At 39.0% G+C, this 55,852-nt stretch carries 60 protein-coding genes and 2 tRNA genes (1 of these 62 running past the window's edge); 39 read left to right on the forward strand and 23 right to left on the reverse strand.

What is annotated here, in order from left to right; all coding sequences use genetic code 11:
- Together AAEU29_RS18215 and AAEU29_RS18220 are read left to right on the forward strand one after the other, a co-directional pair.
- Nucleotides 1-445 (forward strand): SPOR domain-containing protein (locus AAEU29_RS18215; protein WP_421974643.1); only part of this gene is annotated, 445 nt, incomplete at its 5' end.
- Nucleotides 446-522: 77 nt separating this feature from the next.
- Entirely contained in the window at nt 523-1,362 is an 840-nt protein-coding gene (locus AAEU29_RS18220) for a Dam family site-specific DNA-(adenine-N6)-methyltransferase (protein WP_421974644.1), read from the forward strand.
- On the opposite strand, the gene AAEU29_RS18225 is transcribed toward AAEU29_RS18220, so the two are convergent.
- Nucleotides 1,359-1,529 (reverse strand): DUF2970 domain-containing protein, encoded by a 171-nt coding sequence (locus AAEU29_RS18225; protein ID WP_421974645.1) that lies wholly within the window; start codon nt 1,527-1,529, stop codon nt 1,359-1,361. The two genes, AAEU29_RS18220 and AAEU29_RS18225, sit on opposite strands and share 4 nt — an antisense overlap.
- Before the next feature lie 11 nt (nt 1,530-1,540).
- Nucleotides 1,541-1,849, reverse strand: coding sequence for a hypothetical protein (locus tag AAEU29_RS18230; RefSeq protein ID WP_421974646.1), 309 nt, complete (start codon nt 1,847-1,849; stop codon nt 1,541-1,543).
- A gap of 230 nt (nt 1,850-2,079) precedes the next feature.
- On the opposite strand from AAEU29_RS18230, the gene rpe reads away from it, so the two are divergent.
- The 10 genes from rpe to speD all read left to right on the forward strand — a co-directional run bounded on the left by rpe (nt 2,080) and on the right by speD (nt 11,670).
- Nucleotides 2,080-2,754: a ribulose-phosphate 3-epimerase gene (rpe, locus tag AAEU29_RS18235; protein WP_421974647.1), complete on the forward strand. Its 675-nt coding sequence runs from the start codon at nt 2,080-2,082 to the stop codon at nt 2,752-2,754.
- Nucleotides 2,755-2,849: 95 nt separating this feature from the next.
- On the forward strand, nt 2,850-3,854 hold the full coding sequence (trpS, locus tag AAEU29_RS18240) for a tryptophan--tRNA ligase (RefSeq protein ID WP_274762142.1): 1,005 nt from the start codon (nt 2,850-2,852) through the stop codon (nt 3,852-3,854).
- A gap of 65 nt (nt 3,855-3,919) precedes the next feature.
- Nucleotides 3,920-4,504 (forward strand): anthranilate synthase component II, encoded by a 585-nt coding sequence (locus tag AAEU29_RS18245; RefSeq protein WP_421974648.1) that lies wholly within the window; start codon nt 3,920-3,922, stop codon nt 4,502-4,504.
- Between the two features lie 11 nt (nt 4,505-4,515).
- Entirely contained in the window at nt 4,516-5,676 is a 1,161-nt protein-coding gene (locus AAEU29_RS18250; RefSeq protein WP_421974649.1) for an HDOD domain-containing protein, read from the forward strand.
- Between the two features lie 312 nt (nt 5,677-5,988).
- A complete protein-coding gene (locus AAEU29_RS18255) occupies nt 5,989-7,194 on the forward strand; it encodes an aspartate aminotransferase family protein (RefSeq protein ID WP_421974650.1) in 1,206 nt (401 codons plus the stop codon).
- A gap of 60 nt (nt 7,195-7,254) precedes the next feature.
- Nucleotides 7,255-8,277, forward strand: coding sequence for an arginine N-succinyltransferase (astA, locus tag AAEU29_RS18260; RefSeq protein WP_421974651.1), 1,023 nt, complete (start codon nt 7,255-7,257; stop codon nt 8,275-8,277).
- A 19-nt stretch (nt 8,278-8,296) separates the two neighbouring features.
- Entirely contained in the window at nt 8,297-9,763 is a 1,467-nt protein-coding gene (gene astD, locus AAEU29_RS18265; RefSeq protein ID WP_421974652.1) for a succinylglutamate-semialdehyde dehydrogenase, read from the forward strand.
- A 160-nt stretch (nt 9,764-9,923) separates the two neighbouring features.
- A complete protein-coding gene (locus AAEU29_RS18270; RefSeq protein ID WP_421974653.1) occupies nt 9,924-10,262 on the forward strand; it encodes a DUF3802 family protein in 339 nt (112 codons plus the stop codon).
- Between the two features lie 93 nt (nt 10,263-10,355).
- Nucleotides 10,356-10,760: an OsmC family protein gene (locus AAEU29_RS18275; RefSeq protein ID WP_421974654.1), complete on the forward strand. Its 405-nt coding sequence runs from the start codon at nt 10,356-10,358 to the stop codon at nt 10,758-10,760.
- Nucleotides 10,761-10,857: 97 nt separating this feature from the next.
- On the forward strand, nt 10,858-11,670 hold the full coding sequence (speD, locus tag AAEU29_RS18280; protein WP_421974655.1) for an adenosylmethionine decarboxylase: 813 nt from the start codon (nt 10,858-10,860) through the stop codon (nt 11,668-11,670).
- Nucleotides 11,671-11,716: 46 nt separating this feature from the next.
- Here the strand turns inward: speD and AAEU29_RS18285 are convergent, their stop codons facing one another.
- Together AAEU29_RS18285 and traF are read right to left on the reverse strand one after the other, a co-directional pair.
- Nucleotides 11,717-11,869 (reverse strand): hypothetical protein, encoded by a 153-nt coding sequence (locus AAEU29_RS18285; protein WP_421974656.1) that lies wholly within the window; start codon nt 11,867-11,869, stop codon nt 11,717-11,719.
- A 183-nt stretch (nt 11,870-12,052) separates the two neighbouring features.
- Nucleotides 12,053-13,495 (reverse strand): conjugal transfer protein TraF, encoded by a 1,443-nt coding sequence (gene traF, locus AAEU29_RS18290; RefSeq protein ID WP_421974657.1) that lies wholly within the window; start codon nt 13,493-13,495, stop codon nt 12,053-12,055.
- 256 nt (nt 13,496-13,751) lie between these two features.
- Between traF and AAEU29_RS18295 the strand changes: the two genes are divergently transcribed.
- The 3 genes from AAEU29_RS18295 (at nt 13,752) to AAEU29_RS18305 (ending at nt 15,749) form a co-directional block, all read left to right on the forward strand.
- Nucleotides 13,752-14,915 carry a tyrosine-type recombinase/integrase gene (locus AAEU29_RS18295; protein WP_421974658.1) on the forward strand — a complete coding sequence of 388 codons (1,164 nt, stop codon included), beginning with the start codon at nt 13,752-13,754 and terminating at the stop codon, nt 14,913-14,915.
- A 63-nt stretch (nt 14,916-14,978) separates the two neighbouring features.
- Nucleotides 14,979-15,293, forward strand: coding sequence for a hypothetical protein (locus AAEU29_RS18300; RefSeq protein ID WP_421974659.1), 315 nt, complete (start codon nt 14,979-14,981; stop codon nt 15,291-15,293).
- Between the two features lie 54 nt (nt 15,294-15,347).
- Entirely contained in the window at nt 15,348-15,749 is a 402-nt protein-coding gene (locus tag AAEU29_RS18305; protein WP_421974660.1) for a hypothetical protein, read from the forward strand.
- A 242-nt stretch (nt 15,750-15,991) separates the two neighbouring features.
- Here the strand turns inward: AAEU29_RS18305 and AAEU29_RS18310 are convergent, their stop codons facing one another.
- Nucleotides 15,992-16,435 (reverse strand): hypothetical protein, encoded by a 444-nt coding sequence (locus AAEU29_RS18310; RefSeq protein ID WP_421974661.1) that lies wholly within the window; start codon nt 16,433-16,435, stop codon nt 15,992-15,994.
- Nucleotides 16,432-17,283, reverse strand: a complete 852-nt coding sequence (locus AAEU29_RS18315) for a hypothetical protein (RefSeq protein ID WP_421974662.1) — start codon at nt 17,281-17,283, stop codon at nt 16,432-16,434. The genes AAEU29_RS18310 and AAEU29_RS18315 overlap by 4 nt, the downstream gene beginning before the upstream one ends.
- 583 nt (nt 17,284-17,866) lie before the next feature.
- Between AAEU29_RS18315 and AAEU29_RS18320 the strand changes: the two genes are divergently transcribed.
- Nucleotides 17,867-18,088 (forward strand): hypothetical protein, encoded by a 222-nt coding sequence (locus tag AAEU29_RS18320; protein ID WP_421974663.1) that lies wholly within the window; start codon nt 17,867-17,869, stop codon nt 18,086-18,088.
- Nucleotides 18,081-18,290: a hypothetical protein gene (locus AAEU29_RS18325; protein ID WP_421974664.1), complete on the forward strand. Its 210-nt coding sequence runs from the start codon at nt 18,081-18,083 to the stop codon at nt 18,288-18,290. The genes AAEU29_RS18320 and AAEU29_RS18325 overlap by 8 nt, the downstream gene beginning before the upstream one ends.
- Nucleotides 18,291-18,358: 68 nt before the next feature.
- Here the strand turns inward: AAEU29_RS18325 and AAEU29_RS18330 are convergent, their stop codons facing one another.
- A complete protein-coding gene (locus AAEU29_RS18330; protein ID WP_421974665.1) occupies nt 18,359-19,201 on the reverse strand; it encodes a hypothetical protein in 843 nt (280 codons plus the stop codon).
- Nucleotides 19,202-19,696: 495 nt separating this feature from the next.
- Here AAEU29_RS18330 and AAEU29_RS18335 point away from each other — a divergent pair, with 495 nt between their 5' ends.
- The 6 genes from AAEU29_RS18335 (at nt 19,697) to AAEU29_RS18360 (ending at nt 27,690) form a co-directional block, all read left to right on the forward strand.
- Nucleotides 19,697-20,023, forward strand: coding sequence for a hypothetical protein (locus tag AAEU29_RS18335; protein WP_421974666.1), 327 nt, complete (start codon nt 19,697-19,699; stop codon nt 20,021-20,023).
- A gap of 69 nt (nt 20,024-20,092) precedes the next feature.
- A complete protein-coding gene (locus tag AAEU29_RS18340; protein WP_421974667.1) occupies nt 20,093-20,701 on the forward strand; it encodes a hypothetical protein in 609 nt (202 codons plus the stop codon).
- Nucleotides 20,701-21,816 carry an efflux RND transporter periplasmic adaptor subunit gene (locus tag AAEU29_RS18345; RefSeq protein WP_421974668.1) on the forward strand — a complete coding sequence of 372 codons (1,116 nt, stop codon included), beginning with the start codon at nt 20,701-20,703 and terminating at the stop codon, nt 21,814-21,816. Before AAEU29_RS18340 ends, AAEU29_RS18345 begins: the two co-directional genes overlap by 1 nt.
- Nucleotides 21,817-21,825: 9 nt before the next feature.
- Nucleotides 21,826-24,933, forward strand: a complete 3,108-nt coding sequence (locus AAEU29_RS18350) for an efflux RND transporter permease subunit (protein ID WP_421974669.1) — start codon at nt 21,826-21,828, stop codon at nt 24,931-24,933.
- Between the two features lie 70 nt (nt 24,934-25,003).
- Nucleotides 25,004-25,378 carry a hypothetical protein gene (locus AAEU29_RS18355; RefSeq protein WP_421974670.1) on the forward strand — a complete coding sequence of 125 codons (375 nt, stop codon included), beginning with the start codon at nt 25,004-25,006 and terminating at the stop codon, nt 25,376-25,378.
- A 677-nt stretch (nt 25,379-26,055) separates the two neighbouring features.
- A complete protein-coding gene (locus AAEU29_RS18360; protein ID WP_421974671.1) occupies nt 26,056-27,690 on the forward strand; it encodes a site-specific integrase in 1,635 nt (544 codons plus the stop codon).
- A gap of 89 nt (nt 27,691-27,779) precedes the next feature.
- Here AAEU29_RS18360 and AAEU29_RS18365 read toward each other — a convergent pair.
- The 6 genes from AAEU29_RS18365 to cutA all read right to left on the reverse strand — a co-directional run bounded on the left by AAEU29_RS18365 (nt 27,780) and on the right by cutA (nt 32,660).
- Nucleotides 27,780-27,856, reverse strand: a tRNA-Ile gene (locus tag AAEU29_RS18365).
- A 190-nt stretch (nt 27,857-28,046) separates the two neighbouring features.
- Nucleotides 28,047-29,387 carry an acetyl-CoA carboxylase biotin carboxylase subunit gene (accC, locus tag AAEU29_RS18370; protein ID WP_421974672.1) on the reverse strand — a complete coding sequence of 447 codons (1,341 nt, stop codon included), beginning with the start codon at nt 29,385-29,387 and terminating at the stop codon, nt 28,047-28,049.
- 21 nt (nt 29,388-29,408) lie between these two features.
- A complete protein-coding gene (gene accB, locus AAEU29_RS18375; RefSeq protein ID WP_421974673.1) occupies nt 29,409-29,873 on the reverse strand; it encodes an acetyl-CoA carboxylase biotin carboxyl carrier protein in 465 nt (154 codons plus the stop codon).
- A gap of 41 nt (nt 29,874-29,914) precedes the next feature.
- The gene (gene aroQ, locus AAEU29_RS18380; RefSeq protein ID WP_421974674.1) at nt 29,915-30,355 is read right to left on the reverse strand and encodes a type II 3-dehydroquinate dehydratase; all 441 of its coding nucleotides are present in this window, start codon (nt 30,353-30,355) and stop codon (nt 29,915-29,917) included.
- 182 nt (nt 30,356-30,537) lie between these two features.
- Nucleotides 30,538-32,343, reverse strand: a complete 1,806-nt coding sequence (locus AAEU29_RS18385) for a protein-disulfide reductase DsbD (RefSeq protein ID WP_421974675.1) — start codon at nt 32,341-32,343, stop codon at nt 30,538-30,540.
- Entirely contained in the window at nt 32,343-32,660 is a 318-nt protein-coding gene (cutA, locus tag AAEU29_RS18390) for a divalent-cation tolerance protein CutA (protein ID WP_421974676.1), read from the reverse strand. Before cutA ends, AAEU29_RS18385 begins: the two co-directional genes overlap by 1 nt.
- A gap of 179 nt (nt 32,661-32,839) precedes the next feature.
- Here cutA and AAEU29_RS18395 point away from each other — a divergent pair, with 179 nt between their 5' ends.
- The 4 genes from AAEU29_RS18395 (at nt 32,840) to AAEU29_RS18410 (ending at nt 37,968) form a co-directional block, all read left to right on the forward strand.
- Complete coding sequence (locus tag AAEU29_RS18395) at nt 32,840-33,343, forward strand: FxsA family protein (protein WP_421974677.1); 504 nt, start codon at nt 32,840-32,842, stop codon at nt 33,341-33,343.
- 121 nt (nt 33,344-33,464) lie between these two features.
- Complete coding sequence (locus tag AAEU29_RS18400) at nt 33,465-33,752, forward strand: co-chaperone GroES (RefSeq protein ID WP_421974678.1); 288 nt, start codon at nt 33,465-33,467, stop codon at nt 33,750-33,752.
- 49 nt (nt 33,753-33,801) lie between these two features.
- Nucleotides 33,802-35,448, forward strand: a complete 1,647-nt coding sequence (groL, locus tag AAEU29_RS18405; RefSeq protein ID WP_421974679.1) for a chaperonin GroEL — start codon at nt 33,802-33,804, stop codon at nt 35,446-35,448.
- Between the two features lie 150 nt (nt 35,449-35,598).
- Nucleotides 35,599-37,968 carry a histidine kinase dimerization/phosphoacceptor domain -containing protein gene (locus AAEU29_RS18410; RefSeq protein ID WP_421974680.1) on the forward strand — a complete coding sequence of 790 codons (2,370 nt, stop codon included), beginning with the start codon at nt 35,599-35,601 and terminating at the stop codon, nt 37,966-37,968.
- Between the two features lie 23 nt (nt 37,969-37,991).
- Here AAEU29_RS18410 and AAEU29_RS18415 read toward each other — a convergent pair whose 3' ends face one another.
- On the reverse strand, nt 37,992-40,379 hold the full coding sequence (locus AAEU29_RS18415; protein ID WP_421974681.1) for an EAL domain-containing protein: 2,388 nt from the start codon (nt 40,377-40,379) through the stop codon (nt 37,992-37,994).
- Nucleotides 40,380-40,658: 279 nt separating this feature from the next.
- Here AAEU29_RS18415 and AAEU29_RS18420 point away from each other — a divergent pair, with 279 nt between their 5' ends.
- Nucleotides 40,659-41,153 (forward strand): DUF3016 domain-containing protein, encoded by a 495-nt coding sequence (locus tag AAEU29_RS18420; protein ID WP_421974682.1) that lies wholly within the window; start codon nt 40,659-40,661, stop codon nt 41,151-41,153.
- A 16-nt stretch (nt 41,154-41,169) separates the two neighbouring features.
- Here AAEU29_RS18420 and AAEU29_RS18425 read toward each other — a convergent pair whose 3' ends face one another.
- Both AAEU29_RS18425 and AAEU29_RS18430 read right to left on the reverse strand, forming a co-directional pair.
- Nucleotides 41,170-41,478 (reverse strand): hypothetical protein, encoded by a 309-nt coding sequence (locus AAEU29_RS18425; RefSeq protein ID WP_421974683.1) that lies wholly within the window; start codon nt 41,476-41,478, stop codon nt 41,170-41,172.
- Between the two features lie 42 nt (nt 41,479-41,520).
- Nucleotides 41,521-41,814: a prephenate dehydrogenase gene (locus AAEU29_RS18430; RefSeq protein ID WP_421974684.1), complete on the reverse strand. Its 294-nt coding sequence runs from the start codon at nt 41,812-41,814 to the stop codon at nt 41,521-41,523.
- A 73-nt stretch (nt 41,815-41,887) separates the two neighbouring features.
- Between AAEU29_RS18430 and AAEU29_RS18435 the strand changes: the two genes are divergently transcribed.
- A complete protein-coding gene (locus AAEU29_RS18435) occupies nt 41,888-42,094 on the forward strand; it encodes a hypothetical protein (RefSeq protein ID WP_274762148.1) in 207 nt (68 codons plus the stop codon).
- 136 nt (nt 42,095-42,230) lie between these two features.
- Here AAEU29_RS18435 and epmB read toward each other — a convergent pair whose 3' ends face one another.
- The gene (gene epmB / locus AAEU29_RS18440; protein WP_421974685.1) at nt 42,231-43,250 is read right to left on the reverse strand and encodes an EF-P beta-lysylation protein EpmB; all 1,020 of its coding nucleotides are present in this window, start codon (nt 43,248-43,250) and stop codon (nt 42,231-42,233) included.
- 42 nt (nt 43,251-43,292) lie between these two features.
- Here epmB and efp point away from each other — a divergent pair, with 42 nt between their 5' ends.
- Together efp and epmA are read left to right on the forward strand one after the other, a co-directional pair.
- The gene (efp, locus tag AAEU29_RS18445; RefSeq protein WP_274762120.1) at nt 43,293-43,862 is read left to right on the forward strand and encodes an elongation factor P; all 570 of its coding nucleotides are present in this window, start codon (nt 43,293-43,295) and stop codon (nt 43,860-43,862) included.
- An 82-nt stretch (nt 43,863-43,944) separates the two neighbouring features.
- Entirely contained in the window at nt 43,945-44,916 is a 972-nt protein-coding gene (epmA, locus tag AAEU29_RS18450; RefSeq protein ID WP_421974686.1) for an elongation factor P--(R)-beta-lysine ligase, read from the forward strand.
- Between the two features lie 19 nt (nt 44,917-44,935).
- Here the strand turns inward: epmA and AAEU29_RS18455 are convergent, their stop codons facing one another.
- The 5 genes from AAEU29_RS18455 to AAEU29_RS18475 form a co-directional block, all read right to left on the reverse strand.
- Entirely contained in the window at nt 44,936-46,156 is a 1,221-nt protein-coding gene (locus AAEU29_RS18455) for a methyl-accepting chemotaxis protein (protein WP_421974687.1), read from the reverse strand.
- 28 nt (nt 46,157-46,184) lie between these two features.
- Nucleotides 46,185-46,697: a hypothetical protein gene (locus AAEU29_RS18460; RefSeq protein WP_421974688.1), complete on the reverse strand. Its 513-nt coding sequence runs from the start codon at nt 46,695-46,697 to the stop codon at nt 46,185-46,187.
- A gap of 40 nt (nt 46,698-46,737) precedes the next feature.
- Entirely contained in the window at nt 46,738-47,439 is a 702-nt protein-coding gene (locus tag AAEU29_RS18465; protein WP_421974689.1) for a glycerophosphodiester phosphodiesterase, read from the reverse strand.
- 162 nt (nt 47,440-47,601) lie between these two features.
- Complete coding sequence (locus tag AAEU29_RS18470) at nt 47,602-48,474, reverse strand: DMT family transporter (protein ID WP_421974690.1); 873 nt, start codon at nt 48,472-48,474, stop codon at nt 47,602-47,604.
- 107 nt (nt 48,475-48,581) lie between these two features.
- Nucleotides 48,582-48,657 (reverse strand) — tRNA-Ala (locus AAEU29_RS18475).
- A 142-nt stretch (nt 48,658-48,799) separates the two neighbouring features.
- Here AAEU29_RS18475 and AAEU29_RS18480 point away from each other — a divergent pair.
- The 3 genes from AAEU29_RS18480 to AAEU29_RS18490 are packed head-to-tail and all read left to right on the forward strand — an operon-like array spanning nt 48,800 to nt 50,467.
- Nucleotides 48,800-49,588, forward strand: coding sequence for a class I SAM-dependent methyltransferase (locus AAEU29_RS18480; RefSeq protein WP_421974691.1), 789 nt, complete (start codon nt 48,800-48,802; stop codon nt 49,586-49,588).
- Nucleotides 49,588-49,986 carry a hypothetical protein gene (locus AAEU29_RS18485; RefSeq protein WP_421974692.1) on the forward strand — a complete coding sequence of 133 codons (399 nt, stop codon included), beginning with the start codon at nt 49,588-49,590 and terminating at the stop codon, nt 49,984-49,986. The genes AAEU29_RS18480 and AAEU29_RS18485 overlap by 1 nt, the downstream gene beginning before the upstream one ends.
- Nucleotides 49,976-50,467, forward strand: coding sequence for a prolyl-tRNA synthetase associated domain-containing protein (locus AAEU29_RS18490; RefSeq protein ID WP_421974693.1), 492 nt, complete (start codon nt 49,976-49,978; stop codon nt 50,465-50,467). Before AAEU29_RS18485 ends, AAEU29_RS18490 begins: the two co-directional genes overlap by 11 nt.
- Here the strand turns inward: AAEU29_RS18490 and AAEU29_RS18495 are convergent.
- Nucleotides 50,453-51,595 (reverse strand): MFS transporter, encoded by a 1,143-nt coding sequence (locus tag AAEU29_RS18495; RefSeq protein ID WP_421974694.1) that lies wholly within the window; start codon nt 51,593-51,595, stop codon nt 50,453-50,455. The genes AAEU29_RS18490 and AAEU29_RS18495 overlap by 15 nt on opposite strands.
- Before the next feature lie 158 nt (nt 51,596-51,753).
- Between AAEU29_RS18495 and AAEU29_RS18500 the strand changes: the two genes are divergently transcribed.
- From AAEU29_RS18500 to AAEU29_RS18520, 5 genes are all read left to right on the forward strand, one after another.
- Nucleotides 51,754-52,296 carry a DUF2058 domain-containing protein gene (locus AAEU29_RS18500; protein ID WP_421974695.1) on the forward strand — a complete coding sequence of 181 codons (543 nt, stop codon included), beginning with the start codon at nt 51,754-51,756 and terminating at the stop codon, nt 52,294-52,296.
- A 350-nt stretch (nt 52,297-52,646) separates the two neighbouring features.
- Nucleotides 52,647-52,919 carry a c-type cytochrome gene (locus tag AAEU29_RS18505; RefSeq protein ID WP_419182673.1) on the forward strand — a complete coding sequence of 91 codons (273 nt, stop codon included), beginning with the start codon at nt 52,647-52,649 and terminating at the stop codon, nt 52,917-52,919.
- An 82-nt stretch (nt 52,920-53,001) separates the two neighbouring features.
- Nucleotides 53,002-54,186 carry a BaiN/RdsA family NAD(P)/FAD-dependent oxidoreductase gene (locus tag AAEU29_RS18510; protein ID WP_421974696.1) on the forward strand — a complete coding sequence of 395 codons (1,185 nt, stop codon included), beginning with the start codon at nt 53,002-53,004 and terminating at the stop codon, nt 54,184-54,186.
- Nucleotides 54,187-54,350: 164 nt separating this feature from the next.
- The gene (locus AAEU29_RS18515; protein WP_421974697.1) at nt 54,351-55,289 is read left to right on the forward strand and encodes an HlyD family secretion protein; all 939 of its coding nucleotides are present in this window, start codon (nt 54,351-54,353) and stop codon (nt 55,287-55,289) included.
- Nucleotides 55,286-55,852: the 5' portion of an ABC transporter ATP-binding protein gene (locus AAEU29_RS18520; RefSeq protein ID WP_421974698.1), read on the forward strand. The gene runs 363 nt beyond the window's last position; 567 of the gene's 930 nt are visible here — the first part of the coding sequence; the start codon lies at nt 55,286-55,288; its stop codon lies off the right edge, out of view. Before AAEU29_RS18515 ends, AAEU29_RS18520 begins: the two co-directional genes overlap by 4 nt.

Raw genomic sequence — 55,852 nt, forward strand, 5'->3', positions numbered from 1 at the left:
ACAGCAGCCAGAACAGCAGCCAGAACAGCAGCCAGAACAGCAGCCAGAACAGCAGCCAGAACAGCAGCCAGAACAGCAGCCAGAACAGCAGCCAGAACAGCAGCCAGAACAGCAGCCAGAACAGCAGCCAGAACAACCCGTCAAAGTGCTTTCAGGTAATGATTGGTTTTTAGCTCAAGCAAAAAACTATTACACCATTCAACTAATGGTGGTACGTGATAGGCAAGTGATCACAAATACCGTGATGCAAAACAATTTAACATCAACGCAAATTTATGAAATAACTAAACAAGACAATGTATTGCTTGGTCTTACCTATGGTTTATTTGCAACATTAGCAGAGGCGCAGCAAGCGAGAGCTCAATTACCCGAACGATTGTTAAAGCAAGGTGCGTTTGCTAAATCATTGGATAAAATCCAGCAACAAATTCAAGCAAATAACTAAAGCCATAGTTTAGTCACTGTAGCTAGTGTAGAATAGCTCGCCTTAACGTAATTTATTAAGAAAAATAACCAGCTAGCATGAACAAAAAAACACGCGCATTTCTAAAATGGGCAGGCGGTAAATACAGCTTAGTTGAAGAGCTTTCAAAACGCTTACCAACAGCAGATACCTTAGTCGAACCTTTTGTTGGTGCTGGTTCTGTTTTCTTAAATACCCAGTTTAAACACTATATCTTGAACGATATAAATGCCGATCTCATTAATCTTTATAACGAGTTAAAAGATAATCCTGATGAGTTCATAGCAGATGCGCGAAAGTTATTTGTTGAAGTAAATAATGATGCCGATGTTTACTACGAATATCGTAAGCAATTTAACGAATCATCCGATGCTTATGAACGTGCTATTTTGTTCTTATATATGAACCGCCATGGTTACAATGGGTTATGCCGATATAATAAAAAAGGTATATTTAACGTTCCGTTTGGGAAATATAAACGTCCTTACTTTCCTGAGCATGAGTTGTATTTTTTTGCTGAAAAAGCACAAAAAGCGACATTTACTTGTTTAAATTACGAAGAAGTATTTCAAGCTATTCCTGAAAATGCAGTTGTTTACTGTGATCCACCTTATGTGCCTTTGAGTAAAACGGCTTCCTTCACCAGCTATGCCAAAGGTGGCTTTGATCTTGATGATCAGGCTAACTTGGCAAATCTTGCTGAAAGCCAAGCGTTTAATCAAGGTAATTCAGTACTTATTTCAAATCACGATACTTTGTGGACACGTAAGATCTATGCCCAAGCAAACCTTGACGTGATCCAAGTAAAGCGCACTATTAGCCCTAAAGGGAATAAACGCAACAAAGTTGGTGAGTTAATGGCTCTTTATAAGTCGGCCAACGCCGATTTTGAAATTTAACTGATTACAAGGTTTACTACGACTACAATCGCCACAATTAACGCTAGAGTTAAGAATGATGCCAAAATAATGAGGTATTTAGGAGATAAGTTTTGGAAGTCGTCTTGATGTTTTTTACTGCTTTGAACCCCAAATAATGCAGCAAAAATACTTTGTAAATACTGCATCATAAATTCCTTTATCTAATGTGGGCTGCGTAATTCGCTTTTGAATCTTTTTTGCCTGACTCAAGTAGCTCAAGTAGATCTAAATAATGAAACTGAGAACTGCGACTTTTACCTGTTAACCAAGAAAACCAGCTTTGGTTTGCTGCCCTTGCTTGGCAACTGCCCATAGGCAAATACTGAGAATTGTTAGCTTGTAATTGAGAAGGGCAATTACAGCTTGTTGAAGCTGTGTCGGTATTTGTGATCCAAGAATAAGAAGCCGCAGAAAACACCGTAAATGCCGTTGCCATCACAGTATGTTTAATTCCTTTGCTGAACATAAATATGCCCCTTCCTATTAGTAACCTGACTAAAGCTTAACCAAGTTTTAGGAACAACACAACGGTAATTTAACGCAAAATAGACTAACTCCATCTCAAATTATGTTATAAATGTTAACTATTTGTAAAGGTGTTTTTTGAAAAAAAATAGGTTAGAGTATAAGGCGCTTATAATCGAGCAAATCTCTATTCCCGTTCAATGTGTTAACAAAAAAATTTAAGGAAGTGTTATGTCGCAGTATTTAATTGCACCTTCTATTCTCTCGGCTGACTTTGCTCGTTTAGGTGAAGAAGTTGAAAATGTTTTAAAAGCCGGTGCTGATGTAGTGCATTTTGATGTAATGGATAACCACTATGTACCTAATTTAACAATTGGCCCAATGGTCTGCAAAGCGCTGCGTGATTATGGTATTGAGGCACCAATTGATGTGCATTTAATGGTGAAACCTGTTGATACACTTATTCCTATGTTTGCACAAGCGGGTGCCAGTATCATTACCTTTCACCCTGAAGCAAGTGAACATGTTGACCGTACTTTATCGCTGATTAAAGAGCACGGCTGTAAAGCTGGCCTGGTGTTAAACCCAGCAACACCGCTTACATGTTTAGAGTATGTTATGGACAAACTAGACGTTATCTTATTAATGTCAGTCAACCCAGGGTTTGGTGGCCAGAAGTTTATCCCTAATACGCTTGATAAACTTAGATCTGTGCGCAAACTAATCGACCAATCTGGTTATGATATTCGCCTAGAAATCGATGGTGGGGTAAATGTTGACAACATTGCTGAAATTGCAGATGCGGGTGCGGATATGTTTGTTGCAGGTTCTGCGATATTCAATCAACCAGATTATAAACAAGTGATTGATAAAATGCGTGAGCAATTGGCGCACGTTAAATCTTAAAAATATGAAATTCAGGTCGACAAATACTTGCTTCCATTGTCGAAGCATTTAAAATTGTCGGCCTTATTTGTAAATTAAATTAGTAAAGGAAAATCATGACAAAGCCTGTAGTGTTAAGTGGCATTCAGCCCACCGGCGGTATGACAATTGGTAATTATATCGGTGCCATTAACCAGTGGCTTAAGTTACAAGAAGATCATGATTGTTACTTTATGCTTGTTGATTTACACGCATTAACCGTTCGCCAAGAGCCTGAAGTTTTAAAACAACGCGTGCTTGATGGTATTGCGCTTTACGCTGCGTGTGGCATTGACCCTGAAAAGTCAGCGTTATTTGTGCAATCACAAGTGCCTGAACATGCACAACTGGGTTGGGTTTTAAACTGTTATGCACAAATGGGTGAGCTTAACCGCATGACTCAGTTTAAAGATAAGTCTGCAAAAAATGCCAACAACATTAATGTTGGTTTATTCAGCTACCCAGTATTACAAGCAGCAGATATTTTACTTTATCAAGCAGATCAAGTGCCTGTAGGTGAAGACCAAAAGCAACACTTAGAATTAACCCGCGATATCGCAACGCGTTTTAATAACTTATACGGCGACGTATTTAAAATTCCTGAGCCGTATATTCCTGAGTTCGGTGCGCGTGTAATGAGTCTGCAAGATCCGACTAAAAAAATGTCTAAGTCGGATGACAATCCTAATGGATACATCATGTTGCTAGATGAGCCTAAAAAGATTGAGAAAAAGCTTAAAAAAGCGGTTACCGATTCAGACGAGCAAGCACGTATTTACTTTGATACGCAAGAAAAAGCGGGTGTTTCTAACTTATTAACACTGTTATCTGTAGCTACTGGCAAAACAATTGATGAATTAGTACCTACATACGAAGATAAAATGTACGGCCACCTGAAGAAAGATACTGCTGAAGCTGTAGTTAACATGATTGAACCTATTCAAGCACGCTTTAAAGAAATTCGTGAAGATCAATCACTACTTAATAGCATTATGAAATCAGGCGCTGAAAAAGCAGGCGAACGTGCCGAAGCAACGCTTAAATCGGTTTACAACGCGCTTGGTATGATCCCTCGTCCTTAATAGAGCGTTTTTACGTAAAATAAGAGCCAGGCGTCGCCTGGCTTTTCTATAAATAGGTATATTTCATGCTGTTAATGATCGATAACTATGATTCGTTTACTTACAACCTTGTGCAATATTTTCAACGCCTTGATGTTGATGTTAAGGTTGTGCGTAATGACGAAATCTCTGTATCTGAAATAGCAAATTTAAAACCTCAATATGTGGTGCTTTCGCCAGGCCCTTGCACGCCAAACGAAGCAGGTATTTCACTTGATGTGGTAAACCAATTAAAAGGTAAGTTGCCTATTTTGGGCATTTGTCTTGGTCACCAAACAATTGCGCAAGCCCTTGGTGCTAATGTGGTCCGTGCTAAACATGTAATGCATGGTAAAACGTCAAAAATAATCCATACTAATCAAGGGGTATTTAGCAATTTACCCAATCCATTAGAAGTGTGCCGCTATCATTCTCTGGTTGTTGAAAAGGCGAGTATACCTAAAGAGCTCAAAGTTACGGCTTGGAGTCAAACAGCGGAAGGTCTGCAAGATGAAATCATGGGCATCCAACATGAAAGCATGGCGCTTGAAGGTGTGCAATTTCATCCCGAAGCGATTTTGACCCAATCAGGACTGGCATTACTTAATAACTTTATAACTAAATATCGGTAAATAGCGGTTTCATGAATACAGCTACAAAGCAAAAATGGCAGGCAGAAATGCTGCTTGGCAGATTTCACGACTTACTGTTGGGGCAAAAATTTGCTCAGCAACAAATTGGCTATATTCATACACTTGATATTGATTACGGCGAACCATTACCGGTTCGAAAGTTGCTTAAGGTTGAGCAAATTGCGGCAAAGGCTCGCGAGCAAATAGATTCTAAGAATGAGCAATTTATAATTGATGTTAACGCCGATTTACACCAACAAATTGAAAATGAAATTGACACGCTACTAAGCGATATTGATTACATTTATAAAGAAATTATTCAAATCCAAGATAACATTCCTGCCACTTTGGATATCTTGGCTGTTAAGTCGGCTTCGGTAGGGCGCATTGATCCCTTGATCACTGACTTGCATTGGTTAGGTGAGGATATCTTAAAGTTAATTAATCTGCCTCAATACCGCAACGAGAAAGATCCGGCCAAAGCTGTGCGGGTCGATAATGTATCATTAGCCCTACGCTATATCGGTTTAGATAACTTAAAACTCATTGTTCCAACATTCTCATTAAAACATTGGACACCACACAGTACCGCACCGTTTGAAATGCTAAAGCGCAAACTTTGGGAAACAGGCATGGCTGCAGGTATTGCATCTCGCAAATTAGCAGAATTAAATAACCAAGATCCTTACCAGCCATTTGTGTTGGGTATGTTCCATGGTATTGGGAATATGGCACTCATTAGGTTGTATTTACGCCTATTTGATAGCTTTTGGGAAAAAAACGCTCGCGAAGCACGAGAAAATGGCGAAAAGCAACGTCACTCTGCTCTTGCTGAATTAAAACCCGATGCGCTGTTTTTACGTAACCTCTTAGTCGAAAAAGGCCCACATGTATCGTGTGCTTTAATTGAGCATATGGCCCTTAAATATATTCCTATAGCATCAGCAATGCGAGAGATTGCGGAAAATACACCGTTTGAAGTGTGTTCACCACTAGCTCAAACGGTACTTAAAGGTCGAGCATATAGCCACTATAAGTTTTTGCAAAAACATACCCTAATCGAACCAGACGAAGCAAAAGCGCTCTTTACCCACCATAAATTCACTGCCAATGAGTTAAAACAATTGGCCAGTACCAGTTTGCAAAACCTGCAATTGCGCATTGAGCGTTAACAAAACGCACTTTTTTCACAATTTTTTTACGCCTAATCATGCAAGGTGAATAAATTTCACTAAATAAACTAATTACTAGGCTACATAGTAGGGTGTGATAGAACACTGCGTCATAGAACAAAATAGTTATTCATATAACATGAAAAATTATCCGAAAGCCTTGTATTTAAAGGTGTTGACGCTATTTTTAATGGAGACAGTTGGGTATTTTTCTGGAATAATGATAGTCCGAATTTTGCCCGATCTAGCGGGCTTAGGTGTCACAAAAGTGTAATTAAGCCATGTGCACCGAAAAATTGATGAGGAGTAAAAATGACAGTTTCAAGAGCATTATTTGACCAAGTAATGGTACCTAACTATTCACCTTCAGCGGTTATTCCAGTAAAAGGCGAAGGTTCACGAGTATGGGATCAACAAGATAACGAGTATGTCGACTTTGCTGGAGGCATTGCGGTTAACTGCTTAGGTCACTGTCATCCTGCGCTTGTTTCTGCACTGAAAGAGCAAGGTGAGAAGCTTTGGCACTTATCAAACGTATGGGCAAATGAGCCAGCGCTTCGCTTAGCAGAAAAGTTAACCAAAGCAACGTTTGCAGATAAAGTTTACTTTGCAAACTCAGGTGCTGAAGCAAACGAAGCAGCATTAAAACTTGCACGTCGTTGGGCGCTTGATAATTTTGGCGAGCAAAAATCGCAAATTATTTCATTTAATAAAGGCTTCCACGGTCGTACTTTCTTTACGGTAACGGTTGGTGGTCAAGCTGCTTACTCTGATGGTTTTGGTCCGAAACCAGGCGATATTGCACACGCAGACTACAACGACTTAGCGTCACTTGAAGCACTTATTTCTGATAACACATGTGCTGTTATGCTTGAGCCGTTACAAGGCGAAGGTGGTGTAGTAAGCCCTACTGCAGAATTTATTCAAGGCGTGCGCGAGCTATGTGATAAACATAATGCGTTACTTATTTTTGATGAAGTTCAAACGGGTGTTGGCCGTACTGGTGACCTATATGCTTATCAAGGTTTAGGTGTTACACCTGATATTCTATCGACAGCAAAAGCATTAGGCGGTGGTTTCCCTATCGGTGCAATGCTTACAACAACTGAAATTGCTAAGCACCTTAAAGTAGGTACTCACGGTTCTACTTATGGTGGTAACCCACTAGCGTGTGCAGTTGCAGAAGCAGCATTCGATACTGTTAATACACCAGAAGTACTTGAAGGTGTAACTGCAAAAGAAGCGTTATTCAAAGAGCTTCTTGCTGAAATTAATGCTGAATTTAATGTGTTTGCAGAAGTACGTGGTAAAGGCTTATTACTTGGCCTTGCACTTACTGAAGAATACAAAGGCCGTGCAAAAGACTTTATGACGGCGGGTGTTGAACACGGTGTAATGACACTTGTTGCAGGTGCTGACGTTATTCGTTTCACGCCTTCATTAGTAATTCCTGAAGCTGATATCCGCGAAGGTATGGCTCGTTTTGCAAAAGCTGTAGCACAAGTTGTTAATGGCTAAGAGCAAAGGTAGAAAAGCAGCATTTGGCTGCTTTTCTTAATTTTACTAAAGGGGCTACCAATGATTATCGTTCGTCCGATTAAAAGCTCGGATTATCCAGCTTTAATGAAGATTGCTGAAGATTCAGGTCATGGCTTCACTTCTTTGCCGCAAAATGAAGATCTTCTTAAATCCAAAATAGCACGCTCAGAGCATAGTTTTAGCAAAGCAGTGACTCATCCTGAAGATGAAGGTTACTTATTTGTAATGGAAGACTTGGCAACTGGTGAAGTTGTGGGTACTTCGGCAATTGAAGCGGCTGTGGGCTTAGATGACGCATTTTACCATTATCACTTAAGTAAAGTGATCCACTCTTCTCGTGAACTGAATGTTTACAAAGCCGTGGATATTCTCACTTTATGTAATGATTATACGGGTGCTACCGAGTTATGTACCTTGTATTTACAAGATCATTACCGCAAAGGTGGAAATGGTAAGTTGTTATCCAAAATGCGCTTTATGTTTATGAATGCGCATGCTGAACGTTTTGCTGACAAAGTGTTAGCTGAAATGCGCGGTGTGTCTGATGAAAATGGCGAAAGCCCATTTTGGCAGTGGTTAGAAGAGCACTTCTTCTCAATGGATTTCCCAACTGCTGATTACCTGACAGGTATTGGTCAAAAAGTATTTATTGCAGAGTTAATGCCTAAGTATCCAATTTATGTGAATCTTTTAAGCAAAGATGCGCAAGCAGTAATTGGTCAAGTGCATGAAAAAACACGCCCAGCAATTGAGTTGCTTAAAAACGAAGGTTTTACCTTCAATGGTTATGTCGATATTTTTGATGCTGGCCCAACGGTTGAAGCTGATATTAGTAATATCAAAACAATCCGTGATTGCCAAAACCGCACTGTGGTTATTGGTGAAATGAAAGCCGATGCAAGCCAAAGTTATATGCTTTCAAATCATAAGTTGGTTGACTTTAGAGCATTACTATCGACAATGACCTTGGATGCAAACAGCGACACAGTAACTTTGTCGTCTGAACTTGCAAATGCGCTACATGTTTCTGAAGGTGATGTGATCACTATCGCACCACTTTAAATAGTTAGGAGAAATTGAGATGACTCACGCCGCTCAGTTTATAAATGGCCAGTGGTTAGCTGGTGAAGGAGCTGAATTTAGCTCGTTAAACCCTGCAAAAGGGGAAGTAATTTGGTCAGCAACTGCTGCCACTGCAGAGCAAGTTGATGCTGCAATTAAAGCAGCTCGAGAAGCATTCTACAGCTGGACAGATTTATCATTTGAACAACGCTTACAGATTGTTAAAAAGTTTGCTGAGCAGCTTGCAGAAAATAAAGACGAGTTAGCTGAAGCTATCGCTCGTGAAACGGGTAAGCCACTTTGGGAAACGGCAACAGAAGTTGGCGCAATGATTGGTAAAATCGGTATTTCTGAAAAAGCGTATTTAGAGCGTACAGGTACAGTTGAAAACCCAATGCCTCAAGGTCGTGCTGTGATCCGTCACAAAGCGCATGGTGTTGTAGCTGTATTTGGCCCTTATAACTTCCCTGGTCACTTACCTAACGGTCACATTGTACCTGCACTACTTGCTGGTAACACAGTGATTTTCAAACCGTCAGAATTAACGCCTATGGTTGCGGAATTAACCCTAAAACTGTGGGAAAAAGCAGGTTTACCTAAAGGTGTTATTAACCTAGTACAAGGTGAAGTTGAAACTGGCAAGGCACTTGCGTCTCACCGTGGTATTGATGGTCTATTCTTTACTGGTTCATCGCGTACTGGTCACTTAATTCACCAGCAGTATGGTGGTCAGCCTGGTAAGATCCTAGCGCTAGAAATGGGTGGTAATAACCCACTTATCGTAAAAGATGCTGCTGATACAAATGCAGTTGTACACGATATTATTCAATCTGCGTTCGTATCGAGCGGTCAGCGTTGTACGTGTGCACGTAAGTTATTCTTACCTGCAGGTGAGCAAGGTGATGTTATTCTTGCCAAACTAATCGAAGCAACAAAAGCAATTAAAGTTGGTTTTTATGATGATGAAGACCAGCCATTTATGGGTTCAATGATCTCAGAAGCTGCTGCAAAATCGATGATGGATGCACAAGCTCAGTTACAATCACTCGGTGGTGAATCACTGATTGAGATGACGCACACTGCGGGTACTGGTTTTGTTACTCCAGCAATCATTGAATGTACTAATATTGCTGACTTCCCAGATGAAGAGCACTTTGGTCCATTACTTAAAGTGTTCCGTTACACTGACTTTGATGCTGCCATTGAGAAAGGTAATGACACAGACTACGGTCTTTCTGCAGGCCTTTTAAGTGATAATGCTGCGGATTATGACCACTTCTTACGTCGTATCCGTGCGGGTATTGTAAACTGGAACCGCCCAATTACAGGTGCATCAAGTGCTGCACCATTTGGTGGTATTGGCGCTTCAGGTAACCACAGAGCAAGTGCTTACTACGCTGCGGACTACTGTGCTTACCCAGTTGCATCAGTTGAGCTTGAAAAAGTTGAAATGCCTGCAACATTAAGCCCAGGTATTAAAATTTAGTACTTGGTTTAATTATAAAAAGCAGCGCAAGCTGCTTTTTTTATGTCTATAGTTAAGTTAGCTAGCCATGGCTGCAACTAATGAAAAAGTATAGGCTGGTATTCACGAAGTTAATCTGCTTAAAATAGAAGCAAGCGAATAAAGTGTAGTAGGAAATCACATGGTAATTGATAAGCATGGTTATGATGAGCTCATTATGTATTTAACAGAACATTTATCCTTGTTCGAAAAGTCGGGTGAAGTTCGTCCTGGAGCACCAACAGTCATGGCGCTTATCGAAGATGATATTGCTGAGCAGATTATTAACTTTTGCATGCAGCACGAAGACTTAAGTGTTGATGACCGAAGTGTGATTATGCGAGAAGTTGATGGCATTGTGTATGATTTGCAGGAAGTGCTATCTGGCGTTGTTAATCAACCAGTAACCATAGAGCAGCATGCATTTATTGATGAATTTGCTGGCTTAGTAAAAAATCTATTCGATTCTGCTGTTTCATAACTTCGAGTCAAACTGTTAGTTAGCCTCTTTTTATTGCTATCTTTTTTTGCTTGCATACAATCGTTGTTAGATAAACAAACAAGAGTGTAAATAATGCAAGCAAATGTGAAGTGGGTTGATGGTGATACCTTTGTGGGCCTTTCTAATTCTGGCCACAATGTAGTCTTTGATACTGGTAGTGATAGTGCTGCACCAAGCCCTATGGAAATGGTGTTAATGTCAGCGGGTTGTTGTTCTTCTGTTGATGTCGTTAGCATTTTACAAAAATCAAAGCAGACCTTTTCTAATCTTGAAGTGAAACTTTCTGCTGAGCGTGCTGAAACAACACCGCGAGTTTTTACTAAAATTAATCTACACTTTGTGGTTATCGGTAAAGATGTTTCTGAAAAACACCTTGCAAGAGCGATTAGCTTGTCTGCTGAAAAATATTGTTCAGTGGCGCTAATGCTAGATAAAACGGTAGATATTACACATAGCTACGAGATCATTTCAGAATAGCGAAAATAGTGCTTTTGTGCTGGTGGTTTTTCATATAAAATCCGCCATCTTCAAATGCGAAATCGCGATTATTTTATACAATTGAGGGTGGTTTATAGTGCCAAAGCCATTTAAAAAATTAAAGTTACACGGTTTTAATAACTTAACAAAAAGCCTTAGCTTTAGTATTTATGACGTGTGTTATGCAAAAACACCACAACAACGTAAAGAATATATTGAATATATTGACGAACAGTATAGTGCTGAGCGCTTAACTGATATTTTAGGCGAAGTAGTTGATATTATCGGTGCAAATATTCTGAATGTTGCGCGCCAAGACTATGACCCTCAAGGTGCAAGTGTAACCATTCTTATCTCTGAAGAGCCTGTTGCTGATGCAACTGAGCAACAAGAAGAGCCAGGTCCACTGCCAGATTCAGTTGTAGCGCATTTGGATAAAAGTCATATCTGTGTTCACACATACCCAGAAGAACATCCTCATGATGGTATTTGTACGTTCCGTGCTGATATTGAGGTTTCAACATGTGGTGTAATCTCACCGTTAAAGGCGTTGAACTTCTTAATTCACTCGCTTGAATCAGATATCGTAACAATCGATTATCGTGTACGTGGCTTTACGCGTGATGTTGATGGTAAGAAACATTACATCGATCATGATATTAACTCGATTCAAAACTTTATGTCTGAAGATACTCAAGATGCGTATCAAATGATTGACGTAAATATGTATCAGGAAAACTTATTCCACACGAAGATGCTACTGAAAGAAACTGATTTAAATGCTTACTTATTTGGCATTACAACAGATGATTTATCAGTAGAAGAGCAAACGGAAATCCGTAATAAGCTTACTCGTGAAATGCATGAAATATTCTACGGTCGAAACTACCCAGCAGATTCGGCAATCTAATAAAGAAGGCGCTTCAAGCGCCTTTTTATTTTCAACTTCGGAAAGACTATTTATCAGTTTTCACTTCTTTAGGAGGTACTCTAACAGGTGGCTTTCCTAATGAGCCAACTTCAGTTACATCACTGACTGCTTGGTTACTATCATTGGCTATATCGCTTATTTGAAGTTGCATTGCAAAGTATAAAATTAAGCTGATCATTCTTGGTCCCTATTGTAATTACAATTATAAATGTGAACTGCTACCCAAAAAATCACTTAGATGTTAACTAAGTGTAAATAATAATTGCTTAATTTTTGTGCTAAGTCTAGCTGTGAATAAGTTAAATTATGAACTAATGTAAACGAAAATAAGTTTACAAAACAATTATCTGTAAAACTTCACCTAATAGTCGAACTGTACACCCAGCGAAATACTTAAACCGCGCATGTAGTCTTGCTCATCAATTTCAACAGTATCAAGTGTTGAAGCAATGTCGAGGTTGATAAATTTCATAAACGTTAAACCTGCGTTTAAATAGGTTAATTCCGAGCCAGCCAAGTTGCGACTAAAACCAACACGAGCACTTGGCAACCACCAAGTATCAGCAGCATAGCCTGCAGTAAAGTTTAGCCATTGAAATTCATCAAGCATGGGATCGTGGATAGGATTAGCGTCTACTTCCATGCTAAAGCTCCATTTATGATCTTCGCTGAAAAGAGCCGTTTGTAAGGTGAGTTGACGTTCTAACGTGAAGTGTTCGTTTTTATCGAGTTCGTTTAGCACGTAAGGGGAATTAAAGCGACGTCGATCAATTTTAGGAAAACTGTAATCACTTTCAAAAGCATTTTTTAAATGCCCAGCAATAAGGTAGTTATTACTGGCAAATGAAACACCAAAGTCTACATCAAAGCCATTTTGATAACGGTAATCTCCGTTTTTAATATCATCAAAAATCGCCTCTGCATCTTCAAGATCACCAATGCGTACCCCGACGTTTGTCATGCCTATATTGTAAAATGTTGGTTTAATACCCCAATATAGAGTGCCATAATCATTTTCAAATTGCGCGCGGGAGTAAGAAAGGTTGATTTTGCTAATGCGTGCTGATTTAACAAGCAGCAGGCTATCATTTGTAACGATGAGTTTTATGCCTTTATTTTGTGGGTTATATAACATTTTTAACCCAGCACTTAAATCTAACTCTTGAATACCGTCTGTTTCATCGAAATCAGGTATGCGCATAAGCTCATTTTTTGCTTGTTCTGCATCAAATTGGATTTGTTCTAAAATCCCCTGTGCTTTTGAGTAACCTGTATAGCTAGCACCAAATAAAATACTTCCGCCATAAACATTGGTACTCACTAAAAAGGGGGCTTCCAAACCTAATTCAGCTTTGCCATAACCTTCAGTTGCTATAAGTGCAAGTAAGCTGGCAAGTGACACAACCTCGTCTTTTATAATGCCTATGCGCGCTTCTAAATCGGGATATTGTTCAAAGACTTTATCCCAGTCTATTAGGTTTGGCTTTTCAATTGGGTTTGTTGGTGAGTCAGGGGGCGGTTCAGAAGCTTCAAAGTCGCCAGAGAGTTTATTGTAAGCGTCAAATAAATCGTCTAAATCACCATACTCAAGTGAAGCTGTGCCATTTATCATGCCGCCAGTCATCACATGCGCATCATCTTTCTTAACGACTAACGCGGTATTAGCAGGATTAGCATCAGTAGTTAATGCACGTTGGGAGAAATTGAGTTTAGTATGCTTAGATTGAATATCAGCAAAGGCTACATTAATAGCAGTTGTTGAAAAATATAACGGAATTATCAATAAAGGTAACTTTAAGCGCATACTTGTTTTTTCAGCTAAGAACATTTGCTAAAAGTATACTGGAGATTAAATTTTATGCACTAAACTCAAAGATATAAGTTTGTTTTAAATTAATTTATTGCGTGATATTTTGATTTTTAAGGCAGTAAAAATGGTGGCCCCACCTGAGGTCTAAGTAGCACTGTTTTAAGGCTTGTGGGACAGTTTTTCCTCTGATATTAAAGCTTTTTTTAGCCTTTTTTACACTTTTTATGGACGTAAAATAAGGTGTAAAAAAATGAAATATCAAACCAAATTTAAGTTTACCGATTATCGCGTAAAAAATTTAAAGCCACAAAATAAAGTTAAGACATTTTCAGATTCACAGCTAGGTAATCTTAAATTGACCGTAACTCCCTCTGGAACTAAAACGTTCTATGTTCGTGTAAAAGTGAACTCCCAATCGCTCAATCAAAAACTAGGAAGTGCAGAGAAAATTACTGTCGATGATGCAAGGAGTCGGGCAATAAACTTTATAAACCTTCAGACAGACCGAAAACTCAAAAACCAGACAGGATTAACAATCAATGATATTTTTAAGCTATATAAAGAGAACGAACTTTCTGCTAGAAAAACGGTAGCTGGTAGAACGCATGCTTTAGAAATATCATATAGAACTCATTTGAAACCAAGAGTTGGCAACACTCCTATTGAAGAAATAACCAGAAAAGAAGCGAGAAAGCTATTTTTTGAACTTGAGAATCTTGGATATTCTGTTCATAACAGGTGCTTAACAGCAATCAAATCAGCATTTAGCTATGTTATCGAGTTCGAAGATGAGTTAAACATTGGGTTTAATCCTTTTCTCGGTATAAAAAAAATGACGGAAGTGCAACGTAATCGTTACCTTACTAAAGAAGAGGCCAAAAAGCTTCTTGAAGCTTTAGATTGTGAGTCAAATCAGGATGTAGCAGACATTTATAGAGTTGCTTTGTTCACAGGAGCTAGGTTATCTAATGTGAAAATGATGAAGTGGCACGAGATTGATTTTTCAAGCTGCCAATGGCTTATTCCGGCAACAAATACTAAAACTAGTAAGACGTACCAGATACCACTGCATAGTTACGTTCTAAATCTGTTAAATCGAAGAAAGCAATTAAATCTGCATTCTCCTTATGTGTTTGCATCTGATAGATCTAAATATGGGTATATTACCGGTGGAGATCCTATTTGGAAATCAGCAATTAAACGTGCAGGGCTTTATCATGAAAACCCTAATATAAGGCCTCGCCCTCATGACTTAAGGCGTACTTTTGCAACTTGGCAGATCCAGTCAGGAGCTGATATTAGTGTGGTCTCAAAAGCGCTTTGTCATACATCACTCAAGCATACTATGATATACGCACATACGAATGTTGAGCAGGTTAGAAGTTCCATTGATGAGGCTTTCAGTTTCCTTTAAGCTCGATTTTATAATTCTCCCCTCTTGTGCCTAGTTAGTTAAAAATAACTAACTAGGATTTTTATGCAAAAAATAATAACCTCCCAGCAACTTATAAATTTATTCGATGATTTGAGTCGAGCGATATATCTTTCCGATGGTGCCGTACCTGATTATAACTTAGAACAAATTGATGAAACTTTTGATGAAATTTGGAAAAAGAGCATTGAAGTGCATTATTGGGGAAGTAGCGATTACGATTACGAAGCAGCTAAAAGAGTTTTTGAAGAAAGCTTGATAATCCTTGGTGGCTTAAAACAAGAAAGTGACTTATGTGTAGATCGTGATAATGAGTTTTATGGTCTCCAATATGCTTTTGACTTTGATGAAAACCAATAATTCCCCTTTTAAATTCCTAGTTAGTTTTGAAGACAAAACTAACTAGGAAAAACAATGAGCCAAAACCAATTTATTCGTAAATATAAGCGCGTTTCTAAATCTAAATGGGCTACGCTAGATAAAAGTACAATTTTGCTTTTAGCTGATGTAACAGGCACTGCTGAAAATGAAGTCGAATTAGGCTTTTCAAAGTACATTTACCTTCATCGTGATGACGTTGGTAAAGTATTAGGTATTTCAATATCTAAATCGATATTTGATGCGCACTCAACACAGTTTGAAGATAGGTATCTTGAAGGTGAAGATATGCTGACAGTGATGCTTATTTATGTTGATGAAATTATTGAATTTTGTGAACTATTTAAGAATGATTTTGAAAGTGCTTTTTTATTGTCACCAAGAGTGTATTTCGAAGCAGCAATACCACAGTGGTGTGAACAAATTGAAAGCACTTAACCTAAGCGAGCTATTAGGCTCGCTTATTTTACATTCGGTTCAAGCTCTGAAAGTTATTTTTCAAATCTAGGCATGTTTCACAATCACTCTAAGTTCAAAAGTCAGGACAACTCGTTTGACTAAAAACTAGTACGAACAAATACAGTGTTGCTTTTCATCTATCTCTTCTAAAAGGAGATAATAACGTTCTAGCAATATTATATAGTCAACTCAGGTTAAAAATATATGTTTTAAATAACTTATTAACCTTCAAAATCAATAATGATAAGGACACTTTTAGCTGTGTCATACAAAACAAGAAGAGAGTAGGTAAACACACCTATAGTTAATACATTAAGTAATAATTCTGCATTTTCTATATCTTTAATGTGCTTTGAACCTTTAATACTAAATACAACAACAGAAACTACGATTAAAGCTATTTGTTCTTTCACTGATAACAGCATTTGATCTCTGGTGCTTTTGAAGCAATTAGCGCCTCCTTTAGAATCAACCATTTCTCTAACTTTTGTTAGAACTATACCCATAGTTGTTGCATTAATTGCGAGAAGAGCAATTAGAATAGTAACCAGGTTTTGTGTAAGAAATTTGTGTAAAAACTCAGAACCAAGCCAAGAATTAGAGAGCTCCATAAGAAACCCTATTCCCAAAGCAATTAATGTGGTTTTTACAACATGAGCGATCATTTTAGTAACTCTTTAAGTACTGCTGCTATGTTCTCAGCGCTTCCTGAAAGCTCTATGTCTCCCAGAGTAATTTCTTTAACAGTTCTTGAAGTTTGGTGGTGTTTCTTTATTCCGTCAATCTTGATTGAGATATTACCCCCTCCTTCACTACTATAGTCAACCAACCCCCTTAATGCAGGGTTATCTTCTTCTAAGTGCAAAGCAGCGTCAGGTTCGGATTGAATTTTCAAGTGGTTTCTTGTTGAGTTAGTGCATTTTGCGAATTGCTTAAGATCATCTGGAAGAGTTCCAGATATGTTGGCCATGTTTGGTGTGATAATTTCGAAATCCACAGACTTTACTTTACCACGATATTGGTTCAAGAGAGTCCAAAACTGCTGTTTTTCAAACAAAGGTTCATAAATCGCTCTTAAGTGGAAGTGCGTTAGTTGAGGTTCTAATTTTTCTAGAATCAACTTAGTTACAGTTTCACATTTAGCAAATGCCGTTGTTCTTTTTTGAACAGCAATATATTGTTTTTCTGGATGGTTCCAAATTGCGACTAAAATAGATGGCCAACTATCAATCGTTTCATCTTTGAAGTCTCTAGTTTCACGATGAAGAGTTTTGTTATGCGCTATACGATATAGGAAAAAATCATCTTTTCGGAGTAATAACTTAACAATTGTTTTATGCCTTTTGTTAGAAAAGTCGCCTTGTCCCAAGAGCGCTTCTTCAAAAAGGTTATTTTTTTGGGTAATCAAATCTTCAATGTTTTGAACTCCATTAAAAAAATCACCTTGAAGATATCGATCTATTGGTAAAATCTGATACCGAAATAACTCAAATGTATTTGTTTTACTACTCATATAAATCCCGAATATTTCATCCTTGATAACTAATAGGCAACCAGAGAAAAACTTCATATGCTCTGACTGTCAAATTAGCTTAAAAACCTTAGCATAAGATTTATAACACTTATAATTAGTTGTTACTAGTCAAGCAGTTAAATATCAACTTTTATTAATGGGATAAGAAAATAAACTGCATTACGCTCTGAACAAATAGTTAAAACGAATAGATCGACTAACTTTAAGAGGTACCTTTGAAGTATAGGAGGAAAGACATGGAAACTTATACTTAAAAAGTTTTAGATGCGACGCTCTTTAAAATTCTCTGTGGAAGGTTCTATGTAGAGTGAAGAGCAAAATATCTCGTTCATCAACCTTAAAAAATGTCACCTCGCTAGCTACAGCGAAACTTACTCAGAAGGAGGCTGAAGTAGCTTTTGGCCTGTTTTTGTAAACTCTAAAATGAGTTTGTAATAACGATGGATATTGACAGAGTTCAATGATTAGGACACCTGAAAACAGGCTCATTTGAGCCTGTTTTCTTATTTTTACCCCTTGGCAACCCTAGTTGTTAATGCAAGACATAACAATAGGAGATTGCATGAAAGGTTTAATTAAACAGAAACTAACAGAATTAGCTGGGGTATTTGCAAAAGCATTCAAAGTTGCAGGCGACCTTGTCATAATCGTTGGTGCGTTAGGCGATTTAAATAATGACTTGCGGGTCATTTATTTAAAAGATGCTGTGTTGGTATCGCTTTGTTTGTATACGCTGGCATTAGCGCTGTATGTACTCGATATGAGGTTAAATCCTGATGAGTAAATTACAAAACTATTTATTGGATGAACTCTATCGCATTACACGCTTTCTGGGAGTATTCGGTTGTTTACTTGGGATATTAAGTGTATTCGATGTAATCACTTTGCATAGTAACTTTCCGCTAAGTAACTGGGAGCTTATTGAGCTTTCAATACTGATTTATATGACGGGTTCATTAGTAAAACTAACAAACAAGCCAGACTAATTTAAAATACTAGCCCACAAAAGTGGGCTTTTTTATTTGGTGATTTTTAGTAATGATATCGATGTGGTTTATTGATAAAACAACTCATTTATCTCATTACAAAACTTGGTACGGTAGATGATGCTTTCTTCTAATAGTGCAGCATCTTCGTCACTCAAATACTCTTTTTTATACTTGTTTTGACTGGCAGAGGTTAATTCATCAATTATTTGGTTATTGAGCCGTTTTGCATCATTTAATATGTCGAGCGAATGCGATACTAAGAACACCTTGCTGTAATAACCCGCTTTTATCGCGCTTAAGTATTTAAGCAGGATTTGGCGGCGGGTAGTTTTGTTTTTAAATGAGTGTTCAACTTCGATGGCAACGAACGCACCATCAGACTCTTGCACCAGCCCATCAATGTTACGCACGTCTTTATTGGTAATGCGTTTAAACTCTTTTTCAGTCATAAATCCTTGCCAAAAAGGGGAGTAGCTTTCATCTGTTTGCCAGTTGTGAATACCTCGAAGTAACACAAACGCATTAATTAAATCATGCATTACGGTGTTGTGATTAAAGGAAAGTTGCGGGTTAGCTTTAGAGCGAAAATAAGTTTGAATGCCCGTTAATTGCTCGGCATATTTCGCAGCAGAATAGGTTGGCACATAAATACGGCCATCGTTCGAGCGGTGGGTTTTAACAAGCAGTAATAAACCTTCTTTTACGAGTTTATTTAAATGCTCAAGTGCATGATGCCTACTGGTTTGATATAACCTGCTAACGAGTGTTGGCGAGATAATACCGAACCTAACGGCAATTATAGAGGTAAGCTTTCGGCGATTTAAGCCAGTAACAAGGTTGTTTGCACCAGGGCGATAAAACATATCGACAGAGAGGTAGCGATTAAAATTGTTTATAGGATTTTTCATATTTAATTACTCATTTTATTAATGGAGTAATTACTTAGATTTAACGCATGCAAAATAGCGATGTTCATCGCAATAAATTAAAGAAAATACAAAATAGAAACGGGTACATTCGTCAATATACCCGCTTTTTGAAACTATTAACTTGTATTCATCGCTTTATCTCTTAATCAAATTAAAATCTGAGTGCACTCTTCGGATCTCAACACCCCTGGCAAACAATCCATATATCGAACAGCGCTGGCTTATAAGTTATGCGCGCACCAGTTGTTCGTCGCCTGTGTTTCGGTAGCTAAATAGTATTTGTTTAAGAAAGGATTAAAAAATAATGATTAAGTTGCTTAGCAAAGTAAATTATCGGATTTCTATTTGTTTGAGACTTGATTAGTAAATAATAATGATGTTCATTTAGTCATTGAGCCAAGTTTGTTTCAGTGATAATATCGGTCAAAATTTTTACACTAAATTCACCTAATGCGTAAATTAACCCTTCTTTTAATGATGCTTTGCATTCTGAGTACTCAGGTATTCGGAAGTATTGCGCATGGAGGGGAGCACCATTCGCCTGGTGATGCACACCATTTATTACATGAAATTGGACAACCACATAGTCACGATCATGACGATGAAAGTGAGTTTGAAATTTCATTTTCTAAAGACGCTGTAAAGCACATTAATCAAGATTTACATTGCTGTGCAGCTGGTACATTAGAAGCCTTTCCCTACTCAAAAGCTGAGGTTAAACCGATGGGGTCAATAGGATCAATTGATGCCGATTGGTCGCCACCCTTTATAAAACACACCACACCTCCGCCTAGGGCTTAATTCAAATTAACGTTTAGTAGTCAGTGACTGTTGTCGCTTGGCTAGTGTTTTTGTTTTTTTGGATTAACTATGTCTATTACATTTTATGCACTGCATCAAAAGCAGTTTAGTGCACGTTTTATCTTAGCTTTATTGCTTTTATCGTTTGTTTTTATCACCAAAGCGGTAGCGTCTCCTGGTGCCCATGGCCCAAATGGTGAGCATTTAGATACTCGAACTAAAGCCGCGGCTTCGACCAATCCGAAGTTTGAAAGTTTCACCGAAACCTTCGAATTGGCTGGCGAGCTACTTGAAAACCAACTGGTTATTTACCTCCATGATTTCAAAACCAATACCCCAATTGCTGATGCATCAATTGATTTAGAGCTTGGTGAAATGGCCGCAAGTGCTGAATTTTCAGCTCAGTTACAAGCCTACATTGTGACCGAACAAACCCTGCTTACTCAGCTAAAGCAAGCGGGGTTACATGAAATCGTCATGACCATTTTGACCGAAGAAAATGGTGATTTATTAGTGGCAAATTTAGAAAACCACCAAGTAATTGAATCAACTGATACACATGAAAATGCCGAACATGATGATCATCACCATGACTTCCCTTGGCTGATTGTTTTGCTGTGTATTGGGGTATTTTTGATTGGTTTGTTTGTCGGTCGTTTGTCTAAGGAGCGTAAATAATGAGGCTTAAAAACGCGGTATTGTTATCACTTAGTTTATGTTCGCTTAGTTTATTTGCCTCACCTGGTGCACATGGCCCTAACGGTGAACACTTAGATCAAAAGTCTAACAAAGTTGAAGGTGCGCTTGGTAAACAAGCGGACGGTTCGGTCATTATGCCGATGAAGCACCAAGCTTTACTCAATATCCGTACTCAGTTTGTTACTGAGTCAGAAGTAAAAAAACATGTTCGTTTAGATGCCATTGTAAAACCACATCCAGATGGTTATGCAAAAATTCAATCAAGTAGTGACGGTCGATTAGATGCGCCTGAAACTGGTATTTACCCAACGGGTGCAAAAGTGAACGCAGGCGATGTGCTTGGCTTAATTCGTTATCAAGACACCGCCTATGAACTTGCCAGTCAAACCAGTGAATTAATTGCGATCCGCAATCGCATTGAGCAAACCAATCGCGATGTTGCGCGTTTAAAGAAGCTGGGAGATTTAGCCTCAAAACAAGCGTTAGAGCAGCTAGAAACTGAGCTTTTAAGCTTAAAACAACAGGCTCAAGCGCTGCAAAAAGGTCTTGAGAAACCAGAGGTGTTAATTGCACCTATCTCGGGTGTGCTCATTAACCACACGGTTTCACGCGGGCAATGGGTTGAAGCAGGTGAAGCTTTGTTTGAGATAATTGCACCAAACCAATTTGTCATTGAAGCAAGCACCAGTGATTTAGAGCTTACTAAGCAATTAACTTCAGCAAAAGTGATTGAGCAGCCAGCAATTACACTTAACTATTTAGGTTTTTCTCCTGACCTTGTGAATGGTTTAGCGCATGTTAATTTTGAGCTGGCACAAGACAACCTTGAGAATAACCTATTTATAAATCAAAACATTAGCTTACAAGCACCTATTAATGAAAAGCAACAAGGCATTGTGATCCCTGCGGATGCAGTTGTATTGAGTCAAAATAATTTGCCACAAGTGTGGATAAAACTCTCGGCCGAGCGTTTTTTACCTCAACTAATTCGCTATCAACATATTGAGCCAGGGCTTGTGCTAGTCACTAAAGGATTAGGTGCAGATAATCGCGTTGTGGTGACAGGTGCATCACTTTTAAACCAAGTGAGATAGGCAATATAAATGTTTAATTTATTAGTAAAAAGCAGCTTAAAAAACCGCTTGGTTGTGCTCTTGCTTGCCTTTGTCATGATGGCTTACGGTGTGTTGCAAGGGCAAAAGCTGCCCGTGGATGTATTTCCAAACCTAAATAAACCGGTTGTTACTGTGTTAACTGAAGCAGGTGGTATGGCACCTGAAGAAGTTGAGCAACTGGTGACATTTCCTCTTGAAAATTTACTCAATGGAGTGACTGGTGTTACCCGTATTCGCTCAACTTCTGGCATTGGTTTATCCATTGTTTACATTGAGTTTGAATGGGACACCGATATTTATCGCAATCGTCAGTTGGTCTCTGAGCGATTAGATTTAGCATCAGAGCAGCTACCGACTGGCATTTCGTCTGTAATGGGACCTGTGTCGTCGATTATGGGTGAGGTGATGTTGATTGCGCTGCCAATTGATGCTGAAGGTGATACTGATGCAATGGCCGCCCGTGAATACGCCGATTTTGTATTGCGCCCACGCTTATTAGCCATTCCTGGTGTGTCGCAAGTGATCCCAATTGGTGGTGAAGTGCGTCAACTACGTGTTGCACCCGATACAATGCGCATGCGCCAACTAAATGTGGATTTAGCGTCACTGCAAACATCGCTAAATGATTTTGCTGCTAATTTTGGCGGTGGCTTTGTTGATTTAAATAATCAAGAGTATTTAATTCGCCACCAAGGCCGCACGCTCGATGTGGAACACCTTAAAAACTTAGCGGTTGGTTGGCATGATGGTCGTCCTGTACTGCTCTCGCAGGTTGCCTCTGTGAGTTATGCCGCAGCTGAAAAACGCGGCGATGGCGGCTTTAATGGCAAGCCTGCTGTAGTGATTAATGTGCAGAAACAACCCAATGCCGACACGGTGCAATTAACTACGCAAATTGAATCAGCCTTAACTGAGCTCAATGCCGGTTTACCAAAAGGCATTGCGCAGCCACAAGTATTGTTCCGCCAAGCAGATTTTATTAAATCATCCATTGATAATGTGACCGAGGCGCTGCGAGACGGTGCCATTATGGTGACCATTGTTCTGTTTTTGTTTTTACTTTCAGCAAAAACAACACTTATTTCACTGTTTGCCATTCCGCTTTCTTTGGCAGTGACGGTATTGATTTTTCAATGGCTTGGTCAAAGCATTAACGTTATGACCTTAGGCGGTCTTGCAATTGCCATTGGTGAATTAGTGGATGACTCGGTGGTAGACGTTGAAAATATTTTAAGGCGCTTAAAACAGAACGCGCAATCGCAATCACCAAAATCTGTTTTTGATGTGGTGTGGCAAGCCAGTGTAGAAGTGCGCTCAGGCATTGTTTACGCAACCGCGATTGTTATCTTGGTATTTTTACCACTGTTTGCGCTACCAGGCATTGAAGGTCGATTGTTTTCGCCGTTAGGGCTTGCCTATATTGTTGCGATCTTAGGTTCATTATTGGTGTCGATGACGGTGACACCTGTGCTGTGTTACTACTTACTGCCGAATGCCAAAGTGATCCACCAAGGCGATAGCTGGTTGGTAGTAAAATTAAAGCACTTACAAAGCCTTTGGATTGATTGGGCGTTGCCTAAGTCAAAACAGCTGATTGCGGTAACAGGTGTTGTAGCACTGCTTTCGGCGGCAAGTATAACGCAATTTCCTCGTGCATTTTTACCTGCATTTAATGAAGGCTCGCTGGTGCTTGGTATTATTTTTGAGCCAGGTACATCGCTTGAAGAGTCTAATAAAATGGGGCATTTAGCAGAGTCATTATTGCTGTCAGTGCCAGAAGTTACGCAAGTGGGAAGGCGCACAGGGCGCGCTGAATTAGATGAACATGCTGAAGGCGTTCACTCGTCAGAAGTGGATGTCGACTTAATACCATCAGAACGAAGTCGCGATGAAGTGCTTGCTGAAATTCGTGACAAATTGTCTGTTTTGCCAGGGCAAGTTGCTATCGGTCAGCCAATTTCGCATAGACTCGACCACTTATTATCTGGTGTGCGTGCGCAGCTTGCGATTAAGTTGTTTGGTGATGATTTAGAGGGCTTACGCATCAGTGCTGAAAGTCTGCGTAAAAAGCTTGAAAGCGTTCCAGGCCTTGTCGATATCAACATTGAAAAACAAGTGCTTATTCCACAGTTAAGTGTGCGTTTAAAGTATGAAGACTTAGCTAAATATGGCTTAACACCAGGCTCTGCGCTGCGTCAATTAAACATGCTTACTGAAGGCACCAGCGTGACGGATGTGATTGATGGGGTAAAACGCTTTGAGTTGGTACTTCGCTTAGAAGATCAAAACCGAACGCCTGCTGCCATTGCAAAGACCTTAATTGATTCGCCAGCGGGTGCAATTCCAGTTTCCTATATTGCCGATATTCAATTGCTTGATGGCCCGAATCAGGTGCTTCGTGAAAATGGGCGCCGCCGATTAGTGTTATATGCCAACAGTGAAAATGTCGATGTAAAAACGCTGCTTGCAGATATTCGCGAAATCGTGGCCGCGCATGAGTTACCCGATGACAGTTTTATTAGTCTAGAAGGGCAATTTTTAGCGCAAGAGCAAGCCATGCGTTTGCTAATTGTGCTGTCAGTGTTGTCATTTGCACTGATCTTCTTAGTACTTTACCTGCGCTATCAATCCATGGTGTTTGCAACCATTATTATGTGTAGTTTACCTATGGCCTTGATTGGTGCTGTGATTGCGATGTGGTTAACCCATATTTCGCTGTCTGTTGCATCTGTGGTTGGGTTTATTACCTTAACGGGCATTGCTGCACGTAACGGCATTTTAAAAATTAGCCACTATCTAAACTTAATTCGCTTTGAGGGCGAATTATTCGATAAAGCGTTAATTATTCGCGGTGCAAAAGAGCGCTTATCACCCGTACTGATGACCTCAATGGTAACAGCGTTCGCGTTAATACCTTTGTTGTGGGCGGCTGATCAGCCTGGTAAGGAGATTTTACACCCAGTTGCGATCGTTATCTTTTCAGGCCTTATGAGCTCGACCTTGTTAGATACCTTGTTAACCCCTTTGCTGTACTGGAAATTTGGTAAAAAGCCGACTGAAAAATGGCTGAGTAGTAACTCAAAAGAACTTATTTAATAACCTGTTTCCCTTTGCGCATATGTGAAGGGATACTATTTTTTAATATCAACATAAAGAGAAATAAAACATGAAAAACACATTTATTACATTAGTATTCGTAGCGTTTAGCGCACTGTTCTTTGCACCAAACGCATCAGCACATGGTGATACAAAACCACTTCACGGTGGCGTAGTGAAAGTTGAACACGAAATGGTTTTTGAACTTGTTCGTGAAGAGTCAGGTGCAAGCTTGTATCTTCGTGATCACGGCAAGCCTTACCCAACAGAAAAAGTAATAGGTGGTATTACGGTACTTGCAGAGGGTAAAAAATCAGATGCAGCGCTAACACCTGTGGGCAATAACAAAATGACAGCTGATGTTATCATTCCTGATGGTGCAAAAGTGCTTGTAAAAGTGCAAGAAGGTGGTCATCACGGTGTAACAGTTCGCTTCACTTTTTAGTGCAGAGTTAGGGGGTACCTTGAGTAACTCTTGAGGTATTTTCATTTATTTAATTTATCTTAACTTGAACATTTCTATTCAAAGTTTCTTAAAACAAAAACTACATATGAATATTAGTTTATTTTGAGGGAACAACAGCCTGTCGGCTGATAGTTTCATTGTTTCACAATTCAACTATTAGCACTTTAATCGCGCGTCATTGCAGGGTTTTGCTACGCAAAGCAATGACTCTGCGTGCTCCGCACTGGGCGTTTAAAGTGCTCGCGCTATCTAACGAGCTACGCTCTGTAGTACCCGCCTTTTCGCCCGTTTTTAATTGTGGCTGTTTTTACAAAACATTTAGCCACTATTAACGTGCTGCTTTCTAACGAAAGCTGAGGTTCGCTTTCGAGTTTTACAAACTCTTAGCGAATTTTGCTGAAGGCAAAACGAAAATGCGGGTACTACAGACCAGCTGTAGATAGCGCGGCTTCATTTGATTTGTCATGCTGACAACTAAAATTACGCGCTTGTTGGCATCATGCTGATGCGCTTTTTATTGCATTTTGCTTGCAGCAAACTGCTGTTTTTGTTCTCTCAGAATATAAATAACGAAACTTTTACTGCTTAATCTATTTTTCTTTAATTTTCCTTTATGCTTAATAATAGGTGTCCATCTTAGTATTTGGGCACTAGATTTGAGCTACATAATTAACCAGAATGATTCGAATGAATCACAGCACAGTGAAGTTTGCTGTGCTTGGTTAACGCTTGATGAAATAGTTCAAAAGCTTAAATTACCTCACCCATTAATAATATCTTTAGCTAAAAGTCAGCAGCTTGAGGGTATTCATTGTCCTGACACATGTGAATGGTTTTTCCATCCTCAAGCGGCTTTGTTTTTTAATCAACATAAAGCATCAAGATGGATTGAACCAAAACAAAAAGAAACTACGACTTTAGTCATGGAAGAGAGCAAACCTAATGTTGAACAAAAAGCTCTTGGAAAAGATCAAACTTCGAAGCCTGATATTGTTATTAGCAGTAGAGAAAATGATTCAGATAAAGTGCTTGAGTTCTTAAACTCATCTTTAAAGTTAAATGTTGCAGCAGTGCTGCCAGGTATGAAAGGGATGTCTATTAGAGTTGGTAAAAAGAAAAAGCTTATACAAATTAGGGAAAACAAACACGATCAATATTTCAAATTAATTGAGTATTCTTGGGATCATACTTTCTCAAATAAAGATATCGATTTATTAATTAGCGCTCATAAGCGTTTTTTAAGCAGAATTAAAGCAAAGATGCCGTGGAAAGATCTTAATTATCTACTAAGGGGTGAGTATAGAGAGATAAATACATTTAATGAGCTTTTAGATTTGGCAAAACAAGGATCTAGTAAGGATAAAATTCGCAAAATAGAAAGAATGCAAAAGCGTTATTTTGAGGGTTCTTGGGGTGAAAAACTATTATCCAATTATTGCCCTCAGAGCTTTAAACAGGACTTTCTAGATCGCTCAGTCGCATCAAGACAACCCTCAGACAGAAATGAAGTAATTAAAATAATCAAAGCTGCGATTACAAAAGCGAAAAGCATGATGAATATTAAATTAGATGTTCAAGAGCTAGTGAATAAAGGTGAGCGCTCGCGAGCTGATAAAACTGACAACCAACCACCATTATTATCTACTGTATCAGCTTTTATTACTGAGTCGTTTAAGCAACATGAGTATCAATTGTGCCTAAGTATGATTATTCAGTTGCTGGCCTCCTTCCGAAATAACGATGCAGTGGATATAGAATGGAGCCAAGTTAAGTTTGATGATAAATGTATCGAGTTGCCTAATGAAAAAAGTAAAACAAGTTTCAAAAGGCACCCTGTGCCAAAGAGCTTATTAGATATTCTCCGCCAGGAAAAAGAAAGTCAAAGTAAAAGATTAAACCAAACAAAGGGGTTGAATAGCGATCTTAGATTTATCTTTGAAAGCCCCAAGATAAAAGGGCAATCGGTTGCTAATTTTGATAATGCCTTTAATCGTGTAAAAGAGTCTTTGTTAAAATCGAACTTTTCACCGGAACAATTAGAAGATATTAAGCGCTTTACTAGACACACGATTAGAGATTTAGTTGAAGACCTATTGATGGCGGTTGGCGCGTCTGAAGCTCAAAAAGAGAAATGTATTGGGCGCACACCTTCTGACATAGGTAGAGCATATGCAAATTTAAGCATTTCAGCGCTTAGTAAATTAAAAGACAAAATGGTTGATAAAATTGAATCAGAAGAACCTAAGCTGAAAGAGCTATTTCATCGACTAATAGACGGAGAGTTAAACTAATGGTAATTTATAAGGGTGTAAAAAAAGGTGTAAAAATACTTTTATATATCCCCTAAAAGCTTATGTTTAAAGGCTTCTAGAAGAGGAAATGGTGGCCCCACCTGGACTTGAACCAGGGACCTACCGATTATGAGTCGGGTGCTCTAACCAACTGAGCTATAGGGCCATTTAGACGCGTTATTTATCAAGTATGATAACTAAGCGGGATGAAGTATAAAAAGTTTTATAAGCCTTGTCACTAACCAATTCGGTAAAAAATGTATTTTATTTATCAATTGATTATTTAATGTTCGCTTGGGCTAAAGACAATAATAAGTGACAAAAAAGCCAGCGGTAGCTGGCTTTTTTCTAAGGGTTTATAACCCTAATTTCTTCTCTAGATAATGGATGTTTGTGCCACCATTATGGAAGTTTTCATCAGCAAGAATTTTCTTGTGAAGTGGGGTGTTGGTTTTAATACCATCAATTACTAATTCGTTAAGTGCGTTTTTAGCGCGAGCAATTGCTACGTCACGGTTTTCACCATAGGTGATTAGCTTGCCGATCATTGAATCGTAATGAGGTGGCACTGAGTAGTCAGCATAAATGTGGCTATCCCAACGAATACCTAGACCGCCAGCAGGGTGGAATCGTGTGATTTTACCTGGTGATGGAATAAATGTTTCAGGATCTTCCGCATTGATACGACATTCAATCGCGTGGCCACGAATTACAATATCATCTTGTGTAATTGAAAGCGGTTGACCTGCTGCAATCTTTAATTGCTCTTTGATTAGGTCGATACCTGTAACCATCTCGGTTACTGGGTGTTCTACCTGAATACGCGTATTCATTTCAATAAAGTAGAACTCGCCGTTTTCGTATAAGAACTCAAACGTACCCGCACCGCGGTAACCAATTTCAACACATGCGCGTGTACAACGCTCACCAATGTTTTTACGCATTTCTGCAGTAATACCTGGTGCTGGCGCTTCTTCCACTACTTTTTGGTGACGACGCTGCATTGAACAGTCACGCTCACCTAAGTGAATCGCATTACCTTGACCATCAGCAAGTACTTGAATTTCAATGTGGCGAGGGTTTTCAAGGAATTTTTCCATGTAAACCATACCATTATTGAAGAATTGCTTTGCTTCAGTTTGTGTTAATGCGATTGAATCAATAAGCTCTTTTTCGCTACGAACAACACGCATACCACGACCACCGCCGCCGCCCGCTGCTTTGATGATTACAGGGTAACCAATACGCTTTGCGATTTGCTTGTTGCGCTCATTGTCATCTGTAAGTGGGCCATCTGAACCTGGTACGCACGGTACGCCCGCTTTACGCATAGCTTCGATTGCAGATACCTTGTCACCCATTAAACGAATTGTATCGCCTTTTGGACCGATGAAAATAAAGCCGCTTTGCTCAACTTGGTCAGCAAAATCAGCATTTTCAGAAAGGAAACCGTAACCAGGGTGAATTGCAACTGCATCGGTTACTTCTGCTGCAGCAATAATACGAGTTGTATCTAAGTAACTTTCAGATGCTGCTGGCTTACCAATACAAATAGTTTCGTCAGCAAGTAAAACGTGTTTTAAGTCTTTGTCTGCAGTAGAGTGAACAGCTACGGTTTTAATACCGAGCTCTTTACATGCACGTAGCACACGCAGGGCGATTTCGCCTCGGTTTGCAATTACAACTTTATCTAACATAAGTGTTGCCTTCTGCGTGTATTATTCGATTACAAATAGTGGTTGGTCGAACTCAACAGCATCTTCGTTATCTACTAAGATTGCTTTAACAACACCAGCTTTATCAGATTCAATTTGGTTCATCATTTTCATTGCTTCAACGATACATAATGTGTCACCCACATTTACTTTATCGCCAACTTCAACGTATGAAGGAGCTTCTGGTGAAGATGCACGGTAGAAAGTACCTACCATTGGAGATTTTACTTGGTGACCAGAAACAACCGCTGGCGCTGCTTCTTCTGAAGCTGCTGCCGCAGGTGCTGCAGCTGGAGCCGTTGCTACAGGTGCTGCAGCTGGCGCCGCCGCATAATGAATTGGTGCTGCCATTGGTGCAGAGCTGTGACGATTAATACGTACTGACTCTTCACCTTCAGTGATTTCTAATTCAGCAATACCAGATTCTTCAACAAGTTCAATAAGCTTTTTGATTTTGCGAATATCCATTCTAACGACCCGCCTTTTTAATAATTTATTTAAATGTGTGTTTAGCGATCGGCTAAGATGGCATCTATTGCCATTTTATAACCGCTCGCACCAAATCCGCAGAGTACGCCTTTTGCTACATCACTAAAATAGGAGTGATGGCGAAAAGCTTCTCTTTGATAAATATTTGTCAAATGAACCTCAATAAAAGGAATTGATACACTTAACAGTGCATCACGTAATGCCACACTGGTATGAGTAAAAGCAGCTGGGTTGATAATAATAAAGTCAACCTGTTCATAAGCTGAATGAATATGTGTTATTAATTCAGCTTCGCTATTACTCTGAAAGTGTGTCAGTGCCACGTTTTGAGAGTCTGCATATTGAGTTAAATCTTGCATGATTTCAGCTAGTGTTTGCGCACCGTATATTTCTGGTTCGCGTTTGCCCAGCATATTTAAATTTGGGCCATTTATTACTAAAACTCGTAAACGTGCAGTCATCTTTCGTGAACTTCCTATTAAATCATTGAGGTTTGCTATTTTTTATAAAATCCACGTTTAACTTAAGGTTAGTTGTGGTAAATAGCAAGTTTTTCTCACGATGGCGTCTTATTATAGAGAGTTCGCAGAATATAGCAGCAAAATACTGGTCTAATCAGCAGGCGCTGATTAGACCGAGGTAGTTAGAATTTATTAGAAAGGTTTGTGAGATGGGCTGAAAACTCGTCAGCACTTTGAAAGCCGGTTACTCGCTCATTTGGTAATTCTTTGCCTTGGCGGTCAAAGAATAAAATAGTTGGTAGACCAAATACATCAAAACGTTCCATAAAGGCAATGGTTGTAGCGTTTGATTCCGTTAAGTCAGCTTGAATAAGCACATAATCTTTAAAAGCTGCTTGCACATTAGCATTTGGAAAAGTGTATTTTTCAAATTCTTTACATGCCACGCACCAGTCAGCATATAAATCAAACATCACTAGTTTTCCTTGCTCACTGGCTTTGGCTACTTCAATTTCTAGCTCATCAACATTTACGACATGGATAAATTGTCCATGCACATCTGCTTTGGCATTCGCGTTAGCTGTAATGGTTGCAGTTGGCCAAATTTGGTTGCTAATTGACGAGAGTGCACTAAATACCAAAACAAACGATGCCAACCATAGTGCAGTTTTGCCTTTATTATTAGTCGTAAGAGTATGCCAGTAATAAAGGTAAACACCGGTTACTAATAATAAGCCTGAACCTATCATCACAATAATATGCCACGGTACGATGCGCTCTAATAAAATCAGCGGCACCATTAGCATAATAAAACCAAACAAGGTTTTTACTTGCTCCATCCAAGCGCCCGCTTTTGGTAATAACTTACCGCCAGAGGTACCTAACAATAGCAGTGGAATACCCATGCCTAGGCTTAGCACATACAGCGTAATGCCACCGACAAAATAGTCACCACTTTGCGCAACATATAATAGTGCGGCAGACAAAGGTGCTGTAGTGCAAGGTGAAGCAATTAACCCTGACAACACGCCCATCATAAATACACCAAAGTAGTTACCTGATTTTTGGTTATTAGACAATTGAGTTAAGCGCGTCATCCAACTTTCTGGCAATTTAAATTCATATAAGCCAAACATTGAAAGTGCTAACAATACAAATAAAATGCTAAAACTAATTAGTACTGCAGGGTGTTGAATATACCCTTGCACTTGCCCACCAAGTGATGCCACCACTAAACCAAGTAATGCATAGGTGATTGCCATACCTTGGACATATACAAAAGATAAGGTAAAAGCGCGTTTAGTTGATAACCCTTGTTGACCTGCAATTAAGCTCGAAAGAATAGGGAACATTGGGAATACGCATGGCGTAAAAGCAAGTGTTAAACCTAACGCAAAAAAGATGGCTAAATTTGTAAGCAAGCTTTGTTGGTTTAATTTGTCAGTAAGTGATAACTCACCATCTAATTCATTTGAGGGTTCTGCAGGTGCTTCTGAAATGCTTGCATTTGTCGCTTTATCATCTGTTGAACTTTGAAATGCAGTAAGTGGAATTTCCACAATCACAGGTTGATAACATAAACCAGCTTCTGCACAGCCTTGATAACGTACTTTTACATATGCACCCTCAACCACGTTATCAAGTTTAGATACTGTAGTGAGTTCATTAAAATATACTTCTGTTTTGCCAAAGTATTCATCTTCGTGGTCTGTACCTTTTGGCAATTTGGGCAGTGTTAAATCAGCGCCTTTGGCAACAAATTCGAGCTTTTCTTTATATAAGTAGTAACCATCGGCAATATCCCAGCCTATAAATAACGTTGGGCCTTGCTGATCAAAGTCGATTTTGAATGCATCTTCGACTTTTAAAAACTGTGGCTGTTTGGTATTGATCAGATCATTAAAGGTTGTATCGGCGTTTGCCGGTTGACCTAAAAAGGCAAAAAGGGTGTTTAGCAACAACACACAGCCAAAAGTTATAAAGCGCATTACGCGAGTACCTCGTCTATCCAACTAAAATATTCGTCATTGCCATCGGTGATATTAATCACTTGAATTTCTGGCACATCATAGGGGTGGATCTGTTTTAATGTGTCGATTAATACGTGAGTTTTAACTGCTTGGGTCTTAATAAACAGCTTAATTTCCGTATCTTGCGCCATTTTACCTTGCCACATATAAAAAGACTCAATTTGTGGTAAGACATTTACACAGGCAGCAAGTTTCTTCTCTAATAGTGTTTTTGCAATGATATGCGCGTCTTCCTTTTTTGCACACGTTGTTAGCACTAATTGATAATTTGCCATACTGAACCTTAGGTAAATGTGTAAGTCTCACATTTTATACATTAAATATCGTTAATGATCATTAAAACAGGGTGATTAGATAACAGCGAAAGAGAGATTCTTTAAGCTGTGTTTTTTCTAAGCTTGAATTAAGACCTGAAAACCCCAATATTCATTTCATCTATTATTAAGGAAGCGCTATGTTTAAAGCCTTATTTTTTCTTTTTATTGTTATCCCGATTGTTGAAATAGCCCTACTTATTCAAGTGAGTGAAGTGATTGGTGGCTGGAGTACCATTGCGCTCGTTATTATTACCGCTTTTGTGGGTGCTAAATTAGTAAAGCAACAAGGCACAGATGCGTTAAGAAACGTGCAAGTACAAATGGCGCAAGGGCAAATGCCAGCAGAAGAACTATTTGCTGGATTATGTGTGATTATTGCCGGTGTATTGTTATTAACGCCTGGCATTATGACGGATGTACTCGGCTTTCTATTATTAACCCCGGTTGTGCGAAAGCGTCTTGCTGCTAACTTAATGTCGCAAGCTAAGGTGAAAATGACCAATCCACAGCAAGGTGGTGGCTTTTATTACTCATCTTTCACACACACTCAGTCACCTGAGCGTGAGCAATTTACTGAAACTCATATTCATTCAGATAAGCTGTCTAATACATTAGAGGGTGAGTTTGAGCGAAAAGACTAAAAAATTTGCAATAAACCCCTTGGGATCTATTTTTTCATCCCCATAAATTGCATAACTAACTTTTTTGGGCCACACGGCCTTATTTCTGAGATAGAAAATTAAATCAGGAGAAAAAACCATAATGAACATTCGTCCATTACATGATCGCGTTATCGTAAAGCGTCTTGAAGAAGAAACTAAATCAGCAGGCGGTATCGTACTTACAGGTTCGGCTGCCGAAAAATCTTCACGTGGTGAAGTTGTTGCAGCGGGCAATGGCCGCGTGTTAGAGAACGGCGAAGTACGTGCACTAGAAGTTAAGGCTGGTGACACAGTTCTTTTCGGCTCTTACGTAGAAAAAACTGAGAAAATCGAAGGTCAAGAATACTTGATCATGCGTGAAGACAATATCTTAGGTATTGTTGGTTAATTTTTCGTTTTAAATTATCGGTTTTAACAGAATTTTAAGGAATTAAATCATGGCAGCAAAAGAAGTACGTTTTGCAGGTGATGCTCGCGCTAAAATGCTTGCGGGTGTAAATATCTTAGCAGATGCAGTTAAGGTTACTTTAGGTCCAAAAGGCCGTAACGTTGTTTTAGACAAGTCATTCGGCTCACCAGTAATTACTAAAGATGGTGTATCAGTTGCGAAAGAAATCGAGCTTGAAGACAAGTTTGAAAACATGGGTGCACAAATGGTTAAAGAAGTTGCATCTAAAGCAAATGATGCAGCGGGTGACGGTACAACGACAGCAACAGTACTTGCACAATCAATCGTAAATGAAGGTCTTAAGTCAGTAGCTGCGGGTATGAACCCAATGGATCTTAAGCGCGGTATTGATAAAGCAGTTGCGGCAGCTGTTGAAGAGCTTAAAGCACTTTCAGTTCCATGTGCAGACACTAAAGCAATTGCACAAGTTGGTACTATTTCAGCTAACTCAGACACTGAAATCGGTGACATCATTGCAAATGCAATGGAGCGCGTTGGTCGTGAGTCAGGTGTTATCACTGTTGAAGACGGTCAAGCACTTGAAAACGAATTAGACGTAGTTGAAGGTATGCAGTTCGACCGCGGTTACCTATCACCATATTTCATCAACAACGCTGAGAAAGGTGTAGTTGAACTAGATAACCCATTTATTCTACTTGTAGATAAAAAAGTATCTAACATTCGTGAGCTTCTACCAACTCTTGAAGCTGTTGCAAAAGCAAGCAAGCCATTACTAATTATCTCTGAAGATCTAGAAGGCGAAGCGCTAGCAACATTAGTTGTTAACAACATGCGCGGTATCGTTAAAGTTGCGGCGGTTAAAGCACCTGGTTTTGGCGACCGTCGTAAAGCAATGTTACAAGACATCGCAATTCTAACGGGCGGTACAGTAATCTCTGAAGAAGTTGGCCTTGACCTAGAAAAAGCACAGCTTGAAGATTTAGGTTCAGCGAAGCGCGTAGTTATCACTAAAGATGATACAACAATTATCGATGGTGTTGGCGAGCAAGGTGCAATCGATGCACGTGTTAACCAAATTAAAGCACAAATCGAAGAAGCAACATCTGACTACGACAAAGAAAAACTGCAAGAACGCCAAGCTAAACTAGCTGGTGGTGTTGCAGTTATCAAAGTAGGTGCTGCTACTGAAGTTGAAATGAAAGAGAAGAAAGACCGCGTTGAAGATGCATTACATGCAACTCGTGCAGCGGTTGAAGAAGGTGTTGTACCGGGTGGTGGTGTTGCTCTAGTACGTGTTGCTAGCAAGATTGAAAACCTAACAGGTGACAATGAGGACCAAAATCACGGTATTAAAGTTGCACTTCGTGCAATGGAAGCACCACTTCGTCAAATCGTTTCTAACGCAGGTGATGAAGCATCAGTAGTTGTGAACGCAGTTAAAGCGGGTGAAGGTAACTTTGGTTACAACGCTGCAACAGGCGAATACAATGACATGTTAGAAATGGGTATTCTTGATCCAACAAAAGTAACACGTTCAGCGCTACAATTTGCAGCGTCAATTGCAGGTCTTATGATCACAACTGAAGCAATGGTTGCTGAAGTACCACAAGACGCATCTTCTGCACCTGATATGGGTGGTATGGGCGGTATGGGTGGCATGGGCGGTATGATGTAATCACCTCCCAAGTTACCAACTTGTCAAAAAAAGCCAGCACATATTGCTGGTTTTTTTTATATTTAAAAATGAGAAAATTGATTTAATTTATAAAGTTACCAATACTTATTAGTTGTACTGCCTTGTAAACGGATACTCAGGAAACGTGGTATGACTAAGACACTTAAAATAAACCTTATACTATTCATTTCTGCGCTATGTAATATTTTTGTCCTTGGCACAACCTTTTATGATGCGCATTCATTGAAGCAAGCGCAAGCAGAGTTATCTCAAACCATTAACCATAATACTGAGTTGTTAATTAAGCTTCATGAACTTGAGCGCACTGTTGGTTACTCAGGGTTTATTCATCACTTCAAAAATTATGTGATACGTGAGAAGCAGCAATATTATTTAGATGCACAAGTTAGCTATACAAAGGCGGTTTTGTTGATTGAAGATATTAGTCAGTTTTCGAAAGATGAAGAGGTTATTGAAAGCTTAAATGTACTTAAAGCCACGCTTATTGAATATAACTTTAATATGGAAACGCACTTTGCTAACTCAGGTCAACTTACGGTAAGCGAGCTTGATAAATTAGTTAAAGTAGATGATTCATTTGCATCAGAAGCCGTCAACAATATCGTTGAGCAAGTATTACCTAAAGTAAGAGTCGTGAATCAAAAATTTCTACAAGATATTGAAATGCAATTAGTTTATAGCTACTCATTCTCGGTCTTGATTTGTGTTGCGATTATCGCGTTTACCTCTCTGATTGTTTGGTATATTAATAAGCTTAATATGTCGGTTGATAAATTTTCAAAACTTTTTGATGCCACTCCTGACGGTATTATCCATGCTGACAATCAAGGTAATATTTTGGCCGCGAATAAAGCCGCGCAAACCTTATTTGGTTATTCACAAAGCGAATTTAATACGAAGCGTATTGAAGACTTAATGGCGCACTCATTAAATAAAGTACATAAAAAATATCGCAAAGAATTCACCAACCGAACGCAATCTAAAAATATGATGGATCGACGCAGCGTAATGGGTGTCGACAAATATCAACAAGAGATACCACTGCAAATAGCTATCGGCAGTTTTGCAGCAAATGATGAGTTTCAAAGTATTAGCATTATTCGCGATATGCGAGAAATAACACTGCTTAATCAAGAGCTTGCTTTCTTTACTAATATTCTTAAAGGCCTTTCTTCGTTTGTGGCAATCATAAATGAAAAAGGGGATGTGATTACGGCAAACTATGCTTTGCATGAAGGTGAAATAAGCCCAAACCTTTTTAATACAAGTGTATGGCTAAGCGATAAGCCAACTTTTAAACGCCTTAAAAATGCGCTTAATAAATTGACAGAGACAGGCGAGGAACAGCACTTTGATGGACAAATTGAAGTGTTAGGTGAAAAGATTGCTGTTGATGTGGTTATAGCAAGGTTAAACGACAATTCAGATACAACGAGTACCTTTATTTGTTCAGCACATGATATTAGTGAGCGGAAAAGTTTTGAGCAGCAATTGCTAGAAAACCAAGAAAAATTCAAATTAGTAGTAAATCATGTATCTGAAGGCATAATTTTATTTAAAAAAGATGGGCGTATCGACTGGTTAAATGCGAAAGCCATCGATATGTTGGCTCCTTATACTCATGGGCAAAGCCCTTGCAACTTTATAGAGGTGTTTGCAAAGCAAGATCAGCAAGAAATTAGCAAACAAGTCGATGAGTTAACAATTCATAATGCCACGACTAAGCCATTTCAAGCGCTGTTACAGCATAATGAACACGCATTACCTGTTGAGCTACGTATTACACGTTATGTCGACAATCTTGAAGTCAATTATTTAGCTACTGTATCAGATGTATCAAAATTACTGGCTGCGAATGATAGTTTGTCTACCATGCTTGAAGAGAAAAGCATGTTACTGAATGAAATACATCACCGTGTTAAAAATAACTTACAGGTAATTATGAGCTTGCTGAAGTTACAGCAGCAGCATGTGCCTGAGAGTGCTGGGGCTGAACTATTGGCTTGTCAGCAGCGCATACGGTCGGTTGCGTTAGTACATCAATTACTATACGAGCAAGAAGATAGCTCGAAAATAAATGCAGTAGAATACATATCCAAATTAGCACAGTTAATCTTGTTGGATGGTATTAATCATGTGCCATATAAAGTTGAGTTAGCACTTCCTACCACCCCCACGTTTTTACCGATTAATATGATGATCCCAATTGGTTTTGTAATCAATGAAATACTAACCAATATTCAAAAGCATGCATTCCCAAATAAAAATGAAGGCGGCCTTGTAACAATTAGTGCAAATGTGTCTGAAAATGAATTGGTGTTATCGATTAAAGACAATGGAGTGGGATTTGAGCTGACTGAGTTTGATAACGCCAACTCCCTAGGGCATACCCTCATCCACTTATTTACTAAGCAGGCAAATGGTGAAATAGAAGTAGAAAGTGAGATAGGTGGATTCTCTCATTTCCAATTCAAGTTTGACTTGTCACACGTTCATTAGTGTTTTGAGTGATATATAAGGTGCTACTCAACGGTTAATACGCGCTGTTCTAGTAGCTCTATAAACGATGCAAGCGACAAAGGTTTAGCATGGTAGAAACCTTGTTGATAAATTTCAGAATCCTTTGCAAAATAATGACTTTGTTTTTCAGATTCAATACCTTCTACAACAACTTTATAGCCAAGAGACTTGCTCAGATTAATCATATGCTCGCACACTTTTTTGGCTTTGCTGTCTTCAGGAATTCCATCAATAAACACTTTATCAATTTTTAAAATATCTAATTCAAACTGCTGCAGTAATTCTAGCGATGAATAACCTCTGCCAAAGTCATCAAGGGCGATTGAAAAACCAATCTCTCTTAATTGTCTAATGGTTTCGCGTGCAGGTGAATCAGCTAACGCTGTTTCGGTTATTTCTAGCGTGATATGGCTTGCTGCAATCTGATTGCTCGTAATTATTTCTTTGAATCGAGTGGGTAATGATGGGTTAGAAAGTTGTTTGGCTGACAAATTGAGTCCAAGCTTAATATTTTTGTGACTTTTGCCGTGTATTTCCTTTAGTGCATCACAGGTTTTTTGCAGCATTAACTCGCCTAAAGGGAAAATCAACCAACTTGCTTCTGCAACAGGAATAAAGTCACTGGGTGAAATAAAGCCGGTTGCTTTATCACGCCAACGACATAACCCTTCAGCACTGGTGATTTGACCTTGATGATCAAAAATAGGCTGAAACCAAAGTTCTAAAATATCGTTTTCTATCGCTTGTTTTAAGCCTTGCTCCAAAAACAGTTGATACTGAGCGGAACACCCCATATCGTCTTGGTAAAATTTAAATTCGTTTTTACCATTATTTTTGGCTGCATACATTGCAATATCTGCCCGTTTCATCAGATCTGCGGTATCTTTTATACTGTCATCCCACTGTGCAATACCAATCGAGCAAGTTAGTGAAATAGACACATCTTGCCCTTTAAAAGGCTCTGAAATTACGTGATTTATTGATTCAGCAATACGCGTAACATCTTGTCTTGATAATTGACCGTCGAGCATTAATACAAATTCATCACCACCGTGGCGTATCATAATATCGGATGAGCGAAATAGATGCTTTAAGCGCCAGGCAAAATCAGTCAAGATAGCATCACCGTAAGAATGACCATAAGTATCATTTATCAGTTTAAACGAGTCTAAATCTATAAACATTAATGTAAATTTACCTGAGTCAAAAAACTCGTGAGGGTTTGCAAAGGCGCGGTTCATATAGGTGCGGTTATACATACCTGTGAGTTCATCACGATAAGCTTGGTATTGTAATTTTCGCTCGGCCATTTTGAGTTCGGATATATCTGTCACTATCATTACTAACTCATCATTTTGGTCATGATGTGTGATTAAGCGACCATTTACTAATGCATAAAATAATTCACCTGACGCTGTTTTAAAGGTTTCTTCTCTCTGGGAGCAAAGTTCATCAAGGGGAATGCTATGGCTTTCGTCAGCACGCTCTCGCTTAATTATATTGTGATAATCTTTTTGAATAATATCTGACAGTTGGTAGCCAATAAGTTTACAAAAAGCAGGATTGGCTTTAGTGATTTTACCTGTTTTATCAAGCACAATTATGCCATCTGCAATATGGCTGAATACCGACTTAGAAATCTTTAATTCGCGAATATAGGTTTCTGTTTCAGTTACATCTTTCATGGCGCCAATTGAGGCTTCGCCACTTTGTAGTTTGATATCGCTGGTATATACCTCAAACCAATATTGCTCATTGCTTAAAGGGGAATAAATTCTGATTTTGTAATTAGACTTCTGCCCGTCTTTTAATAAAGATTCTATTTTCCACTTGTCTTGCTCATGCACCATGCTTAAAAATTCATTAAATGGTAATGGGCTTAAGTGTCCAAAGTACTTTTGCAGCATTTCGGTACCAGTAAAAACAAGGTGTTCGGCTTCGGGGTTATATTCCCATACATTTAAGTTGGCGGCTTCAATTGCAAGTTTTAAACGGGCTTCAGATGAGGTTATTTCATCCTCATATTTAAACCGATTTAGCGCAGTTTCAATAACCGCTCTTACTTCTCTAAGATTGTAGGGCTTAACAATATAGCCAATAGGGTTTGCAGTATTTGCTGAGGCTATAATGTCATCGTTGGCGTAAGCAGTAACATAAATAATGGGAACATTTTTAATTTCGTTGATTTGCTTCGCTGCATTAATACCACTGCCACCAGACTCTAAATTTATATCCATAAGGACAAGATCGGGTTGTTTTTCTTTAAAGAGGGTGATGGCTTCGTTTTCGTTATTAGCAATACCAACTACCTGATAGCCCAAAGATTCAAGCTCAATTTTGAGGCTCAAAGCAACAATCTGTTCGTCTTCAACGATTAATAACGAACTCATAACTATATCCTTTTAATTATCTACAGCAATCGCCGTTATCTGTAAAAAGTACTTTTGATGCGACATAATCTAAAGTTTAGTTGGTTTAATATTTTTCACAAATTCAACAATTTTATTTGGGCAATAAAATGATAAAAATGAGCCTGTTATGTAATGTTAATTGATTAAAGTTATGAAATTTTGATTTGTTAAGCGTATATTAATCATCAGGATTGATAATAATTATAAACTGATAAAGCAAGTAGCATTGCGGCACTTGCCAGCTCTAGGAGAAAACTTATGAAATTAGTCAACGTACTTTTATTCAGTGTTGTATCAATGTCATCTGTTTCAGCATTTGCAGGTGAGGCAAGTGTTACTTATGGAAAGTTTAACGACTTTACTGATGTCAGACCTTCAAATGAAGCGCGTGGAGGCTACCATAAACGAGTTGAAAAACAATTTACTAAGCACTTTCAAAAACTAGCAGAGCAGTTACCAGAAGGTTACAAGTTAGGTGTAACAGTGAACGATATTGATTTAGCTGGTGATGTACGATTTGGTGCTGCCAATGAAATTCGTGTTGTAAAACCAATTTACTTTCCAAAAATTAAGTTTAGTTACGCGCTAACTGATGCAAATGGCAAGGTGGTTGATAAAGGCGATGCAGATTTAAAAGATATGAGTTTTATGGATAAAATTCGCCGCGGTCGTGAAGAAGAGTTTATGCATGATAAACGCTTAATTACAGACTGGTTTGAAAATGAACTTCTACCAAAAGTGAATGCTCACTAAGTAAAGATAAGCAGCGTTATAACAGCGCTGCTATTTTTTTATAAAGCTTATCAGCTTGTGATTCACTTAAATTACCAGCTGCTTTTGACTGGCCAATTGTGCTGGTGACACGGATCACATCAGTTTGGATCTGTTTGATTTCTTGCTCAGTTGAAAGTTGAGATTGCTGTTGTTTTTCTCTTGCCAATTTTGAAATATTAACCACGTCTTGGCTAAACCCAGTAAGTCCAATGTCATTTTCGACATTGTTATTATTAGGCGTTAGCTTAGATGTTGTTGAAACGGCAATTTCACTCCCTGCTGTAACGGGTGATACGGCAGACATAACAACCTCAAGAAAAACATTACTATTTAAATTATAGGCTAGTTACTTAAAGCTGGCTAATAACTGATGCAAGTGCTGCATTTTAATCACAACACTTTTTAGTAATGCTTGGTCTATCTCTTCTTGATTTGATAAAGCTTCAACCTCACTTGCAACTTCAAGCACATAAGGTTTAAAACGTTTAGCTTCAATAGAAAAGCCACTATCGTCATTAAATAAGGTTTTAAACTTGCCTTTACCTTGCTGCTGAAGCGCATCTAATTTGCCATCTGCATCAATAGCTTGGCGATATAATACTTTTAGATTGTTATTAAGTTCAGAAATAACCAAATTCATGATAAAAAATTACTAAAGTCTAACTATACTTGGCCGATATAGTAACACAGTTTAATTTACAGGTGAGGTCATGATGAATATATCAGGTGCAAGTTTGCCGACGATGAATAGCAGTGAAAGTGCTGAAGTGCTTAGCGCATCACTCGCAAAGCGTCAGCAACAGGCAGATGGTAAAGCAGCGCTTGCTCTAATTGAAGCTGCAACGCAAACCATGCAGTCGCTGCCAAGCCCAAGTAAGCCAACTGCAAGCTTAGGTAATAATATTGATGTGTATGTGTAGTATTTAACACGTACATTTGAAGTTTATTATTAAACTAAGAGTTATTTTCTAAGCTCCCGAAGTAAAGCCCCAGCATTTTGTGGGGGTTTACTTTTTTTGTTTGCTTCTTACTATGCATTCGCTTTTAAAAAGCGCTTTAATATTGATACATGCCTAAATCAATGGGCGTTTTACTCTTTTCTCCCCCAATTTCACGTACTAACTTAGGCACCAAAAAGCCAGGCAATTCAGCTAATAACTGCTGGTGAAGTTTTACCGCTTCATTATCTGATACAGCAAAATGATGTGCCCCTTGCACTTTATCTAATAAGTGGAGGTAATAAGGTAATACATCCGCTTCAAATAGTTTTTCAGATAACGCAACTTGCGCCAAAGCACTGTCGTTGATGTCTTTCAATAACACAGCTTGATTGAGTAGCGTGTATCCCGCACTTTTTACTGCTTTTAATTTGGTTGTTAATACTTCATCAATCTCATTGGCGTGGTTGATATGAGTAACCAAAATAAGTTTTAAGCGAGTGTGAGTGGGTAAAGTTAAAAAGGCATCTGTGATCCGAGCAGGGATTACCACAGGTAAACGCGAGTGAATACGCAATCGCGTAACGTGTTTAATCGCTTCTAGTTGCTCAACAAACCAAAAGAGCGCTTCATCATTGGCCATGAGTGGGTCACCACCACTGAGTATCACCTCGTTAATTTCAGAGTGCTTTGCAATGTACTCAAGCGCAGTTAACAAACCTTGTTTATTTTGGTGATTATCTTGGTAGGGGAAATGTCTGCGAAAACAATAGCGGCAATTAATTGCGCAGCCACCACGAAAAATCAGTAACACACGAGATTTATATTTGTGCAATAACCCCGGAGTGCTATTATTCTGCTCTTCAAGTGGGTCATTGGTATACCCTGGGGGAGTTTCAAACTCTTGGGCTAATGGTAAAACTTGACGAAGTAGTGGATCGCTAAGGTTTCCTTTTTCCATACGGGCAATAAAAGGAAGCGGTACACGCATTGCAAAAAGTTTGCGTGCGGCAATATCTTCACTGAGATTTTTTGAGTCAATTTCCAGTAACTTAAGCAACGCTTTTGGGTCAGAAATGGCATTTGCTAATTCTTTTTGCCAGTTAGTCTGCAAATTTGCTTCAATTCTTTGTATCATTAGCCGATCAGTTATGTAAAAAATTATTCGATAGAGGAAACGATGGCGAATTATAGCACCAATGAGTTCAAGGGCGGCCTAAAATTTATGTTAGATGGCGAGCCTTGTTCAATTCTTGAAAATGAAGTTGTAAAACCGGGTAAAGGCCAAGCATTTAACCGTGTAAAAGTTCGTAAGCTAATTTCTGGTAAAGTGTTAGAAAAAACATTTAAATCAGGTGAAAGTGTTGAAGCTGCTGACGTAATGGATATCGAATTAGATTACCTATACACAGACGGTGAATTCTGGCACTTCATGAACAATGAAACATTTGAGCAAGTTGCTGCTGACGAAAAAGCAGTTGGCGAAAGCGTTAAATGGTTAGTTGAAAACAACACATGTACTATTACACTGTGGAACGGTAACCCAATTTCTGTAACACCGCCAAACTTCGTTGAGCTTGAAATCACAGACACAGATCCAGGTCTAAAAGGTGATACTGCAGGTACAGGTGGTAAGCCTGCTACACTAACAACGGGTGCTGTAGTACGTGTTCCTCTATTCGTTCAAATTGGCGAAGTAGTTAAAGTGGATACACGTTCTGGCGAATACGTTGGTCGTGCACAAAAGTAATTTTGATTAAGTATTTAATCAAAGAAAATCCCAGCAAGCGCTGGGATTTTTTTGTTTTAGATCTATTTTAGGCGATACAAAAATGAGTATAAACTGGCAACCAAGCGCATCGATTGAAAACTTAAAAGCACGCGCATCCTTGCTAAAAACCATTCGTGATTTTTTTAATGCACGAAATGTGATGGAAGTAGAAACACCAAGCCTTTCACAAGCAAGCGTAACCGATATTCACCTAGCTAGTTTTAGTACCCAGTTTGTTGGTCCAGGCTTTGCTAAAGGACTACCGCTTTATTTACAAACATCGCCTGAATTTGCCATGAAGCGTTTGCTAGCTGCGGGGGCTGGCGCGATTTTTCAACTGGCAAAAGCCTTTCGCAATGAAGAAGCGGGCCGTCATCACAATCCTGAATTTACCATGCTCGAATGGTATCGCCCCGGGTTTAATGCCGCGCAATTAATGGATGAAATAGATGATTTAATGATTGCGGTAGTGGGTTCAGAAAAAGCAGAGCGAATCTCGTATCAGCAAGCATTTATAACGCATTTACAGTGCGACCCTTTAACAGCATCTATCAGAGATTTAACACAACTTGCTAAGCAGCAGGGGTTTGATCATATTGCAGAGCAAGAGAATGATAAAGATACCTTATTGCAGCTGCTATTTTGCATGTGTATTGAGCCTAAAATTGGTCAACAAACGCCTTGTTTTGTTTATCACTTTCCCGCATCGCAAGCGGCACTGGCAAAACTAAACACAGATGATAAACGCGTTGCGGAACGATTTGAGCTGTACTTTAAAGGTATGGAGTTAGCCAATGGGTTTGATGAACTCACCGAAGCCGATGAGCAGCGCCAACGTTTTATTGATGATAACAACAAACGTAAAGCGCAGGGTTTGGCCGAAGTAACTGTTGATGAGCGCTTTCTTGCAGCCCTTTCACATGGTTTACCGCAATGTTCTGGTGTTGCATTAGGGGTCGATAGGTTATTAATGTTAGCGCTTAATGCAAAGCGTATTTCTGATGTTATTGCATTTGATGTGGAGAGGGCATAACCCTCTCTAGAAAATTGAATTAAATAAATTGCTCTAGATCTTTCTTAGTATCAGAGGTTTGGCACTGTAACTCGCGGCTATTTTCATTGGCATTGGCGATATTGTCTTTTGCGATATAACCAAGCTCAACAATTTGCTGTACCGATGAATGGGTTTGCTGCTGTGTATGCTCTAATTGGTGTACAGCTGCCACAATCTCTTGTAGTTGTGATTGGTTACTCTCTAACTCTTTAGTCATTTGATTAAATACTTCACTGGTGCTGGCGATGGAGCTTTCAGCACTGCTTGATTGCTCAATCAATTGCTCCGTTTCTTTGTTGGTTTCATTAACCAACGTATTCATTTGGTTAATAAAATCATTAATTTGGCGTGTGGCGTCATTTACTTTTACTGAAAGCGAGCGTACTTCGTCAGCAACAACAGCAAAGCCTCTACCTGCTTCTCCTGCGCGTGCGGCTTCAATTGCCGCATTAAGTGCAAGTAAGTTCGTTTGATCCGAAAATTCTTCTACCATAGTGAGGATTTTGCGAATGTTATCTGAGTTTTCTTTTAAACCGCCAACCGTGTCAGCAAAGCTGCTTAGTAGTTCTGTCATACGTTGGATTTTGGTAACTAAATTGCCAATTTCACTGGCCGATGTGTGAACTTTACTCAGGTTCTCTACATTCGCATCAAAGGTCATTTGGGTATTTTGCGAAATTTGATTAAGGCTTTGGCTAACTTCTTCGCTGGCGGTAAAAATGGTATTACTAAGTACTAATTGCTCTTCACCAATACGGTTAGTTTCAGTCATCGATCTAGTTACATTTTGATTGGTCATTTCAGCAAGCTCTGCTTTTTCATAGACCTGTTTTAATAGCGCTTCTAAACGCGAGACAAAGGTATTGTATTGCTCGCTGAGTTCACGAAATTCATCAAAAGTAAACTGGGGTAAATGGGTTGCTAAATCAGCACCTTTTTCATTGATATCTGTCAGTGTTTTCTTTAAAGCATTGACTGGGCGCACAATTAAAAAATGCATGTAAAAGCAGGTAAAAAAGAAACTGCCAATACTGATTAACGCGATAATCCAATAGCTCATATCAATATGCCCGTTATCAGTCAGTTCTTGATACAGCCAAACTAACGTAATAACTTGAAAGGCAAATAGAAAGCTTAGATTGCCAAAGATTTTACGGGTTAATGTGAAGAAAAAGGTTTTTTCAATTGTTTCGTATAATTGCATATATAAAGAACTCATTTTGCATGCCTTAAATGACCTTTACCATTTAAAAAAGCTCAATATCATCATCACCTTGTTGTTGTTCTAGTTGGTGATATATCTCAAGTGCTTGCTGTTTTGTTTTACCTTCCATAATGGCGTCATAAATTTGATGTTCAGACTCCATGGAATAACTATTTTTTAAATGGGTGCGTAGCGCAAGCCACTTATCTTCATCGGCTAAGTTTTCACTATCTTGAATTAAATGGCTTAATTGATCCATCGTTTGCTGAATATGCGATAACTGTTGTGTTAATCGGTCATAAAACTGGAAAGCCATAACGCCATTATTAACACTGTGCTGGATCTGTTGGTGCAAGTCATCTAATTTCGACGAAGTGCTTTTTTCATTTTCTAATTGGCTGCAAATCGCTGCAAGATCCTGAAAAACTGTACTAAGCGATAAAATATCACCATCACTTTGTGTAACGCTAAGTGCTAATTGGGTATTGCATAAAAGTAAGAGGCGGGCTGCTTCTTCACGAAAACAAAACAAATTTTGCTGCTCTTTTTGGTCCATTGAGTGCCCCTAAATTAACTCTTTACATGAACATCCAGAGTTAAGTTGATTTTTGCAAGAGGAGGTTTTGTGCTTTTGATGGGTAGTTAGTAAATATACCATCAATACCAAGCGACATCATGTCCTCAATATCTTCCTGTTTATCTACAGTATAGGCAAAAACTTTAAGGTTTCTCGCTTTTGCATCAGCAACATACTCGTGATTAATGAAATTTTTATCAACATGTACGCTATAGGCATTTAATCGCTCGGCGAATTCACTATAGCCTAGTGGGATTGAGCTAGTTAATGCACCAATTTTTACCCAAGGTAAATGCTGTTTGAGCCACTTAAGCTGGTGGTGATCAAAAGAGGAAATTAATAAATTTTCGCGAGAGAGAAACCCTGACTGCACATTTTGCTCTATCAAGGTGACAAATTTATCGAGTGCAAAAGTGTGTTTGAGTTCCAAATTAAGTAAAGTGTTATCGTGAACCCAATGAAATACTTGTTCAAGAGAGGGGACTGATTGGCCTTCCCCTGCATCATACTGCTGTACTTCTGCTGTGCTTAGCTTATTTACTTTTCCTTGACCGTTCGTGGTGCGATCTAACCAAGTGTCGTGGATAACCACAAATCCATCTAATGTGCTTTGAATATCGATTTCAATGCCATCAACTCCAAGCTCTAAAGCGGCAAGAATAGCTGAACGCGTATTTTCAGGATACAAGCCACTGGCACCTCTGTGGGCAAAAACTTTCATAAACCAAACCCTTCTCACACTTAGTCAAAATCGTGCGCTAGTTTATCTCGCAATTAACTTACCACAGCTTAGAGTATAAGCGGCATAATTACTTTGAAATCAATCAAGATTGATCTCATTTTGATTCACTATAGTTAACTTCTTAAGCCAAGCTGAGGTTAGTTATTTTGCCGCTTTAGCTTGTTTGTTGACTAAGTAAGTTTCAAAAAAAGCACCACTGATAACTAAAGTACCACCAATCAATGTAGTTAAGGTTATATGTTCATTGAGCAGTAAAAATGCGAAGAAGCTAGCATACAAAGGTTGCAAGCAAGAAATTAGCCCTGCTGTTTTAGCGCTTAAATGCCTCAAACTAGCAGCAAAAAACGCATGAGGTGCAGCAGTAAAAACAACCCCAACAAGCAATAATAAATAGAGATCGTTTTCAGCTACTTGATTAATCGGCACTTCGATAAAGGCGCATAGCATAATGCTGGCAACTAGCGCCTGATAAAGCATTGTTTGCGGCCCTGAATAGCCCACAAAGTAGCGCTTTTGCAAAATATTACGAAGCGCAAATAAAAAACCTGAAAACACTCCGGTGACAATGCCTAAAGTAACTTGATTGCCTAAATTTGCCTCGGGCACTAAGAGGTAAATACCGAGTAACACCATAATGGCAATAAATACATCTTGCAGGTGAGGTAGCCGTTTAGAAAACAGCGGCTCCATAAATACCGTCATTACCGGGTAGGTAAAAAATGCGATAATACCAATGGTAATGCCCGCCATTTGCATACCTGCAAAGTAAGTAACCCAGTGTAGACCCACAACAATACCAAGCATTATGGCAATGCCATAATCGCGAAGCTGTCTTAGTCGAATAGCTTGTTTGGTTAATATTAAGAAAGCGGTGAGTGCAACAGCGGCAATGGCGGTGCGATAAACTGTAATGTCGAGTGCATTTAGGCCAATTAATTTAGCAAATAGAGCAGTACCGCCAAACAGTAATACGGCAATGTGTAAAAACGTTAAACTTTGCTTTTCAGGGGACATAATAAGCAGTAAAAATATGATTTTAGCGCATTATATCAAGATAAATGAAACAAGAGATTTTTATTTGAAATAGTAGATATTGAATTTAAAAATAAGAGGTTGGAAAGTGGTGGAGCTAAGCAGGATCGAACTGCTGACCTCCTGCGTGCAAGGCAGGCGCTCTCCCAGCTGAGCTATAGCCCCACATTCCAAAAAAGGACATTCTAAAGCGTGTTGCTTTTGAACGGCGAGAACTTTAATTTTTTTTCTATCACTGGTCAAGTATTTTTTGTAGCATAAAAGGTAATTTTAGCTTGTTTGCACATTAATTGTGCGAGAGAGACCAATGGATATTAAAAATTATAACAACCATGCTTGGAATAAACAGGTAGAAGCAAATAATGAATGGACACAACCGGTCACAAGCTCACAAGTGGAAGCTGCGCGAAATGGCGATTGGTCTATTGTATTAACACCACATAAAAGTGTGCCACACAGTTGGTTTGGTGATTTAACAGGTAAAAAAGTTCTGTGTCTTGCCTCAGGAGGCGGTCAGCAAGGGCCAATTTTATCGGCCGCAGGTGCTGATGTAACTGTGTTCGATTTATCTGAAAACCAACTTGCGCAAGATGCACTTGTTGCCAAGCGTGATGGGCTAACGCTTAAAACAGTTAAAGGCGATATGACAGATTTAAGCTGTTTTGAAAATGAAAGCTTTGACCTTATTTTTCACCCTTGTTCAAATAATTTTGTGCCAGACATTTCCAATTTATGGGCAGAAGCTGCGCGTGTTTTAAAAGAAAATGGCCGTTTGCTAAGTGGCTTTATTAATCCTGCTGCATACATATTTGATTGGTTTGAAGCAGAAAAAGGCGTGACCAAAGTGCGCCATAAACTACCGTTTAGTGATATTAATAACCTTTCTGAAGAAGAATTAGCTTTATTGAAAGAGCAAGATGAACCACTGGTGTTTAGTCACTCATTTGAAGAGCAAATCAAAGGTCAGTTGGATAATGGTTTAGTACTAATTGATATGTTTGAAGATAATTGGCACTCAATGGCCTTTTCTGAATATTTTCCGCCAACCATGGCGTGCTTAACTTTAAAATTACCTTCTGCATTATGGAACCGTTAATGACAAAACTTATTTTACTAACGCTGTGTTTTTCAGTGCTTATTGGCTGTGCAAAGTCGAAACCCGAACCAGAAGACTTTGAAATCATCAATCAACAATTAAAAACCGTTACTGCGGAAGATGGCGCAAAATTATTTTCGTATTTGGTTACGGTAAAAGCTGGGTCGGCAAAGCTTATCAACAAAAAACGCCAACTAACAAAATCAGAAATAAAAAAGCTTTTGCAGCAAGAAAACTTTATTGATTCATCGTCGTTAAAAATGGATTTAGAAGACAAAGCCGCAATGCAGCTAGAGGCGGAACTTAAAAAACAAAATTACTGCCAACAAAGCTATCAAATTGAAGAAGTAAAATGGCGTGATTACAGTGTAAGGCTGAGTGGACGTTGTGATGACTGATATTTCATTGCTTGAAAATGTGTTTTCCAAGCTGAATATAGATTGCGAGAAAATATCTCACCCAGCATTGCACACAGCCATAGAAGCAGACCGTTTATTACTTGAGCGTCCTGGTACGCGCTTAAAAAATCTCTTTTTGCGGGATAATTACGGCAAGCGCCATTTTTTACTCATTACCTCACCCAATAAACAAGTAGATTTAAAAGCGTTATCAAAAGCGCAAGGGTTATCACGCTTGGGATTTGCATCAAATGAGCGTTTAGCCAAGCATCTTGGAGTAAAACCTGGTTGTGTATCTATGTTGGCGCTTTTAAATGACAAAGATAATGCTGTGCAGTTGTGGGTTGATAGTCAACTTTGGCAGGCGGATTTATTTCATTGTCACCCCTTTGAAAATACGCAAACTTGGCTAATGCAAAAAAGCGACTTACTTAAAGTGTTTGAATACTCCAATCACAGCGTTGAACTAGTTGACTTGTAAACGTTTAAACTGAGTGACTAACAACCCTGAAATGATGCAAACCAGCAGCAACGTCAGTAAAAATGCGTTTTTGCCAAAGTGTTGATATATCAGCCCTGGTAAAAACGAGCCTAAGGTGCCACCACAATAATAAAAAGAGACATAAATGCCATTAGTTAATGAGCTTGGCGCTCGGCTAACTTGATTAAGCAGCGCAGATGCGCTGGCATGAATAACAAACATAGCTGCACAAAAAACCGTAAAGCCAATAAAAAACAACGTAAACTGAACGGAGAATAAACTGCTAATACTTAGCGCATAAATTGCAAAGGTAATCACCAGTAAATTTATTTTGCCTTTTGCTAAATGTTGAAGTCGTGTACTTAAAAGAGAAAAGCAGGCTCCGATTAAGTAACCTGAATATACTAAGCCGATGTCTTTTGAACTGGTAAAGTGGTAATCATTTTGCAAAATAAATGGTAGGTAGTTTAATAGTGCGGTAAAGCAAAAAAACATGCCAAACACCGCACTGTAAACATACAGAGTGCCGCCTTTAGCAACCTTGTGTATGTTTTCTTTAAGTGAAGCAGGTTCTTTTCTTTGGCCTACATAATCTCGCACTTTTGCCTTTGCAAGGCTCAGTGATAACAACAATAAAACAATAGCCAGTAGATAAAAGTAAAGCTGCCAGTGAGTATATTCACTGATAGATGCACTGACTACTCGGCCTAAAAATCCGCCTGCGATGGTGCTTAAAATATAGCTTGTTACCGCTTTACTTAAGTAGCTATAGCGGTAATGCTCACCAATGTATGAGGTCATTGCAGTCAGTGCAGCCGGAAGTAGTAATCCCTGTAAAAACCGAATAACAAGTAACTGCTGAAAGCTTTGTGCAAGCGGTAAAAGTGCGCTGCTGATTGCGAGTAGCAATAGGGCAACTTTAAGTAGCGAAAGTGAATTAACACGCAGTAATAAGTAACCATAAACCAAAGGCGCAATTGCCAGCGGTAACATGGTCACTGTCATTAATAATCCTGCTTTAGCTGACGTTAACTGATAGGACTTTGCAAGCAAAGGCAAAATCGGTTGCGGTCCGTACAGTACAAAAAACGTAAAAACCGAGCATAGTAATAAATGTATAAACTTCATGGTGTGAGAGCGTTGTTTATAACAAGCAAATTGTATCTTAGTTTTAACTACTTAGCTTTAATCTAAGTTAACTTTTCTTTGATTTAAGTTAACCTCGCTTCACATCAGGTGAATGGCTGTTATAAAATACCACTAATTGTTTATTAAGAGAATTAATCATGGGTTCATTACAAGATCAGTTGCTGAAAGCAGGCCTTACTACTGAGCATAAAATGAAGGTTGCGAATACCGAAAAGCGTAAACAAAACAAAAAGAAAAAGAAAAAAGGCGCAACCAGTAACCCAACCGATTTGCAAAAGCACATTGAGCAAACTAAAGCTGAGCAAGTTAAAAAAGCAGCTGAAGTAAACGCGCAAAAACAAGCTGAGTTAAAAGAAAAAGAGCAAGTTGCACGTGTGAAGCAAATTCTTGAGCATCATAATCAAGACGAAATTAATGGGGATGTTACCTTTAACTTTACATTCGAAAGTAAAATTAAAGAGCTAGACGTAAACGAAATCACACACAAACAATTAGTAAAAGGTCTGTTGGCGATTTGTTATCTAGAAGGTAAGTTTTATGTCTTACCAGATGAGCCAGCACGCAAAATAGCGGAAGTAGACGAAAAATACATTGTGCTGCATGCTGAGCCAGAAAATAACGAGAAAGACGAAGATGACCCGTATGCGGACTTTGAAATTCCAGATGACATCATGTGGTAATTCAACGCTTTAAAAAATGCCTCACTTGTTGAGGCATTTTTTTACTTAATTTTTGAAATAAAAACCGCAGTTTCAGCAGAAAGCGATCTTCTCTTAAATACATTGATCCTAAACTTGATCAAACGCATAGAATCTTTTGCTATCTCTATAAAGTTAAAGCGTTTGTTTGTTTTTTATTCAGATAAGCCTTTACAAAACCATATGATAGTGGTCTACAATAGGGTTAGCACTGCTTTAACTTATTGATTCAAAAGTATATTGCAATTGAGAATTATTTACCGTTGAGATGGAATTATAATATGAACAAACTTTCTAAAACGCTTAGTGTAGCTGCTTTAACACTTGTAGGTATGGCTTCTGGTAACGCAATCGCTGCTGATGGTGCTGCACTTTATACAGCGAAAATGTGTCAAACATGTCACGGCGCAGAAGGTAAAGCACCAATTATGCCTCTTTATCCTAAACTTGCAGGTCAAAACAAAGAGTACTCTTTAGCTCAAATGAAAGACATTAAATCTGGCAAGCGTAACAATGGCATGGCTTCTGCGATGAAGGCAATGGTTGCTAATGTTACTGATGAAGAGCTAGAAGCAATTGCTGATTATTTATCTAAAGTAAAATAATTACTTTATTGATTCAAAAAGCCGCAGATGCGGCTTTTTTTGTTTATAATGCGCGGCCAAAATAGCGAAGCGGGTAATAAAAATGGTTCAGGTTGATGTATTAGTAATTGGTGCAGGTGCCGCAGGTTTAATGTGCGCCGCACAAGCAGGTTACCGTGGACGCTCTGTAACTGTGATTGATATGGGTAAAAAACCGGGCCGTAAAATTCTGATTAGTGGCGGCGGCCGTTGTAATTTCACTAACGAAAACGCCGCACCAGAAAATTATCTGTGTACCAATCCGCACTTTGTTAAATCGTGTTTAAGCCGCTATACCCAACATGACTTTATTGAACTGGTTGATCGTCATGGTCTTGCCTATCATCACAAAACACTCGGTCAGCTATTTTGTGATAACTCAGCACAAGATATTGTCGATATTTTATTAACCGAATGCGAATGGGCAGGGGTGACAATCCAACTTCGCCAAGAAGTACTGAGCGTAGAAAAAACCGAAAGTGGTTTTACCGTAATAACCAGTGAAGCAAGCTATAGCTGTGAATCGCTGGTGGTGGCTTCTGGTGGTTTAACTATGCCAAAACTAGGCGCTACACCAATCGGTTATAAAATTGCAGAGCAGTTCGACTTAGAAGTCTTGCCTACAATGGCAGCTTTAGTGCCTTTTACGCTGCATCAACACGATAAGGCGCGTTTTGAAGCCTTATCGGGTATTAGTGTACCGAGTATCGTAACAGCCGAAGATGGCACACAGTTTAAAGAAAATATTTTATTTACGCACCGTGGCTTATCGGGGCCAGCAATACTGCAAATTTCATCGTTTTGGCGTGCAGGTCAGGCAGTATCAATTAACCTGTTACCAGAGCTAGAACTAGCGGGTGAAATTCATACTCAACGTCAATCTAATGGCCAAAAATCACTTAAAAATATGCTTGGAAGTTTGTTACCAAAGCGTTTTATTGAAATTTTAGTAACAGGTGGTGATATTCCTGATAAAGCGATTAATCAGTTATCTCATACTGAAATTGAGCAATTATCTGATTTTATTCATAACTGGAAAATAAAACCCAATGGAACAGAGGGTTATAGAACTGCTGAGGTTACTTTAGGTGGTGTAAATAGCGCCGAATTAAGCTCTAAAACATTTGAAGCGAATAAAGTTAAAGGCCTTTATTTTATTGGTGAAGTTACCGAAGTCACCGGCTGGCTCGGGGGCTATAATTTCCAATTCGCATGGAGCTCCGGCTGGGCGTGTGGACAAGCCTGTTAATTAACCTGAGTTAAATATCAACTCTCCATTCTATATTGAGCAAACTTGATGTAACCCATGTTTGCTCATTAAAAACACGCCTTTCATAATTTAAATAGTTTATTTTTCACGCTTTTTTGCTAGCTTAAAGACTCGCCTTTATTTTTGATAGGGAGTTCAGGCAGATGAAAGCGTGGCTTAGTATTTTTGTTTTCGTTTTATTAGCTGGGTGCAGTGATGAGCAGAGTGTTGCCCTTGGCACGTTAGAGCGTGATCGCATAACCCATTCGGCAACGGTAAATGAGGTGTTGATTGCGTTGCCAGTAGCGCGTGGCAGCATGGTTAAACAAGGGGATGTGCTAGCGCAATTAGATAATACTAAGCAATTAGCCCGTGTTGCTAAAGTGAAAGCTGATTTAGAGTCTGCGAATGCGCATTTTATTAAACTTAAAAACGGTGCCCGCGAAGAAGAGGTGGCAAGAGCGCAAGCCACGCTTGCTGCTAATAAAGCCAACTTGGTAGAGGCGCAGCAGAACTACCACCGTGCGGTTGAAATTGTAGCAAAAGATCTCGCACCTAAAATCAGTCTAGACAGTGCAAAAGCCAATTTAGATGCAGCAACCGCTAATGTTGAAGCGGCAAAGCAGCAACTAACCGAGCTTACTAACGGCACGCGAGTGGAAGATTTACAAGTCGCCGCAGCAAATGTAAAAGCCCAGCAAGCGTTACTTAGTGCAGAAGAAAAACTACTCAGCGAACTTAATATTACCGCAACCCGTGACGGTCTTTTGGATAACTTACCTTGGAACTTAGGAGAGCGAGTTACCTTAGGTAGCCCTGTTGCGATTGTGCTTGCTGGCGAAGCACCTTTCGCGCGTATTTATTTGCCACAACAAGCGCGGGCAAAATTAAAAGTGGGCGACAGCCTAACGCTTACTATTGTCGAGCAATCAGAGCAAATAAATGGCACAGTGCGTTGGCTTTCCCATGAAGCTGCTTTTACTCCGTATTATGGTCTTAATCAGTATGACCGCTCCCGTTTAATGTATCTTGCTGAAGTTCAGTTACCATCAAAATACAAAGATTTACCCTCTGGTTTGCCAGTTGAGGCAACGCTGCCATGAGTGACGCGGTTATAAATGCTAATGGATTAACCAAACAGTTTGGTGAAGTAATCGCTGTTAATCAGCTTGATTTAACCATAAATAAAGGCGAAGTTTACGGTTTTTTGGGGCCCAATGGCTGCGGCAAAACCACGGCCATTCGTATGCTAACCGGGCTGTTAATGCCCACAAGTGGCGATGTTTCGGTACTTGGTTTATCACTGCCAAAACAAGCTAATTTACTGCGCTATAAAATTGGCTATATGACGCAAAAATTCTCGCTTTATGATGATTTAACCGTAGCAGAAAATCTTGCGTTTTTAGCCGATGCTTACAGTTTAAAAGGCCAGTATAAACGCAGTCGTATTGATGAGTTGTTAGCAATTTATGATTTAGCAGCAAGAGCAAATCAACTTGCCGGTAGCATGAGTGGTGGGCAAAAGCAGCGCTTAGCCCTAGCTGGCGCCACAATTCATAAACCTGAGTTACTTTTTTTAGATGAACCAACCTCTGCTGTAGACCCAGAAAATCGCCGCGATTTTTGGGAGAAGCTATTTGATTTAAGTGAGTTGGGCACGAGCATT

The organism is Pseudoalteromonas aquimarina (genome assembly GCF_049257255.1).
Lineage (GTDB): Bacteria > Pseudomonadota > Gammaproteobacteria > Enterobacterales > Alteromonadaceae > Pseudoalteromonas.

What these genes read in the sequence shown, in the direction of transcription:
- aroQ (WP_421974674.1), bottom strand. Translation starts at nt 30,355, where the DNA reads ATGACTGCACGTTTACGAGTTTTAGTAATAAATGGCCCAAATTTAAAT.
- AAEU29_RS18420 (WP_421974682.1), top strand. Translation starts at nt 40,659, where the DNA reads ATGAAATTAGTCAACGTACTTTTATTCAGTGTTGTATCAATGTCATCT.
- AAEU29_RS18400 (WP_421974678.1), top strand. Translation starts at nt 33,465, where the DNA reads ATGAACATTCGTCCATTACATGATCGCGTTATCGTAAAGCGTCTTGAA.
- epmB (WP_421974685.1), bottom strand. Translation starts at nt 43,250, where the DNA reads ATGATACAAAGAATTGAAGCAAATTTGCAGACTAACTGGCAAAAAGAA.
- epmA (WP_421974686.1), top strand. Translation starts at nt 43,945, where the DNA reads ATGAGTATAAACTGGCAACCAAGCGCATCGATTGAAAACTTAAAAGCA.
- accB (WP_421974673.1), bottom strand. Translation starts at nt 29,873, where the DNA reads ATGGATATTCGCAAAATCAAAAAGCTTATTGAACTTGTTGAAGAATCT.
- AAEU29_RS18480 (WP_421974691.1), top strand. Translation starts at nt 48,800, where the DNA reads ATGGATATTAAAAATTATAACAACCATGCTTGGAATAAACAGGTAGAA.
- groL (WP_421974679.1), top strand. Translation starts at nt 33,802, where the DNA reads ATGGCAGCAAAAGAAGTACGTTTTGCAGGTGATGCTCGCGCTAAAATG.
- AAEU29_RS18515 (WP_421974697.1), top strand. Translation starts at nt 54,351, where the DNA reads ATGAAAGCGTGGCTTAGTATTTTTGTTTTCGTTTTATTAGCTGGGTGC.
- AAEU29_RS18285 (WP_421974656.1), bottom strand. Translation starts at nt 11,869, where the DNA reads ATGATCAGCTTAATTTTATACTTTGCAATGCAACTTCAAATAAGCGAT.
- AAEU29_RS18300 (WP_421974659.1), top strand. Translation starts at nt 14,979, where the DNA reads ATGCAAAAAATAATAACCTCCCAGCAACTTATAAATTTATTCGATGAT.
- trpS (WP_274762142.1), top strand. Translation starts at nt 2,850, where the DNA reads ATGACAAAGCCTGTAGTGTTAAGTGGCATTCAGCCCACCGGCGGTATG.
- AAEU29_RS18350 (WP_421974669.1), top strand. Translation starts at nt 21,826, where the DNA reads ATGTTTAATTTATTAGTAAAAAGCAGCTTAAAAAACCGCTTGGTTGTG.
- AAEU29_RS18320 (WP_421974663.1), top strand. Translation starts at nt 17,867, where the DNA reads ATGAAAGGTTTAATTAAACAGAAACTAACAGAATTAGCTGGGGTATTT.
- AAEU29_RS18485 (WP_421974692.1), top strand. Translation starts at nt 49,588, where the DNA reads ATGACAAAACTTATTTTACTAACGCTGTGTTTTTCAGTGCTTATTGGC.
- AAEU29_RS18470 (WP_421974690.1), bottom strand. Translation starts at nt 48,474, where the DNA reads ATGTCCCCTGAAAAGCAAAGTTTAACGTTTTTACACATTGCCGTATTA.
- AAEU29_RS18305 (WP_421974660.1), top strand. Translation starts at nt 15,348, where the DNA reads ATGAGCCAAAACCAATTTATTCGTAAATATAAGCGCGTTTCTAAATCT.
- AAEU29_RS18425 (WP_421974683.1), bottom strand. Translation starts at nt 41,478, where the DNA reads ATGTCTGCCGTATCACCCGTTACAGCAGGGAGTGAAATTGCCGTTTCA.
- astD (WP_421974652.1), top strand. Translation starts at nt 8,297, where the DNA reads ATGACTCACGCCGCTCAGTTTATAAATGGCCAGTGGTTAGCTGGTGAA.
- accC (WP_421974672.1), bottom strand. Translation starts at nt 29,387, where the DNA reads ATGTTAGATAAAGTTGTAATTGCAAACCGAGGCGAAATCGCCCTGCGT.
- cutA (WP_421974676.1), bottom strand. Translation starts at nt 32,660, where the DNA reads ATGGCAAATTATCAATTAGTGCTAACAACGTGTGCAAAAAAGGAAGAC.
- AAEU29_RS18325 (WP_421974664.1), top strand. Translation starts at nt 18,081, where the DNA reads ATGAGTAAATTACAAAACTATTTATTGGATGAACTCTATCGCATTACA.
- AAEU29_RS18465 (WP_421974689.1), bottom strand. Translation starts at nt 47,439, where the DNA reads ATGAAAGTTTTTGCCCACAGAGGTGCCAGTGGCTTGTATCCTGAAAAT.
- AAEU29_RS18495 (WP_421974694.1), bottom strand. Translation starts at nt 51,595, where the DNA reads ATGAAGTTTATACATTTATTACTATGCTCGGTTTTTACGTTTTTTGTA.
- efp (WP_274762120.1), top strand. Translation starts at nt 43,293, where the DNA reads ATGGCGAATTATAGCACCAATGAGTTCAAGGGCGGCCTAAAATTTATG.
- traF (WP_421974657.1), bottom strand. Translation starts at nt 13,495, where the DNA reads ATGCGCTTAAAGTTACCTTTATTGATAATTCCGTTATATTTTTCAACA.
- rpe (WP_421974647.1), top strand. Translation starts at nt 2,080, where the DNA reads ATGTCGCAGTATTTAATTGCACCTTCTATTCTCTCGGCTGACTTTGCT.
- astA (WP_421974651.1), top strand. Translation starts at nt 7,255, where the DNA reads ATGATTATCGTTCGTCCGATTAAAAGCTCGGATTATCCAGCTTTAATG.
- AAEU29_RS18230 (WP_421974646.1), bottom strand. Translation starts at nt 1,849, where the DNA reads ATGTTCAGCAAAGGAATTAAACATACTGTGATGGCAACGGCATTTACG.
- AAEU29_RS18250 (WP_421974649.1), top strand. Translation starts at nt 4,516, where the DNA reads ATGAATACAGCTACAAAGCAAAAATGGCAGGCAGAAATGCTGCTTGGC.
- AAEU29_RS18455 (WP_421974687.1), bottom strand. Translation starts at nt 46,156, where the DNA reads ATGAGTTCTTTATATATGCAATTATACGAAACAATTGAAAAAACCTTT.
- AAEU29_RS18345 (WP_421974668.1), top strand. Translation starts at nt 20,701, where the DNA reads ATGAGGCTTAAAAACGCGGTATTGTTATCACTTAGTTTATGTTCGCTT.
- AAEU29_RS18330 (WP_421974665.1), bottom strand. Translation starts at nt 19,201, where the DNA reads ATGAAAAATCCTATAAACAATTTTAATCGCTACCTCTCTGTCGATATG.
- AAEU29_RS18225 (WP_421974645.1), bottom strand. Translation starts at nt 1,529, where the DNA reads ATGCAGTATTTACAAAGTATTTTTGCTGCATTATTTGGGGTTCAAAGC.
- AAEU29_RS18245 (WP_421974648.1), top strand. Translation starts at nt 3,920, where the DNA reads ATGCTGTTAATGATCGATAACTATGATTCGTTTACTTACAACCTTGTG.
- AAEU29_RS18385 (WP_421974675.1), bottom strand. Translation starts at nt 32,343, where the DNA reads ATGCGCTTTATAACTTTTGGCTGTGTGTTGTTGCTAAACACCCTTTTT.
- AAEU29_RS18295 (WP_421974658.1), top strand. Translation starts at nt 13,752, where the DNA reads ATGAAATATCAAACCAAATTTAAGTTTACCGATTATCGCGTAAAAAAT.
- AAEU29_RS18255 (WP_421974650.1), top strand. Translation starts at nt 5,989, where the DNA reads ATGACAGTTTCAAGAGCATTATTTGACCAAGTAATGGTACCTAACTAT.
- AAEU29_RS18335 (WP_421974666.1), top strand. Translation starts at nt 19,697, where the DNA reads ATGATGCTTTGCATTCTGAGTACTCAGGTATTCGGAAGTATTGCGCAT.
- AAEU29_RS18415 (WP_421974681.1), bottom strand. Translation starts at nt 40,379, where the DNA reads ATGAGTTCGTTATTAATCGTTGAAGACGAACAGATTGTTGCTTTGAGC.
- AAEU29_RS18275 (WP_421974654.1), top strand. Translation starts at nt 10,356, where the DNA reads ATGCAAGCAAATGTGAAGTGGGTTGATGGTGATACCTTTGTGGGCCTT.
- AAEU29_RS18510 (WP_421974696.1), top strand. Translation starts at nt 53,002, where the DNA reads ATGGTTCAGGTTGATGTATTAGTAATTGGTGCAGGTGCCGCAGGTTTA.
- AAEU29_RS18220 (WP_421974644.1), top strand. Translation starts at nt 523, where the DNA reads ATGAACAAAAAAACACGCGCATTTCTAAAATGGGCAGGCGGTAAATAC.
- AAEU29_RS18310 (WP_421974661.1), bottom strand. Translation starts at nt 16,435, where the DNA reads ATGATCGCTCATGTTGTAAAAACCACATTAATTGCTTTGGGAATAGGG.
- AAEU29_RS18430 (WP_421974684.1), bottom strand. Translation starts at nt 41,814, where the DNA reads ATGAATTTGGTTATTTCTGAACTTAATAACAATCTAAAAGTATTATAT.
- AAEU29_RS18500 (WP_421974695.1), top strand. Translation starts at nt 51,754, where the DNA reads ATGGGTTCATTACAAGATCAGTTGCTGAAAGCAGGCCTTACTACTGAG.
- AAEU29_RS18270 (WP_421974653.1), top strand. Translation starts at nt 9,924, where the DNA reads ATGGTAATTGATAAGCATGGTTATGATGAGCTCATTATGTATTTAACA.
- AAEU29_RS18435 (WP_274762148.1), top strand. Translation starts at nt 41,888, where the DNA reads ATGAATATATCAGGTGCAAGTTTGCCGACGATGAATAGCAGTGAAAGT.
- AAEU29_RS18505 (WP_419182673.1), top strand. Translation starts at nt 52,647, where the DNA reads ATGGCTTCTGGTAACGCAATCGCTGCTGATGGTGCTGCACTTTATACA.
- AAEU29_RS18460 (WP_421974688.1), bottom strand. Translation starts at nt 46,697, where the DNA reads ATGGACCAAAAAGAGCAGCAAAATTTGTTTTGTTTTCGTGAAGAAGCA.
- AAEU29_RS18315 (WP_421974662.1), bottom strand. Translation starts at nt 17,283, where the DNA reads ATGAGTAGTAAAACAAATACATTTGAGTTATTTCGGTATCAGATTTTA.
- AAEU29_RS18355 (WP_421974670.1), top strand. Translation starts at nt 25,004, where the DNA reads ATGAAAAACACATTTATTACATTAGTATTCGTAGCGTTTAGCGCACTG.
- AAEU29_RS18340 (WP_421974667.1), top strand. Translation starts at nt 20,093, where the DNA reads ATGTCTATTACATTTTATGCACTGCATCAAAAGCAGTTTAGTGCACGT.
- AAEU29_RS18410 (WP_421974680.1), top strand. Translation starts at nt 35,599, where the DNA reads ATGACTAAGACACTTAAAATAAACCTTATACTATTCATTTCTGCGCTA.
- AAEU29_RS18395 (WP_421974677.1), top strand. Translation starts at nt 32,840, where the DNA reads ATGTTTAAAGCCTTATTTTTTCTTTTTATTGTTATCCCGATTGTTGAA.